The 57,671-nt window shown below is 70.3% G+C and carries 47 protein-coding genes and 5 pseudogenes (1 of these 52 running past the window's edge); 25 read left to right on the forward strand and 27 right to left on the reverse strand.

The window, feature by feature from the left end:
• Positions 1-373, forward strand: a pseudogene (locus ACGFIR_RS31170) (transposase); the annotation flags it as partial.
• Positions 374-392: 19 nt separating this feature from the next.
• Positions 393-1,025, forward strand: a complete 633-nt coding sequence (locus ACGFIR_RS31175; protein WP_393008558.1) for a hypothetical protein — start codon at positions 393-395, stop codon at positions 1,023-1,025.
• A gap of 1,169 nt (positions 1,026-2,194) precedes the next feature.
• Here the strand turns inward: ACGFIR_RS31175 and ACGFIR_RS31180 are convergent.
• Positions 2,195-3,019 (reverse strand): site-specific integrase, encoded by an 825-nt coding sequence (locus ACGFIR_RS31180; RefSeq protein ID WP_393148932.1) that lies wholly within the window; start codon positions 3,017-3,019, stop codon positions 2,195-2,197.
• Between the two features lie 65 nt (positions 3,020-3,084).
• Here ACGFIR_RS31180 and ACGFIR_RS31185 point away from each other — a divergent pair.
• Positions 3,085-3,563, forward strand: a pseudogene (locus tag ACGFIR_RS31185) (transposase); the annotation flags it as partial.
• A 338-nt stretch (positions 3,564-3,901) separates the two neighbouring features.
• The gene (locus ACGFIR_RS31190; RefSeq protein WP_393148934.1) at positions 3,902-4,459 is read left to right on the forward strand and encodes an LmbU family transcriptional regulator; all 558 of its coding nucleotides are present in this window, start codon (positions 3,902-3,904) and stop codon (positions 4,457-4,459) included.
• Positions 4,460-4,649: 190 nt separating this feature from the next.
• On the opposite strand, the gene ACGFIR_RS31195 is transcribed toward ACGFIR_RS31190, so the two are convergent.
• Positions 4,650-5,678, reverse strand: coding sequence for a radical SAM protein (locus ACGFIR_RS31195; protein ID WP_326564258.1), 1,029 nt, complete (start codon positions 5,676-5,678; stop codon positions 4,650-4,652).
• A 113-nt stretch (positions 5,679-5,791) separates the two neighbouring features.
• A complete protein-coding gene (locus ACGFIR_RS31200) occupies positions 5,792-6,670 on the reverse strand; it encodes an alpha/beta fold hydrolase (protein ID WP_393008551.1) in 879 nt (292 codons plus the stop codon).
• 104 nt (positions 6,671-6,774) lie between these two features.
• Here ACGFIR_RS31200 and ACGFIR_RS31205 point away from each other — a divergent pair, with 104 nt between their 5' ends.
• Entirely contained in the window at positions 6,775-7,992 is a 1,218-nt protein-coding gene (locus ACGFIR_RS31205; protein WP_393148936.1) for a macrolide family glycosyltransferase, read from the forward strand.
• A 12-nt stretch (positions 7,993-8,004) separates the two neighbouring features.
• Here ACGFIR_RS31205 and ACGFIR_RS31210 read toward each other — a convergent pair whose 3' ends face one another.
• A complete protein-coding gene (locus ACGFIR_RS31210) occupies positions 8,005-9,753 on the reverse strand; it encodes an ABC transporter ATP-binding protein (protein WP_326564255.1) in 1,749 nt (582 codons plus the stop codon).
• Complete coding sequence (locus tag ACGFIR_RS31215) at positions 9,750-11,495, reverse strand: ABC transporter ATP-binding protein (protein ID WP_393148939.1); 1,746 nt, start codon at positions 11,493-11,495, stop codon at positions 9,750-9,752. Before ACGFIR_RS31215 ends, ACGFIR_RS31210 begins: the two co-directional genes overlap by 4 nt.
• A 173-nt stretch (positions 11,496-11,668) precedes the next feature.
• Here ACGFIR_RS31215 and ACGFIR_RS31220 point away from each other — a divergent pair, with 173 nt between their 5' ends.
• The 11 genes from ACGFIR_RS31220 (at position 11,669) to ACGFIR_RS31270 (ending at position 21,024) form a co-directional block, all read left to right on the forward strand.
• Entirely contained in the window at positions 11,669-12,445 is a 777-nt protein-coding gene (locus tag ACGFIR_RS31220; protein ID WP_393148941.1) for a hypothetical protein, read from the forward strand.
• Between the two features lie 5 nt (positions 12,446-12,450).
• Positions 12,451-13,500, forward strand: a complete 1,050-nt coding sequence (locus ACGFIR_RS31225; RefSeq protein ID WP_245715991.1) for a pyruvate kinase — start codon at positions 12,451-12,453, stop codon at positions 13,498-13,500.
• A complete protein-coding gene (locus ACGFIR_RS31230) occupies positions 13,490-13,765 on the forward strand; it encodes a phosphopantetheine-binding protein (RefSeq protein ID WP_091632298.1) in 276 nt (91 codons plus the stop codon). The genes ACGFIR_RS31225 and ACGFIR_RS31230 overlap by 11 nt, the downstream gene beginning before the upstream one ends.
• The gene (locus tag ACGFIR_RS31235) at positions 13,762-14,919 is read left to right on the forward strand and encodes a nucleotidyltransferase family protein (protein ID WP_091632293.1); all 1,158 of its coding nucleotides are present in this window, start codon (positions 13,762-13,764) and stop codon (positions 14,917-14,919) included. Before ACGFIR_RS31230 ends, ACGFIR_RS31235 begins: the two co-directional genes overlap by 4 nt.
• A gap of 11 nt (positions 14,920-14,930) precedes the next feature.
• A complete protein-coding gene (locus tag ACGFIR_RS31240; protein WP_393148943.1) occupies positions 14,931-15,920 on the forward strand; it encodes a nucleoside-diphosphate kinase in 990 nt (329 codons plus the stop codon).
• Between the two features lie 169 nt (positions 15,921-16,089).
• Positions 16,090-16,554, forward strand: coding sequence for a flavin reductase family protein (locus ACGFIR_RS31245; RefSeq protein WP_393148945.1), 465 nt, complete (start codon positions 16,090-16,092; stop codon positions 16,552-16,554).
• A 345-nt stretch (positions 16,555-16,899) separates the two neighbouring features.
• A complete protein-coding gene (locus ACGFIR_RS31250; RefSeq protein WP_393148947.1) occupies positions 16,900-17,670 on the forward strand; it encodes a hypothetical protein in 771 nt (256 codons plus the stop codon).
• Positions 17,667-17,945, forward strand: coding sequence for an acyl carrier protein (locus ACGFIR_RS31255; RefSeq protein ID WP_393148949.1), 279 nt, complete (start codon positions 17,667-17,669; stop codon positions 17,943-17,945). The genes ACGFIR_RS31250 and ACGFIR_RS31255 overlap by 4 nt, the downstream gene beginning before the upstream one ends.
• Positions 17,942-19,087, forward strand: coding sequence for an acyl-CoA dehydrogenase family protein (locus tag ACGFIR_RS31260; protein WP_393148951.1), 1,146 nt, complete (start codon positions 17,942-17,944; stop codon positions 19,085-19,087). The genes ACGFIR_RS31255 and ACGFIR_RS31260 overlap by 4 nt, the downstream gene beginning before the upstream one ends.
• Before the next feature lie 2 nt (positions 19,088-19,089).
• Entirely contained in the window at positions 19,090-20,004 is a 915-nt protein-coding gene (locus ACGFIR_RS31265; protein WP_393148953.1) for an aminoacyl--tRNA ligase-related protein, read from the forward strand.
• Positions 20,005-20,091: 87 nt separating this feature from the next.
• On the forward strand, positions 20,092-21,024 hold the full coding sequence (locus ACGFIR_RS31270; protein ID WP_393148955.1) for a hypothetical protein: 933 nt from the start codon (positions 20,092-20,094) through the stop codon (positions 21,022-21,024).
• On the opposite strand, the pseudogene ACGFIR_RS31275 reads toward ACGFIR_RS31270, so the two are convergent.
• Positions 20,987-21,484 (reverse strand): annotated as a pseudogene (locus ACGFIR_RS31275) (IS5 family transposase); the annotation flags it as partial. The gene ACGFIR_RS31270 and the pseudogene ACGFIR_RS31275 sit on opposite strands and share 38 nt — an antisense overlap.
• Here ACGFIR_RS31275 and ACGFIR_RS31280 point away from each other — a divergent pair.
• Positions 21,405-21,806 (forward strand): annotated as a pseudogene (locus ACGFIR_RS31280) (MFS transporter); the annotation flags it as partial. The pseudogenes ACGFIR_RS31275 and ACGFIR_RS31280 overlap by 80 nt on opposite strands.
• 435 nt (positions 21,807-22,241) lie before the next feature.
• On the opposite strand, the gene ACGFIR_RS31285 reads toward ACGFIR_RS31280, so the two are convergent.
• The 5 genes from ACGFIR_RS31285 to ACGFIR_RS31305 form a co-directional block, all read right to left on the reverse strand.
• Positions 22,242-23,729, reverse strand: coding sequence for a hypothetical protein (locus ACGFIR_RS31285; protein ID WP_393148957.1), 1,488 nt, complete (start codon positions 23,727-23,729; stop codon positions 22,242-22,244).
• Entirely contained in the window at positions 23,726-25,075 is a 1,350-nt protein-coding gene (locus ACGFIR_RS31290; protein ID WP_393148959.1) for a DUF4407 domain-containing protein, read from the reverse strand. The genes ACGFIR_RS31285 and ACGFIR_RS31290 overlap by 4 nt, the downstream gene beginning before the upstream one ends.
• Entirely contained in the window at positions 25,068-25,541 is a 474-nt protein-coding gene (locus ACGFIR_RS31295) for a hypothetical protein (RefSeq protein ID WP_393148961.1), read from the reverse strand. Before ACGFIR_RS31295 ends, ACGFIR_RS31290 begins: the two co-directional genes overlap by 8 nt.
• Before the next feature lie 731 nt (positions 25,542-26,272).
• Positions 26,273-27,904 (reverse strand): sigma-70 family RNA polymerase sigma factor, encoded by a 1,632-nt coding sequence (locus ACGFIR_RS31300; protein ID WP_393148963.1) that lies wholly within the window; start codon positions 27,902-27,904, stop codon positions 26,273-26,275.
• Between the two features lie 265 nt (positions 27,905-28,169).
• Positions 28,170-28,640: a TspO/MBR family protein gene (locus tag ACGFIR_RS31305; RefSeq protein ID WP_393148965.1), complete on the reverse strand. Its 471-nt coding sequence runs from the start codon at positions 28,638-28,640 to the stop codon at positions 28,170-28,172.
• 579 nt (positions 28,641-29,219) lie between these two features.
• Between ACGFIR_RS31305 and ACGFIR_RS31310 the strand changes: the two genes are divergently transcribed.
• On the forward strand, positions 29,220-29,795 hold the full coding sequence (locus ACGFIR_RS31310) for an NADPH-dependent F420 reductase (RefSeq protein WP_393008525.1): 576 nt from the start codon (positions 29,220-29,222) through the stop codon (positions 29,793-29,795).
• 52 nt (positions 29,796-29,847) lie between these two features.
• On the opposite strand, the gene ACGFIR_RS31315 is transcribed toward ACGFIR_RS31310, so the two are convergent.
• Positions 29,848-30,033, reverse strand: a complete 186-nt coding sequence (locus tag ACGFIR_RS31315; RefSeq protein ID WP_393148967.1) for a hypothetical protein — start codon at positions 30,031-30,033, stop codon at positions 29,848-29,850.
• Between the two features lie 65 nt (positions 30,034-30,098).
• Between ACGFIR_RS31315 and ACGFIR_RS31320 the strand changes: the two are divergent.
• The 3 genes and pseudogenes from ACGFIR_RS31320 to ACGFIR_RS31330 form a co-directional block, all read left to right on the forward strand.
• Positions 30,099-30,167 (forward strand): annotated as a pseudogene (locus ACGFIR_RS31320) (hypothetical protein); the annotation flags it as partial.
• Between the two features lie 154 nt (positions 30,168-30,321).
• Positions 30,322-30,789, forward strand: coding sequence for an SAM-dependent methyltransferase (locus ACGFIR_RS31325; RefSeq protein WP_393148969.1), 468 nt, complete (start codon positions 30,322-30,324; stop codon positions 30,787-30,789).
• A gap of 353 nt (positions 30,790-31,142) precedes the next feature.
• On the forward strand, positions 31,143-32,843 hold the full coding sequence (locus tag ACGFIR_RS31330) for a cellulose-binding protein (protein ID WP_393148971.1): 1,701 nt from the start codon (positions 31,143-31,145) through the stop codon (positions 32,841-32,843).
• Positions 32,844-32,955: 112 nt separating this feature from the next.
• Here the strand turns inward: ACGFIR_RS31330 and ACGFIR_RS31335 are convergent, their stop codons facing one another.
• Positions 32,956-34,008, reverse strand: a complete 1,053-nt coding sequence (locus tag ACGFIR_RS31335) for a S1 family peptidase (RefSeq protein WP_393148973.1) — start codon at positions 34,006-34,008, stop codon at positions 32,956-32,958.
• Positions 34,009-34,431: 423 nt separating this feature from the next.
• Complete coding sequence (locus ACGFIR_RS31340) at positions 34,432-34,995, reverse strand: hypothetical protein (RefSeq protein ID WP_393148975.1); 564 nt, start codon at positions 34,993-34,995, stop codon at positions 34,432-34,434.
• Between the two features lie 120 nt (positions 34,996-35,115).
• Here ACGFIR_RS31340 and ACGFIR_RS31345 point away from each other — a divergent pair, with 120 nt between their 5' ends.
• Positions 35,116-35,364: a hypothetical protein gene (locus tag ACGFIR_RS31345; protein WP_393148977.1), complete on the forward strand. Its 249-nt coding sequence runs from the start codon at positions 35,116-35,118 to the stop codon at positions 35,362-35,364.
• Positions 35,365-35,400: 36 nt separating this feature from the next.
• On the opposite strand, the gene ACGFIR_RS31350 is transcribed toward ACGFIR_RS31345, so the two are convergent.
• From ACGFIR_RS31350 to ACGFIR_RS31360, 3 genes are all read right to left on the reverse strand, one after another.
• Positions 35,401-36,336 (reverse strand): hypothetical protein, encoded by a 936-nt coding sequence (locus ACGFIR_RS31350; protein WP_393148979.1) that lies wholly within the window; start codon positions 36,334-36,336, stop codon positions 35,401-35,403.
• Between the two features lie 149 nt (positions 36,337-36,485).
• Positions 36,486-39,608 carry an isoleucine--tRNA ligase gene (ileS, locus tag ACGFIR_RS31355; protein WP_393148981.1) on the reverse strand — a complete coding sequence of 1,041 codons (3,123 nt, stop codon included), beginning with the start codon at positions 39,606-39,608 and terminating at the stop codon, positions 36,486-36,488.
• A 326-nt stretch (positions 39,609-39,934) separates the two neighbouring features.
• Positions 39,935-41,803 (reverse strand): ABC transporter ATP-binding protein, encoded by a 1,869-nt coding sequence (locus tag ACGFIR_RS31360; protein ID WP_393148983.1) that lies wholly within the window; start codon positions 41,801-41,803, stop codon positions 39,935-39,937.
• Positions 41,804-41,993: 190 nt separating this feature from the next.
• Here ACGFIR_RS31360 and ACGFIR_RS31365 point away from each other — a divergent pair, with 190 nt between their 5' ends.
• From ACGFIR_RS31365 to ACGFIR_RS31375, 3 genes are all read left to right on the forward strand, one after another.
• Positions 41,994-42,488 (forward strand): pyridoxamine 5'-phosphate oxidase family protein, encoded by a 495-nt coding sequence (locus ACGFIR_RS31365; protein ID WP_393008506.1) that lies wholly within the window; start codon positions 41,994-41,996, stop codon positions 42,486-42,488.
• 273 nt (positions 42,489-42,761) lie between these two features.
• Entirely contained in the window at positions 42,762-43,529 is a 768-nt protein-coding gene (locus tag ACGFIR_RS31370) for an RluA family pseudouridine synthase (RefSeq protein WP_393008504.1), read from the forward strand.
• Positions 43,530-43,759: 230 nt separating this feature from the next.
• Positions 43,760-44,710 (forward strand): alpha/beta fold hydrolase, encoded by a 951-nt coding sequence (locus tag ACGFIR_RS31375; protein ID WP_393148985.1) that lies wholly within the window; start codon positions 43,760-43,762, stop codon positions 44,708-44,710.
• Here ACGFIR_RS31375 and fxsT read toward each other — a convergent pair.
• From fxsT to trpS, 10 genes are all read right to left on the reverse strand, one after another.
• A complete protein-coding gene (fxsT, locus tag ACGFIR_RS31380; RefSeq protein WP_393148987.1) occupies positions 44,704-48,615 on the reverse strand; it encodes an FxSxx-COOH system tetratricopeptide repeat protein in 3,912 nt (1,303 codons plus the stop codon). The genes ACGFIR_RS31375 and fxsT overlap by 7 nt on opposite strands.
• The gene (locus ACGFIR_RS31385; protein WP_393148989.1) at positions 48,612-49,811 is read right to left on the reverse strand and encodes a TIR-like protein FxsC; all 1,200 of its coding nucleotides are present in this window, start codon (positions 49,809-49,811) and stop codon (positions 48,612-48,614) included. Before ACGFIR_RS31385 ends, fxsT begins: the two co-directional genes overlap by 4 nt.
• A complete protein-coding gene (locus tag ACGFIR_RS31390; protein ID WP_393148991.1) occupies positions 49,798-50,475 on the reverse strand; it encodes a TIR-like protein FxsC in 678 nt (225 codons plus the stop codon). Before ACGFIR_RS31390 ends, ACGFIR_RS31385 begins: the two co-directional genes overlap by 14 nt.
• Before the next feature lie 77 nt (positions 50,476-50,552).
• Complete coding sequence (locus ACGFIR_RS31395) at positions 50,553-51,350, reverse strand: aminoglycoside N(3)-acetyltransferase (RefSeq protein WP_393149007.1); 798 nt, start codon at positions 51,348-51,350, stop codon at positions 50,553-50,555.
• Positions 51,347-53,692: an FxsB family cyclophane-forming radical SAM/SPASM peptide maturase gene (locus ACGFIR_RS31400; RefSeq protein WP_393149009.1), complete on the reverse strand. Its 2,346-nt coding sequence runs from the start codon at positions 53,690-53,692 to the stop codon at positions 51,347-51,349. The genes ACGFIR_RS31395 and ACGFIR_RS31400 overlap by 4 nt, the downstream gene beginning before the upstream one ends.
• A 242-nt stretch (positions 53,693-53,934) precedes the next feature.
• On the reverse strand, positions 53,935-54,837 hold the full coding sequence (locus ACGFIR_RS31405; RefSeq protein ID WP_393148993.1) for a DUF4231 domain-containing protein: 903 nt from the start codon (positions 54,835-54,837) through the stop codon (positions 53,935-53,937).
• A gap of 59 nt (positions 54,838-54,896) precedes the next feature.
• Positions 54,897-55,343, reverse strand: coding sequence for a SitI3 family protein (locus ACGFIR_RS31410; RefSeq protein ID WP_393148995.1), 447 nt, complete (start codon positions 55,341-55,343; stop codon positions 54,897-54,899).
• Positions 55,344-55,355: 12 nt separating this feature from the next.
• A complete protein-coding gene (locus tag ACGFIR_RS31415; RefSeq protein WP_393149011.1) occupies positions 55,356-55,778 on the reverse strand; it encodes a hypothetical protein in 423 nt (140 codons plus the stop codon).
• A gap of 200 nt (positions 55,779-55,978) precedes the next feature.
• Complete coding sequence (locus ACGFIR_RS31420; RefSeq protein ID WP_393148997.1) at positions 55,979-56,506, reverse strand: DUF6244 family protein; 528 nt, start codon at positions 56,504-56,506, stop codon at positions 55,979-55,981.
• A gap of 161 nt (positions 56,507-56,667) precedes the next feature.
• Positions 56,668-57,671 carry the 3' portion of a tryptophan--tRNA ligase gene (gene trpS / locus ACGFIR_RS31425; protein WP_393148999.1) on the reverse strand. Its footprint extends 55 nt past the window's final position, so only the last 1,004 of its 1,059 coding nucleotides appear in the window; the start codon falls outside the window, past its right edge; the stop codon is at positions 56,668-56,670.

Consider the following 57,671-nt stretch of genomic DNA (forward strand, 5'->3'; position numbering starts at 1 on the left):
GCCCAGTTCCAGCGGGTCGTCGCCACGATCGAGGCGAAGTTCCCAGCCGCCGCCGAGCATCTCGACGCCGCCCACGACGACCTGCTCGCCTTCACCGGCTTCCCACGCGAGATCTGGCGCCAGATCTGGTCCAACAACCCGCAGGAACGCCTGAACAAGGAAATCCGCCGCCGCACCCGACGTCGTCGGGATCTTCCCTAACCGGCCAGCGATCATCCGCCTCGTCGGCGCGGTCCTCGCCGAGCAAACCGATGAATGGACCGAAGGACGCCGCTACATGGGCCTGGAACTCCTGACCAAAGCCCGCCTGATCACCCTCGACACCAGCCAACACGACACCGACCAGCCCGACGCGGCACCGATCGCCGCATAACATCAGACCGGATCACGCGATGGCCGTCTCTTACACCACCAGCGCGGACGTGACCAAGCAGGCCCGGGACAAGAAGGTGCAGCCGCCGGATCTGCCCTACAAGCTTCGCCGCCTGGCCGACCTCAACACCCGCGCGTCCGGTCTCCCGGTGTGCTATTTCTCCCCGCTGGAGCAACTGACCTCACTGGTCGACGGTGAGCCCCCGATGATCGGACCCGGGTGGTCGCTGCCGCCCGGCGACGAGATGATCCCGACCGTGCGGACGATCGGCTACCGCAAGGGCGTGGGCGCCAACGGGTCCATGCCACCGATCCTCCACGCCAAGCTGGCGCTACTCGGCCACCTTTGGGAACACGACGAAGACGACTTCGGGCCGGCCGACGTCACCGCCTTCACCCCGAAGCGACTCTGGATCGGGTCAGCGAACTTCACGGCGTCGTCACGACGCAGCCTCGAGTTCGGCTTCTGGACGGAGGACCCCGTACTGCTGCGCGGTGCCGAGGAATTCCTACTGGACCTGATCGGCAGCTCAGAGGGCATCGACCCGGACGCCGACCTGCACCTGCCGGAACGGGCGCTACCGGACTTCGACGACTCCGCCATGGCGGAGTCGGCGGCCGAACTACGGTTCGCCGACCCCGAAGACGACTAACATCGCCGCACTCGGCCGCCCGCTCCCGCTGTCATCGAAGCGCGGATCACCGCGCCAAGGTCTGTGGGTGGCGCCAGCGGTCCCGCCTCGGTCCGAGTGAAGCGGGAGATGAAGGCGGTCATTGGGAAGCGTGCGTGCTACCCAATTGTCGACATCGCCAGAACCCTCGGCGCTCAGATCCGAGGGATATCGCGGCCTGCATGGTGCTCCGATGGTGCTCGGATGTTCGGCACCGGTCGAGCACGGGCGGGTCGAAATCAGCACGGTGAGCCCGGCAGCGGCGAGCCCATCACCCTGCCCGTCGCCTGCAGCGCGTGGACCAGCCGAAACAAAAAGCCCTCCGCGTGGACGAAGGGCTTGCAATACAGTACGAGCTATGAGACTTTGTATTCGGTGGGGAAGGTGGGTTACCCTTCCTCCTACGGATCAGAAGGTTAGGGGTTCGAGTCCCTTCGGGCGCACCACTTGAGCAGGGAATATAGCCGATCGGCTATATTCCCTGCCTTCGTATGGGTCATGTGTGGGTCGCGGTTGTGACCCACGTTTGAGCAGCTCAGAGGCGCTTTGGTTCGCGGTCGCGCCGCTCGGGCGGCTTCTGGGCAGCCGAGCACCATCGGAGCACCGCGGTCTCGGTATGTGGGATATCTGAATGTGAAAATGGGAAGCCCAGGAGGCGGGGGCGCATGTTTTCGCAGGTAGCGGCCTTAGTCCGGCATGCGCTGGCGGCACCCCTGCGGCCCGACCCATCTGATTACCGCTCAGATGCTTCCAGTCACGAGAGACGACATCGACCGAGACCGCAGGCTGGGCGAAGAGCCGCTCGTCGAGCATCTTGTCCACCTCGTCGGCGACCCTGCTCGCGTTGGCGTGTTACGTCTGCTCAGCGAGTCGGCGAGGCGGGGCAGGAACCGTGTCGGTGGCCTGGTCGCGTCGTGGGGATGGTCTGTTGGCCGCATGGTCGTGGGGCCGGATCGCGTTTCGCCGACGCCGTGTCAGCAGTGCAGTAGTCCCAGCCGCAGGTGAACCTGTGGCTGGGACTCTGTGTGAACACTGGACCTAGTGACTTGTGGGAGCGGGTTGTCCGGCGAGCTCCTGGTGGTTGGTGAGCTGTCGGCTGGTGAGCACTCGTCGCGCTTTCGCGCGCTGTTGGGTGCGGCGCCGCGGCACCCTCAGTTGGGGTGTGTGCTTCGGTGGCTTTCGGGCTCCTGCCCCGGTGATGTCCGGTTCCGGGTGTGGCTTGGTCGGCGCTGGGCGGTGCCGTCGTCGGTGTCTCGGGTGCGGTCGATCTGTCGTTTGATCTCCGCGCCGGGTTTGCCGGCCTCGATGAGGTAGGAGGCCGTGATCTCGGCGGCCTTGTGCGCGGCTGGCGGTAGGACGGTGGTGTAGATGTCGGCGGTGACGCGGATGTTGGCGTGTCCGAGTTGGTCCTGGACGGTTTTGATGTCCGCGCCAGCGGAGTGGGCGAGTGAGGCCGCGCCGTGTCGGAGGTCGTGCAGCCGGATCGGTGGGAGTCCGGCGCGGTCGACGAGCAGCCGCAGGCGTTGGGGGAGGTAGCCGGGGTGCAGGGGTAGTCCGTCGGGGCTGGTGAACACGTAACCGCTGTCGTGGCACACCTTGTTGGCGTCGACGCGTCTGGCGCGGCGATCCTGCTGCCGTTGTCGCTGCTGGCGCAGCACCTGCACGGTGTGCTTGTCGAGCGCGACCAGGCGGCGGCTGGCCGCGGATTTCGGTGGTCCCTCGTGCACGTCGTACCCGGCCGTGGTCCGCTGCCGGACCACCGACAGCTGCCCCTCGTGCAGGTCGACGTCGGCCCATCGGAGCCCGGCGGCCTCGCCGCGTCGCAGTCCGCGCAGCGCGATCAGCCACCACAGGGCGTAGAGGGTGTCGTCGCGGACGAAGTCGAGGAAGGCGGCGAGCTGCGCGGCTGTCCACACCGCGATCACCGGGCGCTCGCCGGTGGCCTTCCACTCGGCGACGCGGGCGTCGGTCCACACCTCGGGCTGGAGGCGTTCCCGAGGGGGTAGTTCCAGACCTCGGGCCGGGTTGTCGGTGATCAGGCGCGAATTACCACAAGCTGCACGGGTCCGGCAGTTCCACGGCTGCTACTCCGTCGGCGACGACCAACTCTGGGGCGTCGTGCGGCGGCGTAAGAGCGCCGCGAACACCCTCGCGGCGCTCAAGTCGATCCGCGCAGCCCGCCCGGACGGGGCACCGATCTACGTCATCCTGGACAACCTGTCCGCGCACAAAGGCCTCAAGATCCGCAGGTGGGCGGCCCGGAACAAGGTCGAGCTCTGCTTCACCCCGACCTACGCCTCCTGGGCCAACCCGATCGAGGCCCAGTTCGGGCCGCTACGCACCTTCGTCATCGCCGGCTCGAACCACCCGGCGCTGACCCGGAAACTGCAGGCTTACCTGCGCTGGCGCAACGCCAATGCCCGCCACCCCGACGTCCTGGCCGCCCAACGCCGCGAACGCGCCCGCATCCGCAGCGAACGACAACGACGCTGGGGCCAGCCAGCTACCCGCGCAGCCTGACCAACACCGTCAACGTTCGTGGTCACGGCACTAGTCGATCTTTCGGCGCGCACAGACAGTCGCCCGCTGCTCCGACCGCGGCAACTCGCGAACGCTTCGCTGCGGAGTCCGCCAACCGCCGGGACGAGTTCCCGCCGCATAAGAACCAGAGCGCCACAAGACAGTACCAAGTGGACAAGCAGGATGCCGACAACTGTCACTGATGGAAGCACTTCGAGCGGTGCGTCCCTTCGGATAGGCTTCCTTGCAGTTTGTAACAGATCCAAAACGGGGAGTGAATCTGCGTGGTTAGCGCCAGGAAAACGGCCGTGGAACGGGGCAGCGGAGGCACCGGAATCTTGACGACGCGGACAGGCCTGGTCATACCCTCCGACCTCGCCTTCGACGACTGGGCCGACGCCGGCTTCCGGATCAGTCGGCTGGTCGACTCCTTCGCGTGGTGCCTCGGCGACTGGTTGATCTACGGGCAGGAACGCTACGAGCGCAGATACGCCGAGACCGTGGAGCGGGTTGGCCTGGAATACCAGACATTACGTAACTATGCCTGGATCGCCCGCAAGTTCCCCATCGGTCGCCGCCGTGAGGAGCTGAGCTTCCAGCACCACACGGAGGTGGCCGCGTTGCCGGAGCCCGAACAGGACCACTGGCTCGACCTGGCAGCCGAAAAGGGATGGTCGCGTAACCGACTGCGGATCCAGTTGCGCAATCACCGACGAGCCGCCCAGCGCGCTGACCGGAAGGCCGCCGAGTTGCCCCGGGTCCGGGTGTCGACGGACCGGATCGACACCTGGCAGAAGGCCGCCGCCGAGTTGAACACCTCGTTGGACGCCTGGATCGTGCAAGCCCTCGATCGGGCCGCGGCGCAGGCCCTTGGCGCGACCGGCGGCCAGCGGTAGCACCCATGAAGGGCGTCGACGGCGTGGCGGGGGTGAGACCTCCGGCGAGGCGTGGGGCGCCGACGTCCACACCGAAACCGGAGGTCTCAATACCCGCCGACGTTCACGGCCGGCGCCCGCAGCACGCCCGGTCGACGCGCTGCGCCGGCATTCAGCGGCTTTCCTGCGCCGCCGCATCCTGCTCGCGACGTCAGGACGCGACCGCTGCCGCGGGCCGCAAATCGTGGGTCCGGCACATCACGTCGAACGAGTCCGGTGTCGACCTCGCGTTGTCGACGTCGGCCAGAATCGCGGTCACCCGCTCGGTCAACTGCTCATCGCTGAGGTCAGGATGCAGCAGGTTGCCAAGGTCCTCCCGGTCACTCGGGCAGGTGGTCAGCCACCCCTCCACCGAGTGTTTGATGCCGTAGATGCCCTCCTGGCAGTAACTGGCACAGCCCTCACACTTGGGCGCGCGCATCGTGGCGCTGTAGGAGTCCTTGAGGCGCACGCTGAAGCCGTTAGCGTCGTACCAGTAGAAGCGGCATCCGAACCGCTCCTGGATCTCCGGCTCGCCGTAGCGGTCGGTCAGCAGTTCGAGGACCTTGTCGGTAGGCAGGTAGTCCTCCTGCCACTCGGCCCGCCGGCTGGGTGAGTAGTAGAAGTCGAGCAGGCTCAGGTGCACTGGTGAGCGCGCGTCGGACACCAGGTCGGCGACAAAATCGATGGTCTGGTCCAGGACGTCACGGGTGCGACGCATCAGGACCGCGTTAAGAGCAAGGGGCACACGTTCGCTGATCGCCCACTGGATCGATTCGGTCGCGTGGGCGTACGCGAAGCGGCGGCCGGTGATCTGCAGGACGTCGGATTGCCGCACGCTGTCCAGCGAGATCTTCAGCAGATCGATGTGCCGGCTCACCGCGTCGGTGATCTTCGGCAGGCGGGCGCCGTTGGTGGTCAACTCCACCCGTTCGTACATGGGGCGGACCGCCTCGATGATGTCACCCAGGTCTGGGCGCAACGTCGGCTCGCCACCGGTGAACGAGATGCCGCCAATGCCGGCCGAAGCGATCGCCGCGGCGTTGCGCAAGTATTGCTCAGTGGTCAGTTGCTGTCCGGCGTACCTTGCCGGTACACGATTTTCCATTCCCTCTTCGACCGGGCAGTAACGGCAGACCAGATCGCATTTCGGCCAGACCGAAGCGCGCACGTAGACCGGGTCTTTCTGAGGTTTCTGCATTCGTCTCTCCCAGCACTTGTGAAGAGGGTGATGAGCATGCGCCGAACGCCCTTCCAAGGGGGTGGGCAATTGCCGGGCGCCGATTCCTATCCTGGGGCCTCGACGTGGTCGACTCAAGTCGGGGGAGGTCCGAACCGATGTCCCGCCGGCGAGACGAATCCGGCGACCTGAGCCGCGATCTGCGGAGCCACGAGCGGATGTATCAAGTGAGCCATGTCGGCGAGGGTGACGCGGCGGGAGGTAGGAATGGACGCGGTCAGAATGGCCGCACAGGGCGGCGGATTAACCGGGTCGCAGGACCCCTCCAGCACCAGTGTGGGCACCCGCACGCGGGCGAGTTCCGGGCGGCGGGCCAGTCTGCCGGGATCGGCACGGACGTGCGGGCCCAGTAGCGGTCCGGCCGGCCCTCGTGCGGCGGCGGCACGACGCTCCAGCCGGCGGTAGGCGTTCTCGGCGAAGGGCAATCGCGGCCCGTTGAGCAGCCGCCACTGCTCAACTTTCCACTCCACCACCTCCGCAGGGTCGCGGGCTTCCGCCAGGCCGCGCCACACCCGGGCCAGCGCGGGCGACGGGCCCGGGTGGTCGGACTGCCGAGCGTCGGGCATCGGCAGCGCCGCCGCGCAGAGCAGGACGGCCGAGGCCACGCGATCGGCGGCGTCCAGCAGGAGAAGCTGGGTCAGCTGCGCGCCGAGCGACGTGCCGACCACGATCGCGCGGGAGATGCCGAACGCGTCGAGCACGGCGACCGCGTCGGTGGCGAGGACGGTCACCGGGTACGGGTCCCGGTCGAACACCCGGGTCGAACGGCCGGTGTCGCGATGGTCGTAACGCAGGACCCGGTGATGGCGGGTGAGCTGCGACACCAGGCCGTCCGGCCAGCTCGACCCGGCGGCATTCGCCCCCGCGACCAGCAGCACGACGGGCCGGCCGGCCGGCCCGTCCAGCCGTGCGTACAACTGAATTCCGGGGGCGACGTCGACATATTTTTCCATTTTTCTCCTCGGTCGGGAATGGTTGTTCGTAGGGCATGCGGCGATACTGGACCGAGGATATTGAATTCCTCCGCCACGGCGGGCCGAACATTCGGGAGATTTCCATGAGAAAGATCGCCGACGAGCGGGTCGGCCGGCACCTGCTTTTTGTGTGCCTTCCCGCAGACGGCCACGTGAATCCGACACTGCCGTTCGCCGCCGAGCTGGTCCGTCGCGGCCATCGGGTCACCTACGCGACCAGTGATCGATTCGCCGCCGCAGTGACGGCAACCGGGGCAGAATTCCTGCCGATCGGGTTCGCGCTGCCGCCGGGCACTCCGACGGCGGACAGCGGACCGACTCGATACGTCGAAAGAATGCGCCTCTACGCCGACCTCGTCGAGAACGGATACCAGGCGCTGTATCAGTGGTCCGTCGCGCACGGACCGGACAGCGTCTGTTACGACATGTCGACGCCGCCGGGCCGGATGATTGCGGAGCGCCTCGGCCTGCCCGGGATCCGAATGTTGCCGACGATCGCCGGCAACGAGCACACCCGGGCACAGTTCCAGGCCGCCGGCATGAGCGGCCCGGAGCGCGCCGCACTGCGACCGGTCTGGCGGGACATGCGCCGCCTGGCGGTGCAGCACGGCGTCAACACCGCCGCGGTGATGATGGCGGAGCCCACCCCCGGGTTGAACATCGTGTTCCTGCCTCGGGCCTTCCAGCCGGCCGGTGAGACCTTCGCCGACGATTTCGTGTTCGCCGGACCGAGCGCGATGCCCGCCGGCACGGACGACGGCTGGCAACCACCGCCGGGCGAGGCGCCCCTGGTGCTGGTCGCGCTCGGCACCGCGTCGAACCGTCCGGAGGTGTACCGGGCCGCGCTGGGCGCGTTCGGCACCGCCGACTGGCGGGTGGTGCTGGCCGTCGGTGAGCATCTCGACGTCGCGGCCCTCGGGCCGGTCCCCGAGGGCGTCGTCGTCGCGTCGGTGGTGCCCCAACCGGCCGTCCTGCGCCACGCGGATGTCTTCGTGTCGCACGGCGGGATGAACTCGGTCATGGAGTCCCTGCTGGCCGTGGTGCCCACCGTCGTCGTGCCGGAGCGCCCGGAGCAGAAGGTCAACGCGGCCCGGGTGGCGGAACTCGGCCTCGGTCGCCGGCTCACGGCGGGAGAACTCTCCGCGAGCGCGTTACGGGACGCCGCCACCGCCCTGCTCGGCGACTCCCCGGAGCGCGCCGCCGTACGCGGCTTCCGCGACCGGCACCTCCGCGGCGACGGGGCGATCGTCGCGGCCGACGCGGCCGAGGCCTTCCTCGCCCGACGTGCGGTCGCTGTCTGAGCCACCCCTGCCTCATCCGTCCGTACGCTGCGCGCGGTGCAGCCGCGCATAGGCGCCGTCAAGGGCGAGCAGGCCGGCGTGGTCGCCACTTTCGACGATCCGGCCCTCGTCCAGCACGGCGATCCGGTCCGCGTCACGGATGGTGGCGAGTCGGTGCGCGACGATGACCGCGGTGCGCTGGTGCGTCAGCCGCCTGATGGCCTGCCGGACGAGGCGCTCCGTATGCGAGTCGACCGCACTGGTCGCCTCGTCCAGCACCAGCACCGCGGGATCGCGGAGGAAGGCCCGGGCGATGGTGACCAGCTGCCGCTCACCGGTGCTCAGATAGCCGCCGTCCTCGATGACCGTGTCGTAGCCGTCCGGCAGCGCGCGGATGATGTCGTCGACGTGGGCTGCGCGCGCTGCCGCCTCGATCTGCTGGCGAGTCGCGTCGAGCTGCCCGTACGCGATGTTCTCGGCCACCGTGCCGTGCCGCAGCCAGACGTCCTGCGGCACCAGCGCCACCACCGACCGCACCTGCTCGCGGGGCAGCGCACGCAGGTCCGCCCCGTCCAGGCGGATCGTTCCGTGGTCCGGGTCGTAGAAGCGGAGCAGCAGGTTGACCAGCGTCGACTTTCCGCCGCCGCTGGGGCCGACCATCGCCAGCGTCTCGCCGGGCGCGACCGTCAGGTCCAGCTCGCGGAGCACCGGGGTCGCCGGGTCGTACCCGAAGCGAATCCGGTCGAAGACCAGCTGACCGGCCGGCCGGGTCCGCTGGACCGCGACGCTGGGCCGGCTGTCCAGCTCGGGCGCGTCGAGTAGTTCGAAGATGCGGTCGAGGGACACCAGGCCCGACCGGATCACCGCGTTGAGCGTGGCGAGCTGGGTAAGCGGTCCGTTGAACTGGCGGGAGTATTGCAGGAACGCCTGGACCTCGCCGATCGTCACGGCACCGGCCGCGACGCGTGCGACGCCCACCACTGCGATCAGGACGAAGCCCAGGTTGGACAGCAGGGTCATGGCAGGTGTCACCAGTCCGCTGGTGGTCTGGGCCCGGAGCCCGTCGGCCCGGAGCCGGTCGTTGAGGCGCCGGAAGCCGCGCAGCGCCTCGCCCTGCTGCTGGAACGCCACGACGGTGGCGTGGCCGGTGTACATCTCGGCCACGTGTGCGTGCAGGTCACCTGAGGTGGCCCAGCGTGCGCCGAACCGCTCCTGGGCCCGTCTGCTGAGCGCGATGTTCAGGACGACCAGGACCAGCACCGTGGCCGTGATGACCGATGCGAGCAGCGGCGAGATGATGATCATCATGGTCAACAACCCTGCGCAGAGCAGCAGCGAGTTGGTGATCTGGCTGATCGTCTGCTGCAGGGTCGCCGCGGCGTTGTCGACGTCGTTGGTGGCGCGGCTCAGCATCTCACCGCGTGGTTGCCGGTCGAAGTATCTGATCGGCAGGCGGTTCACCTTCGCGGCCAGATCGGTTCGCAGCCGGAGCACGGTCTGCTGGATGAGCCGACTGGTGACCCGGCCCTGCAACGCCCAGCAGGCCGCCGAGAGCACATAGGTGGCCGCCGCGAGCAGCAACACGCGGGCGAGTGCGGAGAATGGGACGCCCCGGTCGCTCGTCACGCCCGCGACGATCAGGTCGGTGGCGCGGCCGAGCAGGGCAGGGCCGAGCACGTTGAGCGTCACGCTGGTCAGCCCGAGCAGGAACAGGCCGACGAACAACCGGCGGTGGGCACCCAGGCGAGCGGTCAGTCGCCGTGCCGAGTCCGAGCGCTTCACGCGGGTATGTCCATGACGTCGTCGTGGCTGGGCTCGGCCGCCACGATGTCCCGGTAGATGGCGTTGCCGGCCAGCAGCTCGGCGGGTGTCCCGAGGCCGACGACCCGCCCGGCGTCCAGCACGACGACGCGGTCGGCATGCCGGATCACCTCGGCACGTTGGGTCACCACGATCCTGGTGGCGTTCGCGTGCGCCAGTGCCAGCGCCCGTTCCACCGCGGTCGCGGTGGTCTGGTCCAGCGCCGAGGTGACATCGTCGAGCAGATAGATGTCGGGGCGGCGGACCAGCGCGCGGGCGATGGCCAGTCGTTGCCGCTGGCCGCCGGAGAGGTTGGCGCCGCCGGGCCCCACCTCGGCCCGCAACCCACCGGGCAGCCGTTCGACGAACTCCCGCGCCTGCGCCACGTCGAGCGCCTCCCAGAGGTCCGCGTCGGTGGCCCCGGTGCGGCCCTGGCGCAGGTTCGTCGCGACGGTCCCGGAGAACAGCATCGGCCGCTGCGGTACGAGTGCCACCGCGCGCGACAGGACCGTGGGGTCGAGCTGCCGGACGTCGGAGCCGCCGACCAGCACCGCCCCGCTGGTGCTGTCCGCCAGCCGTGCCACCAGGTGCAGCAACGTCGACTTGCCGCTTCCGGTCGCGCCGATCACCGCGACCTGCTCGCCGGGCCGGATGGTCAGGGTGACGTCCACGAGCACCGGCCGGGCCGCGCCCGGGTAGCCGAAACGGAGGGCACGCGTCTCGACCGAGCCAGGGGTGGGTTGCGCGGTCCGTGGCCGGGCCGGCGCGACGACGTCGGGCCGCTCGGCAAGCACCTCGCCGATCCGGACGGCGCACACCTCGGCGCGCGGAAGCGTGGTGAACAGGAAGCTGAGCGTCGTGATCGAGCTCAGCACCAGGGCCAGATAGCTGATGAAGGCGATCAGCTCACCGATCCCCAGGGAGCCCTGGGCGATCCGGCCCGCGCCGAGCCAGACGGTGACGGCGCTCAGCAGGTTCACCAGGAGAGAACCCGCCGGGAGCACCAGTGTGGACAGCCGGCCCGCGCGCAGGGCGACCCCGGCGAGCTCGGCCCCGGACCGCTGCAGGCGTTGCTCCTCGTGCGACTCGGCGCCGAACGCCCGGACGACGCGTACGCCGGTGATCTGCTCGTCGAACAGCCGGTCGATGTCATCGATGCGACCCTGCACCATCGAGGTGAGGGGCCGCATGGCGCGGAGCACGCCGGTGGTCAGCAGCATCAGCGCCGGGATCGCGGCCAGCAGGATCACGGTGAACTGCACGTCGCGGAAGGCGGCGAGCACGATGCCGCCGACGCAGATCATCGGCACCGGCACCGCGACCGCGAGCAGCATCTGCAGCAGTTGCTGCACCTGCTGGACGTCGTTGATGGTGCGTACCGTCAACGAGGACGTCCCGAAGCGGGCCACCTGCGCGATGCTCAGCCGCTGGGCGGCGACGAAGACCTCCTCCCGCAGGTCCCGCCCGATCGCCTCGGCGATCGTGGTGGCCGTCCGTACGGCGACAGCGGCCGCGAGCGCCTGGACGACGGCCACGCCCAGCATCACCGCCCCGGTCACCGCGATCCGTCCGCGGTCCCCGAACGCCAGGCCGTCGTCGACCAGGCGGGCGGTCAGCAGAGGCAGCCACAGGGCGGCGGCCGCCTGCACGAGATGGGACGCCATCACCACACTGGTGCCGCCCCAATGGTCACCGAGGCGGCGCAATATTGTGCCGATGCGCATAGCGGCGACACTACCCGCAGTCTGTTCGACCATGCCGTTCGCCGATGAGCCACGGATGCGGAAACTTTGACGATCGTCTCGTCTCGCCGGCGAGACAGGACGTGTGCAGAATGGCGAAAGGTGCGCCACAGCGGTGCGAGATCTCCCGATGACCGGAGAGAGCGAGCCTTGGAATGATTACCGAACCCCCACCTGCCCCCGAATCGATGCGTATAAGGCGGTCGGCGCTGGACCGGATGGCGGTCTCCGGCGCGGCAGTGAAATTGCCAGCATTTACCGACATCACGGTGCGGATCTCTGATCACGGCGGTGATGTCACCGCTCCCGCCCTGGTCAGCGCCGTGGTGGATCGGCTGCTGCGTCCGGCGGAGCGGCCAGCCGCCGGTGCCGCCGTGGTCGACGGTCTGCCCATGGCGGACGTCGCCGACGGCCGCCGACTGCACCGCGTTCTGTTTTCCGCAGTGTGGGAACAATTCGTCACCCGATGCGACGAGCTAAGTTCTTCCGCTACGCCGATTGTCAAGGAATCAGTGACCCGCGATGGTGTCATTCCGCCGGAGCAGTACGGCAGCAGCTGGAGCTTCAAGGCACTGCATACGGACCGCGATGCGATGCTCTTCTCGCACTTGTACGGTCCGGTCCGCGGGTTTGTCGGCGGCGAGTTTCTGCTGGTCGACGCGCGGGCCCTCATGCAGGCGCGAGAGCTGTCCTTCGACGATGCGTTCGAGTGGTCCGTCGAGCCCACACCCGGCAGCAAGCCGGTGCTGCGCGCGGAGTACGGCGACGCGGCGACACGTGAGTTCGGCATCAACCTGGGAGCTCCCGCACCGGGCCAGGTGTTCTTCGTCAACAACACCTACGGCGCCGGCATCCTGCACGGTGTCACCCCGGTGATCGCCGACGACCCGGGCCGCATGGTGCGCGAGTACCACCGATGCAGCGCGCGGTGATGGCCGTGAGCACAGCGACGGCCGCCGTACGGCGTACCCGGATAGTCGCAACCATCGGCGCGGCCAGCGCCGACCCCGCGTGCCTCGCCGCGCTGATCAGGGCGGGCGTGGACGTGGTGCGGCTCAGCATGGTCAACGGCAGCCGCGAACGGCACCTCGCCACGGTCCGTACCGTGCGGGCGGAAGCCGACCGGCAGGGCCGGACGGTCAGCGTCCTCGCGGACCTGCAGGGCCGCAAGAACCGGATCGGCCGCCTGCGTGACGGGGCGGCGCGGTGGGAGCCGGGCGAGAAGGTGGTCCTGGCCGCAGCACCGGGCGATCTCGATTCGCACCGCACCTGGCTCATCCACGGCTGGCGAGCGGTGCCGCAGGCGGGCTCGCACGTGCTGATCGACGACGGTGCCGTGGTGCTGCGGGTGGAGGAGGCCGACGACAGCACCATGACCTGCACGGTCACGCAGGGTGGCCCGGTGACCGACGGGCGCGGGGTGACCCTGCCGGGCCGGCAGCCGATTCCGGTGGGGCTGACCCCGCGGGACCGCGACGATGCCGCCTTCGCCCGTCACCTGGGGGCGGACATGATCGCGCTGTCCTTCACCGCCCATCCGTCCGACCGGGAGGCGCTGCACCGGATCGCGCCGGAAGCGGCGTTGATCGCCAAGATCGAACATCCGGATGCGGTACGCGCGCTCCCGCCGCTCATCGATGCCTTCGACGGGCTGATGGTGGCCCGGGGGGACCTGGCCCTGGAGATCCCGTTCGAGGACGTGCCGGTGGTGCAGAAGCAGGTCACCGCGAGCTGCGCGGCCCGCGGACGTAGCTCGATGGTGGCCACTCAACTGCTGCACTCCATGCGGACCGCGGCCAGTCCCACCCGCGCCGAGGTCGCCGACATCTTCAACGCCGTACTCGACGGTGCCGACTACCTGGTGCTGGCGGGCGAGACCGGATTCGGCCGCCGCCCGGTCGACGTGGTGGACGTCTGCCGACGGGTGATCGAACGCGCCGAACGCCACCGGACCGAACAGATGGAGAGGGAGACCCATGCCCGATAGCTGGCCGTCCGCCTTCGAGAAGATCATGCGTGCCCACCTGCCTCGGCTGGACCCGGCCGCCCCGCTGACCGCGACCCTGCGACCAGCCGATCAGGGCGTCGACTCGCTCGCCCTGGTGAGTCTGCTGCTCGAACTCGAGGAGGAGTTCGACGTCCCGGTGCCCGACGACGCACTGCTCGATCTCCACTCCGTCGATGTCGGTCAGCTCGCCGCCCTGATGGGCTGTGCCGGCAACGCACCCGGCGAAGCGGAGGTCGGCCGATGACCGGTCCTGAGCTCGAGTTGCCGGCGGAGGCGCGCCTCCTGGTCGCGCTGGCGCGGCTACGGCCCGACACCGACGTGCGTGGTCGGGTCCATGACCTGTTGACCCGACACGAGGAGTTCGACTGGGGACGGTTCGTCGATCTGGCGAGCCGGCACATGGTGCTGCCGCTGATCTCCCGGAACGTCCTGCGCAACCGGCTCTCGCACGACGACGACGGACGCCAGCAGATGCCCTACGCGTGGCTCTACGCCGACGTCTACCAGGGCACCCGGCGTCGGAACCTGGCCCTGAGCGACGAGTTCGGCCGGGTGCTCGGGCAGCTCAACGCCGCCGGGCTGCGGTATGTCATCCGCAAGGGCCCGGCCCTCACGGACGGCCTCTATCGGGATCCCGGCACCCGGCGGATGTCCGACCTCGACGTCCTCATCCGGCGTACGGATCTGCCCGTCCTTGCCGAGGTGGCCACCACGGCCGGCTACGACGTCGGGAAAGTGACGCCCACGGGCACCCGGATCGCGCCCTTCGACCGGCGCACCACGCTCTATTGGCAGGTCAACCTGGGCAACGTGGCACTGCCCTATCTCAAGCTGGGACACCGGCCCGAGGTGGAGACCTTCATCCTCTCCCCGTGCTTCAGCCTCTTCCAGCCCAACGCCGGCCTGCCGCTGAGCCCCGACCCGTTCCTGGAGCGTGCGACGCCCACCGTGATCTATGGCCAGCCCGCCCGGGTGCTGGACCCCGCCGACCAACTCATCGACGCCTGCGTGCAGTTGCACGCCGAAGCGACCCTGCTCTACTACATCGAGAGCGACAAGGACCTCACCTTGCGCAAGTTCGTCGACCTCGTCGAACTGCTGCACGTCAGCACGGCGCAGGACCTGTCCCGGTTCCGTACTCGAGCACACGAGCTGGGCTGCGGGCCGAGCGTGCACTACGCCCTGCACTACACGCGGCAACTCTATCCGGAGGCCGTGCCGCCGGGGCTCGCCGAGGAGTTCCAGCCGGCCGACACGGCCTATCTCGACGAGTACGGCGGCTTCGACGGCACGCCGAAGCGGTGGGACGTCGGCTTCACCGAGCGCATGTTCGACCGCGGCCGGCGCCACGCCGTCGAGGTGCGCAGCAACGTTCCCGGCACGAGATCGAGCGTGTAGCAGTGTCATCGATGGTGGATGTGATCGATGCCCTGCCGCTCGACGACGGGGCCGTGACCCGGTTACGGGCGCGGCACGGCGAGCACTGCACGCCCCTCGCGTTTCTGCTGGTCCGGCCCGACGCGGTGCGACAGGGGTTGAGCTGGGCGATCCTGGACGAGCTTCGCCGGGAGGGCCTGACGCCGCTGGAGATCGGTGTGGTCCGGCCACACCCTCGGCAGCTCGAGGAGCTGTACCTGTCGACCCAGATCCGGATGGCCGAGGCGGGACAGCGGCCCATGTGGTGGTACATGCCCCGCTACTACGAACTGGCGCCTGCGGTCGCGGTGCTGCTGACCGGTGGGCCGAACGAGACGGGAGCGGCCGAGCGGCTGACCGTGCTGAAGGGTCCGGCCAACCCGGCGCAGACGCGTCCGGGGCAACTCCGCTACCGCTACCGGTCACAGAACATGCTGATGTCGATCGTCCACTCGTCGGAAGACGCCGACAGCGCGATCCGGGAGGCGTGCCTGTTCTTCGGCGAGCAACGGGTCGACGAGGCGATCAGCCGACGTTGCCCGGCCGTGCTCGACGCCGCCGAAATCCCGGCCGTGCCGGCGATGCTGCCGACCTTTCACCAGATCGTGGCCGCCACCCAGATCGCCCTGCTTGACCGGCTCCAGCCGCGCATCGAGTGCCGCCGGGAGGCAGTCATGGTGCGCACCGCCCTCCAGCAGGCGCACGGCGGTGACCTGACGGACCCGGTCTACCGACGCCGGTCCCGGGCGTTGCGGGCACCGTGGCGGTACGCCAGCCCGCTGCGCGAGGAGCTGAGCAGCCGCCGCGACCCCGAGTCCGTCTATCTCACCTGGTCGATGCAGATGTCGCAGACGGCGGCCACCTTCGGCGACGGTGTCGTCGGCCACCTGCGGAACCTGCGCGTGGACCTCGACGACTGGGCGGAGACGGTTCTGGTCAGCGGCTGGGGCTTCCACTCCCTCATAGAAAGGACAGGGCCATGACCGAGCCGAGCGCCTCCCGCGTCACCGGCAGCAGACGCGACATCGGCACCGCGCCGGGTGGGCTGCCGAAGCTCACCCCGGCCAGTTGATCGGCTGAGCCGTGACAACCGACTGCTCGCCACACCACATGTCATCCGGACGGCCGGACGCTGCCGCCTTCCGGGAGGTGATGGCGCTGTTCCCGACCGGCGTCGTCGCCGTCACCGCCCAAGGCGACGACGGCCCGACCGGCTTGACGATTGGGTCGTTCTTCTCGGTGTCGATCCACCCGTGCCTCATCGGGTTCTGCGTCAACCGTTCGTCGCGCACCTGGCAACGGATGAGGAAATCCGTCCGACTGTGTGTGAACGTCCTCGCCGAGGACCAGCACCGGGTCAGCAGGATTCTGGCCCACCAGGTGGATCCCGAAGGCTTCGCCCTGGTCAGTTGGCCGGCGAACGGTGCGGGCATACCGGCCGTTGCCGGCGCGCTGGCCTGGATCGCGTGCGACGTCGTCGACCTGCACGATGCCGGCACGCACTCGGTGGTCATCGCAGCGGTCGGTGACCTGGCCATCGTCCGATCCGGCGGCCCGCTCGTCTACTGCCAACGCCGCTACCACTCGATCACCCGCATTGTCGCGCCCACGTCGTAGTTCGTGCCTAGGCCATCCCGCCAGCGAAGGAGAAGACATGCTGAACCTCCGTGCCGATGCCGCGCGTTCGGCGGCCGACGAGCCCCCGGACACGGTCCCATCGATGGCGACCGTCCGTCACCGACGTCCGCGACTGGTCGGCCCGGCAACCCCCACCACGACTGGCCTGGCCGCCACAGCCCGGCCGACGACGACGGCATGACAACGCCCACCGGACCGAGCATCGTCATTCGAGGCCAGGCACCCTTCGGTACCTGCTTCATGCAGGCGGTCGCGGCGGTGGCCACCGAGCACGGAGTGCCCGACGCAGCGGCTCGACTCGGGCCCAGCTGGGGTTTTCGGCGGGTGGCGGGACATCGGCTGGGCGGCGGGGAACGGTGGCTCGCGGGCACGGCCCGGCTCACCGGTCTGCGGCTGCAACGATTCGCGCAGACCGACTGGGCCGAGCTGGCCCAGGCCGAGCGGGCGGCCCTGGCCGACTCGGCGCAGCTGATCGTGGCGGTCGACTCGTTCGACATCGAGTCCCCGTACCGGGATCACGAGCACCTGACGCACGCGTTGGTGCTGCACCGGTACGCCGGGGACGAGGTCGTCGTGGCCGACATGACGAACCGCCCTGAGCCGCACTCGCTCCCGCTGCACGTGTACCAGAAGACCCGGCTCAGCCCGGTCGCCGGCGGATTCGGCATCGTCTGTCGCGGCGTCGTCGGCGTACCCCCGCCGTCCGACATCGTGGCGGACAGGTTACGAGCAGAGCTGCCCGCACACCGGGGTGAGCTCGCTGTCCTGGAACAGTTCATCACCGACGTCCGCGAGGGACGCACCGGCCCCGACGTCGACATCGCGGACGTGGCCGCCGAACGGCTGGCACTCAGCCAGGTCGTCGCCCCGCCGAACGGACCAGACGATCGGTGGACGCCGGTAGCCGACGCGTTCGCCGATCTGTCCCACCGTTGGTACATCGTGCACGCGATGGCCTGGGCGGCCACCCGCGGCACCGGCACCCTTCGGCCGGCCCGACTCGTCCGCATGCTCACCGACCTGGCGACCCGCGAAGCCGACCTGAACACCCGGCTGAGCGCGATCATGCAGGTCGGCTCACCCTGTCCACGTTGACCGATGAGGAGACGCCAGTGGAAGACCGTATATCCGCACTCGTGTTGCGGTTCGCCCAGCTCGATGCCGCGGCAGATGCCCTCGACCCGAACACCGACCTGTGGGACGCAGGCATGTCGTCGATGCACAGCGTCAGCGTGATGATGGCCGTCGAGGAGGAGTTCGGCGTCGAGTTCACCGAAGGGCTACTGACCCGCGCGACGTTCACCTCGGTCGCGTCCATCGCACACGCGGTGCGGAAGCTGCGCGACTCGGATCCGGCGGTGGCCCGATGACGGCCACGGTGACGGAAACGCCGAGCGACGTGGTGGCCGCCGCCCGACACGTCGCTGCCACCCTGGCAGAGCATGCCGACTCAGTCGACAGCGAAGCGGCCTTCCCTGCGGCGTCGGTCGCGGCACTGCACCGGGCCGGTCTGCTCGCGCCAGTCCTCGATCGCTCCCTGTCGGACCTCGTCGCGATCGCCGCCGAGCTGGGCAAGGCGTGTGGCTCCACCTCGATGATCTGGGCGATGCATCAGGTCCAGCTGGCCTGCGTCGCCCGCCACCATGGTGGATCCGCGCCGTTACGCACCGCGCTCAAGGACATCGTCGTCGACGGGACACTGATCGCATCCGTCACCTCAGAGGCCGGTATCGGCGGCAGCCTGCGTGCCAGCGGCGCGGCTCTGGAACGCCACGGAGATCGGGTCCGCCTGACAAAGCGGGCACCTACCGTCTCGTACGGCGCTTACGCCTGCGCCTATCTGGTCACCGCCCGGCGGGACGCGCAGGCCGCGGCCGGCGACCAGATCGCTGTGCTCGCCCCGGCGGACGCCTGTGCGCTCACGCCGGCCGGACCCCCGTGGAATCCCATGGGCATGCGGGGCACCTGTAGTCCGGGGTTCGAGTTCCACACCGAGGTGCCGGCCGGATACGTCCTGACCGACCCCTTCGAGCGGATCGCCAGCGCGACCATGGTGCCGCTGTCACACCTGCTGTGGGCAGCATGCTGGTTCGGCATCGCCGCTGCCGCGTTCCGCCGTGCGCAACAGGCCGTCCGGGGACGCATGCGCGGCAACCCCGACCTGGTCGATCCGCGGCTGGCGGAGGCCGCCGGGCGGATGGACCAGATGGAGGCCGCGCTAGCAGCCACCGCCCGCCGCTTCGAGCCGATCTGGGCGGACCCGGGTGCCGTCGACGAGCACGGTGGCCCCACCCTCACCTTGGCCGTGAACAACCTCAAGGTCACCGTCTCCACCCTCGCCGTCGACGTCGCGGTTGCGGCCCTCGAAATCTGCGGGATGCCCGGCTATGCCGAGGCCGGCCCCCTATCGGTCGCTCGGCCGCTGCGCGACCTGTACTCCGCTCGCCTCATGATCGGCAACGAGCGCCTGATGAACGCCAACGCCCGACTCAGCCTATGGAAACGAGCCTAGCCGTGACCGACACCTCCACCGCGGCCCAGCCGCACCTGTCCACCGCCGATGCCGCCCTCATCCCGACCGAGACACCGGGCATCGCCGTCGCCAACCGATCCTTCGACGCGATCGTGGCTGCCCTGCGATCGGCGCTGCTGACGCTAAGCGCACCCCAGCAGCCGGTGTCAGTGGCCGTACCACCGGTCATCGCCCGGGCCCTGCTGGAGCGGGTCGGCTACGTCGACGGGTTCCCGAACCTCCTGGGAACGGTACACAGCTTCGCGGGAAGTCCCGCGCGCTGGCACGAGTTGCAGCTCGCCCGGGACGAACAGAATGCGCCGTGGCACACCGCTCAGCAGATCACCGACGTAGCGGTGCTGCCGGCGACGTGCTATCACCTCTATCCGCTCTTCGAGGGGAAGGACCTGACCGAGCCGGTCGTCGTCACCGCGGAGGCGTACTGCTACCGCAACGAGGGCACCCATGAGCACGGCCGGCTCCGGAGCTTCCGGATGCGGGAGTTCGTCCGGATCGGCGTGGCCGACGAGGTCACGGAATGGCGGGACGCCTGGGTGGCCCGCGCCGAGCGGTGGCTCGGCGACCTCGGCCTGGACGTGTCAGTCGTGCCGGCCTCGGATCCGTTCTTTGGTGGCGCCGGCCGGCTGATGGGTGCCACCCAGCGCGAACAACAGCTCAAGTGGGAACTGACGGCACCGGTCGGTGACGGTGCGGTCCAAGCCGTGGCCAGCGCCAACTACCACAAGGACCACTTCGGGACGCCGTTCTCGATTCGAATCGGCGGCGAGACCGCACACACCGCCTGCGCCGCGTTCGGCCTGGAACGCATCACCCTCGCCCTGCTCGCCGCGCATGGCCCCGATCCTGCAAGCTGGCCGGCCCGCGTCCGCGCCACCCTGGCGGTAGGTCCGCGGTGACCGGCCCGCCTCGCCGCGCTGGTGGCTCCTTCGACGGCTCGCCAGATCGTCGGCAATTCGACGGTTACCGCAGGAAGGTGAGGCGCGATGACGTACCCGGCTCCGATCCCACACGCCCAGGGCGTCCAACACCTGTGCTGGGCGCCGCTGACGGGTTGGCGGTGGATCCGGGCCAACCCCGGCCACGAGGAGCTGCCCGGCGGTCGGGTGGTCCGAGTGGTCACCGGCCTTCGGGCGTACCGCTGGGACCGTGGCCGCGTCTCACTCTTCCGCCCCCGTGACTACGCGGGGCTCATCCGGCGGGCCTGTCGTGAACGCTGCATGCCGGTGGTGCCGGCCTCGCTGTTGCTCGCAGCCGCCGAGGAAGCGGTACGCCGCGCCGACCGTATCCCCGGTGGGGCATTGGACTCGCTGCATCTGACCGTGGAGCTGCGCGAGGAGGCACCCGGCCCGGGACAGCGGCGGTACTGCTGCCGACTGAGGCCGGTGATCGAGCCGTACGCCGACCAGTTGTTGCCGATCACACTCCAGATCGACCACGCTGTGGCGGGCTTGGAAACCACCCACCATCCGTTCTTCGTTTTCGGTGACTCACGCAACGCGCGGGTATTCAGCCCGGTGCTGAGCGACGGTCCCACCATTGCCCGGGACACCGTCGAGCAGCTCAGTCGGATGCTCGGCTTTCCCCTGCGTGAGGCGAATCTCGGCCTCCATGCCTGGCGTGAGCTGATCGAGAAGGGTGTGGTGCGCGAGGCCTTCGCCTGCAGCGCTGCCCCCTTGGTCGCACCCGTGGCGGTGGTGGAGTCCCCAGTCGGCAAGATGCGAGTGGGCGATGGCCAGCCCGGCTACGTGACCATCAACATCCGGCGGGCGATGGCCCGGCTGGTACACGGGGCAATGCGCGACGCGCTGGGATGGAGTCATCTCGTGCAGCCGCCGCTCTCCACTCGGCGAGGACGTCAGACAGGACGACTTACAACTCCTAACTCTTTGAGCGTTGGAGTCGGCGCCAGCAGATGATGGCGCAGGCGAGGGTGAGGAAAGCCTCGTGGATGTCGTCGCGGATCTCCCAGCGGATGCGAAGGCGGCGGAACCGGTGCAGCAAGGCGATGGTCTGCTCGACGACCCAGCGTCGGGTACCGAGGCCGGAGCCGTGGCCGACGCCGCGTCGGGCGATGACGGGTGTGATGCCGCGCGTGCGTAGCTCCCGGCGGTACTTGTCGAAGTCGTAGCCTCGGTCGGCGTAGATCCGCTCGGGCCGTTGCCGAGGCCTGCCGCGGACGCCCTTGATCCGGGGGACCTTGTCGACCAGGGGCAGCAGTTGGGTGACGTCGTGGCGGTTGCCGCCGGTCAGTGCCGTGGCGAGGGGGATGCCGCCCGCGTCGGTGATGACCCTGCTGCTCGGTCTGGTCACTATTCCGGTCGGTTTGGGCAGTGGCGAGTGGTGGCTGCTGGCCCTGGTGCTGCTGCCGTCCGGGGCGCTCACCGCGCCGACCGTAGCCGCCACCGCCGACGCGGTGAGCCGGCTGGTGCCGGCAAGCGTACGGGGTGAGGCGATGGGGTTACACGGCTCGGCGATGGTGGTGGGGCTGGCCCTCGGCACCCCGCTGGCGGGGCGGTGAATCGATGCCTCCGCACCGGCCTGGGGCTTCGCCGCGACGGGCTTGCTCGGCGCGGTAATCGCACTTGCGGTGGCACCGGCCGAGTTGCGTCACCGGCGGTCCGACGCTGCCGCCGAAGCCACCCTCACCCACACCGCCGGCTCCACGCCCGACTCCGCCTCCATTCGAGCATCGATTTAGCTGATATACCACGGATCAGAAGGTGAGGGGTTCGAGTCCCTTCGGGCGCACTTCACGATCAAGGCCGTGACCAGCGGAAATGCGGGTCACGGCCTTGATCGCTTCTGTGCTTCGGGACGATCTTCCCAGAATGCGGAATCTGGTGCCGGTCGTGCTCATTGTCGCCGTGCTGTTTCGGCGGGGTCCGTTCTGGCCCGTGCCAACCGTCGTTTCGCGTCTGCGGCTGCCGGGATCATGGTCGGGATGCCGGGTGTGCCAGGGTGTGTCCGCTGGACACTGTGGTCGGTTCTGTGCGTGGTTGCCGAGGTGGGTGTGCCGGTGGTTCGGCGTTGACCTGGGCTGGCACGGGGTGGCGAACAACGACTGGAACGTCAAGTCACGGTTGGCTCAGCGGGTAGCTTCGGTGATGCCGGTGCGGCCGGCCAGCTATCAGGCTCAGGGGCGGGTTGCGGAGACCGGCTGAGTGCCGGAACCGTGCCCGGTGCTGAGCCGCGAGACCACCTCGATGACCGAGGTGCCGCTTAGTTCGACGACGAAGCCCCACAGGCCGAGGGTGAGCCAGGCGGTGAGGTCGCCTTGGAAGGACTGGTTGCCGAGGTACTGCAGTTTGAGCCCAACCAACGCCACGACCAACACCGAGGCCATGCCGGCGATCGGGCGAGCGGCCCGGAACCAGGGTGCCAGCCCAGGCTCCTCCGCCCGGGGAGCACGCGTCGGACGTGGGCGGCGGCTCTTTCCCGCCTCGGCCACGGTGCCCGTCTCGACGGTGCCGGCCTGCAGAAACCGGTCGTACTCCTGCGCCGCGCCGTCGTACTCGCCGCGCTGCAGCAGATCGACCGCAGTGCGCAAGGTGGCCTCGTTCGGGAGTTCGAGATAGGAGGTGATTACCTGCGATGCGGTGATGAAGTTGAGTCGGAGGGTGTCGAGATCTCGGGCGATCTCATCCGCCCGGTCTGGCCAAGGGGCGTCCTTCGCGAGCTGCAGGCGGCGGTGGCATTCGTCGAGGACGGCGTCGACCCGCGCGAGTACGTTGCGGGTGATCGACTTAGGGTGCGCGTTGACCGCCTCGGCCTGCGCGGACAGTGTGTTGTCGAGCACGACGAAGCGGCTCGCCATCGACGCGAGGCGCTCACGTTCCTTCTCCAGGTCTGTGAACAGCTGCTCGGCACGTCCGTAGTCGTGCCGAGCAATGACGTCCTGCAACTCCTCCATCTGCAGTCGGGCCGCGACCGGCAGGTTGCGGCCGTCCGAGCCCCAACCCACGGCCCGCCGCAGCGACGCCAACCGACGGTAGATCATCGCCTGCGGCGTCAACCGCTCGGTGATCCACTTGATCAGCAGTCCGGCGGCCGCGCCAGCCACCAGGATGAAGAACGCGGATAGGGCTGACCAGCCACTCCGCTCGTCAACGCGCAACACCACCGGCACGTCGACTTGGGCGTCATCCTTTGATACCCGGATCGAGCCGCGGAAGTCGCCGGCCGGGACCCGCTCCGGTGACCAGGGGTCGGCCGAGACCGTGAGGGCCAGGACCCCGGGAGAAATCTCGCTGACGGCGACGGTCACCTGCTGTGCAGGGAACTGCCGGCTGGTGCCGGGATCGGTGAGGTCGGCTTCCAGGCGTGCGACGAAGGCACCCCGCGGATTCGCGGCGATCTCCCGGATCGGTGGTCGCACCGTCATGGTGCGGGTCAGCGGCGTCCGCCCGGCACCGAAAGAGATCATCAGGGTGCCCTTGGGAACCTCCGCTCGGGCCCGGTCCGGTCCGGCGTCTGCGGTTGAGGGTGCCTCCAGCAGCGCTGACACTCCGATTGCCGCACCAATCAGCAAGAGGACGGGCAGGACTCGCCAGCTGATGCGCCGCCTGTTACGTGCGGCAGCCATAGCTCGTACGCGCCGGCGCTCGTGGTCACGATAGGTCACGGCTCGATGCTCGGACGGTCGCGCTTCTCCGGCAGATCAGCGGCCGAGATGCTCTTGCTCGCTCCACGGATTTCCGTGGCGCGTCGCGAGATCAAGCTGGCGCGGTGCGAGTCGACCAGCAGGCGATCGATGCTTGCATTGAGCTCGATCTGTTCGCGCAGCACGGCGAGTTCCAGTTCCTTACGTTCCCGGGCCAGCTCCTCGTCCGCGAGAACCAGGCGGCGCTGGTTCTCGGCGACGGCGAACTGGGTCTGGACGGCGAGTTCCGAGTGGTAGGCGACGATTCGGTCGTAAGCCGTGGTCCCCATCACCAGTCTGGCGAGGGCGGGCAGGACGTCGATCAGCATGATCAGCAGTCGCAGCAACCAAGTCGCTGCGGTGACGTTGTTGCTGTCGGAACCGAGGCGCTGTAGAGCTGACAGCCGATCGATCAGCCCGATCGGACCCAGTGCCGCCTCTTGCGATTGGACCAGGCGCTTGATAGCTACATTGCGTGCCTCCGCTGCGGATTCCTGAACCTGGCTGAGTGCCTTCTGCCTGTCCTGAATCAGCCGTCGCAGGTTCGAGAGTCGCGCTGTCTCGCTGGTCTGCTCGGCGCGAAGGCGGTCGGCGTCGGCGCGAAGGCGGCGGCAGTTCGGCCCCTCCCCTGCTTTACCGGTCAGCGCGGTGCCCCCCTCCCCGGTGCATTCCTGCCGTGCCTGTGCTTCGAGTTGATCCAACGCTTTCGCGCCCGCGTCGACCGACTCCTGCAGTTGGTCTGCCTGGGCCTGATAGCCGGTCAGCGCCACCAGAGCAGCGCCGGGGTCTGGGACGACGAGCAGGTAGCCCTGACAGGTGGTCGAGTCAGGTTGTTTCGCCGCCTCAGCTGTCCCGGCCACCGGATTGCAGAGTCGAAGCCTGCTCTCGTACTCCTGGAGCGTCCGCATCCGGTCGCGTGACACCTCGTGCTCGACTTCGCGCTGGAAGATGGTAAGAACAAGCGGTTCGGCGATCACCACGCCCATCAGCGCGGCCATCAGAATGCGGGGCAAGTAACTGCTCAGCCGTCCGAATCGGTTGGTGGCCCCGGAGACGGAGGTGACCAGCCAGCGATCGAATGTCAGGATCATCGCGCCCCAGATCAGTGCCACGACGAGGGACACGGTCCACGAATCGGTGACCCAGCGCATCGCCGCGAACATGGAGACGACCGCGAGCAGCGACGCGCCGAGGACCAGGCCGCCGAGGGCGGTGTATCGGGGGCGTTCGTTCGGCACCTTGTCCAGTACCGCTTCCTGGACGCCGACAACAGTTCGCAGATAGCTACCGATCGGCCGGCGGAAAGCGCTACTACGTCGTTCAGTCATCCGTGCCCTCCGACGGTCGCGGTCCGACGCTCTTCGTCACCAGATCAGAAGCGCCGTTCGGGACAAAACTCAGATAAGGCCGCTGCACAGTCATGCCGGGTATCGACGGTGGGGACAGCTCCACTTCCGCCTGCGCCTCTGAGATCAGGACGGCGTGGACCGATTCCAGGTCTGTGACGTGGTGTTTGGCCAGCTCCGCCCGGAGATTGACCAGACCGTACAGATAAGACGTCAGCTGATCTGCGGCATGGGTGCACCCGTTCCGTAGCAGCGCCACCGCATCGTTCACGAAACATGCGAAGCGCGCGGCGACGGTGAACGTCTGGTGAGGTTCAGCAGAGTTCAGCTCGACGGTGCAGTGCACGGTGTGATTAACAGTGGAGACCAGAAAGGCGTCAGCCGGGGCATCGGCACGCGCGCGGATGCCGCGACGCTCAAGGCTGGCCAGCTCGAACACGCCGTTCATGCCTAGGACCAGGACGGTGCCTTCTATGGGCTCCGGAAGGTCCTCGGTGAGGTAGTAGTGGCGAAAGAGAGGCGCAAGGCGGTGTGGCCGGCGTATGCGTAGGTAGGCCAGTACAGGGTAGGGGTTAGATGGCCGCTGCCTAGGAGCGGTCGTGGCGGTACTCGTCACCGTGACCTTGGGCTCCAAACTCGATCGACACGGGGCGGCCAAAGATATCGGCGCGGAGGCTGTGATCACAACTGCCAGTTCTTCAAGCTGACAAAGAAGACCTTGAAGGTTGGATATCTGAAGTATTCTCAGATTCGTGATCGTCACGCAATTCTCACCCCCTTGCCTTATTGACTGCTCCAGTCGGGGCGCTCGGTCGTGATATGTCGCGGCCTTTCCGCAACCTCGCCGTTGTTTCTTTAGTCCGATTACGTCAGGAAATCGACGATTTAGGGGCCGGGTCGCAAGCCGGCGCGTCTACTGCTGATTCTGGCTTTATCTGCCAAAAGGTCATTTTAAGGAGTCGTGCCCCGTCACTCAGGCCACTCTGGAGCGGCTTCTTCGTGATCGGCTTGAGCTGGCCGCCGTGGGCCAGGTGGCCCAGTGGGCCGGGCTGCCTCGCTCTCGCCAACCGGATCCTCGCCACGTGCACTTGTGGCGCTGGGCGTCCGGCCTGGCGCCGATTGGCGTCGGGCCGGACGCGCCGTCGGTGCTGCGCCACTCTCGCGTACGTGCGGGAGGCGTCAGTAGTCGATGTTGATGGCAGCGACTTGGCGGGTGCCGTTGAAGACGATGGCGGGGCCGGCAAAGCGGGAGCTGGAGTAGGTCAGTGCCGTCTTGTGCCCCGGACTGTTGAACCAGGCCTCGATCATCTGCTCCGGTGAGGAGTTGCCCGAGGATGCGAACAGGACCTCATGGCCGCAGTGCTTCATGGTGCCCGCATCCAGGTTCTGCTTCACGCAGACTTCCGCGGCGCGATGCTGCGTCGTGCCGAGCTTGACCTCGGGCAGCCCGAGCGCGCGGCGCCGCTCATTGAGCAGCACCAACAGACGTCGTTCCGCGGCAGACACGCCGCTCGACGAGGCGGTGGACGTGCTGGCCGGCTTGGTCGGTGTCCTGGTCGGCGTCGGCGCCTTGGTCGGCGTCGTTGACCTGATGGGGGTGGGGGTCGCCCGCGAGCTGGCCTGCGACGCCCCGAGCGCCGTCGGGGAAGGCGACGCGAGGGCGGATTCGGTGGTCTCGGAGGCGGGCGCGGTGATCGGGGTCGAGGGCTGCACGGCCGTCGCGCTCGCCGGCTGTTGCCTCGGCCCGTCCTGGTGGCCGGCGAGGATGATCCCGCCCCCTCCGAGCATGGCGAGGGCCGCGAATGCTCCGACCAGGGACTTGGGCAGGGCCAGGGCCGTGACGCGGGCCTGCTGCCACATCCCGGCGGTCTTCGCGTACGCGCCTGCCGCCGCATCGCCCTGCGATGCGCTGGAGACGGTGTGCGCCTTGTCGGCGATGTTCGCGGCGAGGCCGGCTGGCAGCGGCGTGAGCGCCAGACCGGCCAGCAGCCGCTCGGCCGGAACCAGATCCGACGTGGCGTTCGGGCAGTACGCGCAGGTGCGGACGTGCCGCGCCAACCGCTTGCGCCACACCGGTGCCGGTCGACCGTCCCAGTGGGAGGCCGTGTCGATCAGGCCGGCGCAGCCGGGCCGGGCGACGAGGGCTCGCACCACCAGCCGGGCGGTGTCCAGCTGCGCCTTCATCCGGGCCACGCGCACGGTCACGTGGTGCGGGTCCAGTTGCAGGGCATCGACGAGGTCGGCACGGGAAAGGTGACCGGCCTCGACCAGCCACCACAGGGACAGCAGGTGGCGATGGTCCTCGTCCAGCCAGCGCGTGGCCAGGACGACCTCCCGGCGCTGATCGGACAGGCGAAGCTGGGTCAGGGTCAGATCCTCGAAGTCGGACCCCGGGGCGATCATGTTGTCGATGTCCTCCGGCGGCGCCGGCGTGGTGTTCTGGTGCTGCTTGTAGGCGCGGACCTCGTTCATGGTGACGGCCACCAGCCACGACCGGAACAGCTGCGGATCGCGTACGCCCGCCAACCCTCGCACGACCCGCAACATCGTGTTCTGCACCACGTCGTCGACGTCCGCCGATCGATGTAGCGCCCGGCCCACGATGTTGTACACCAGTGGCAGATAGTGCGAGACCAACTCGTCCATCGCCGCCTGGTCGCCGCGGCGTGCCGCGTCCACCACCGTCGACATGTCGTTCTTGTTCGGGTCCGCGTGATGGGTCACGCTCACAACCTCGCCTTCACGAGACGTCCTCGTACAACGTGGAGACTGGCTGGCACCCGTCGAAGTCACACAAACTGGCGTCGTCACCGGCGAAGCGCACCGACAGTACCGGCAACCAGCTCGGCGAACTCGTCCGCAGAAAGAAGGCGGTCGCGGTTGAGAGGTCTCGCAGCGGGGAACATGGGCAGCTCGCATTCGACGCCGCCGCGTCCACGGGCGCCCGAACCGACCGCAGGCTGAGAGAGCCCGGGAGCGGCGCAATGGGGCCGCGCTCAGGGCAGGCCCGACCCGACCGACGTCAGCGGAGGGCGGGCATGCCGACGGCGACCTTGCGCTCAGGATGACCAGTGGCTCACCTGTCGCTGTTGAGACGGACGATGGCGCCGTTCAGCGCGGTGGCGAAGAGCGTCCACGCGGTGTACGGGGCCAGCGCGGCACCCGCGACGCGATCGGCCCGCGAGGCGCGGCGGAGCAGCACGAAGTTGGAGGCGTTGAGCGCGGCGATCTCGGCCAGCGCGGCGGTGGGCCTGCGGGCCTTGAAGAACAGCGCGCTCCACCCGAAGTTGAGGGCCAGGTTGAGCGCGTAGGCGCGGGTGAACGCGGTGCGGTCGGCTTCACTGGTGCGGTCCAGCACGCGGGCGCCGGCCACCGCGATCAGCGCGTACAGCGGCGTCCACACCAGCGGGAACGCCACGGGCGGCGGCTGCCAGGTCGGCTTGCGCAGCCTCTTGTACCAGCGATTGGAGGTGTCGTTCACCGCCGTGCCGGCCGCAGCCGTAACGGTGACCGCCGCTGCGGTCTTGACCAGGGTAGGTAGGGGCATGGCGTTCAGCTACCCGGCCTGCGCGGGATCAACCGCGCCCGGTCACCGGGTCGCGAGTGGTGCAGGGGGCGACGACCGCCACGTGACGGCCCAGGACGAGAGGGTCCCGCCAGCACCTCGCGCTCCGCGCGATGATCGGGCTGACTACATCCAGATGTACTCCTCAGCAATGGCCCCATCCTGCCACTTTGCCACCGTCACCATCCGGCTGCCGTCTTCGAACTCGCTCACCACGCAGGTCCACTCTCCCGATCCGAAACCGATGGGGTGCGACTTGATCTGCGCTGGCTCTCAGGGCGAGGCTACCGGGACCTGCGAAAACCGTCAGGCCAAAGCACGCAGCAGGTTGGATGACCAAGTCGCCGCGCCGCGTACGGGGGGCGTGGGAAGATAGCGACGCGGTGTTCGGGCGCGGCTGTCGTTTCCAGCGCCCGAGCGGGTGTTTCGCATGCACGCGGAGCAGGTGGCATTGCCTTCGGAACTGCGCGGGCCCGTGTCACGGCGACATTCGGCCCGACCGTCATGTCGCTGCGGGCTCAGCTTCTTATTGAATCCCCAACCATTTGTCGAGGAAGCTTCATGGCGCACATCTCGATCATCGGTGCCGGCAAGATGGGACAGGCCATCAACGCCGCTCTCGGCAGGGGTGGCAACACGATCGATCTGCTCGGCAAGAAGGACGCCGACAAGCCGGTCAACGGCGACATCGTCGTGCTCGCCGTGCCCTACCCGGCCGTGGAGCAGGTGCTGGCCCAGCGTCCCGGTCAGCTCGACAACAAGATCGTCGTCGACATCACCAATCCGTTGAACTTCGAAACCTTCGACTCCCTGGTCGTCCCCGCCGATTCCTCGGCGGCCGCGCAGATCGCCGCGAAACTGCCGAACGCCCGACTGCTCAAGGCATTCAACACCACCTTCGCCGGCACCCTCGCCGAGGGAACGGTCGGCCCACTGGCCACCACGGTTCTGATCGCCGGTGACGACGCAGACGCCAAGGCCACCCTCGTGGACGTGGTCACCGCCAGCGGGCTGAGGGCGATCGATGCCGGGTCGCTCAAGCGCGCCCGGGAGATGGAGGCTCTCGGATTCCTGCAGATAAGCCTGGCTTCGAACCAGAAGGTCTCGTGGTCCGGCGGCTTCGGCGTCGTCGACTGAGCGGCAGTTCGCAACTGGCTTCATAGGTCGGGCTTACAGGGCCTCGCGCCTTTCACGGCGTGGTCGGCTTCAGCGGCGTGTCGGCGATCCTGGTGACGAGGAAGTCGAGTCGTTCCTCCTGTCCGTCTGCGGGGATGCGTCCGCTCTCCGACAGGATGGCGATGCCGTGCAGCGCGCCCCAGAGGACTTCGGCCCACAGTTCGCGCCGTTTGTTGTCCGGGCGGAAGCAGTTGGCCAACTCGTCGTGGGGCTCTTCATCTTCATCCTGCTGGCGGGAGCGACACCCACCTATTGGGTTGGTTCATGCTGGTCGCCGTCGGCGTACCCACCGGTGACGCACTCGTCGTGTGGCGCAGCAACGGGCCCAAGGCCGCCGTCTACGGGATTCACGGAGCCGCCGCCGTGGTGATGCTGGCGATCGGCGTGCTTCTGCTCGTCGCCAAGCCGCGTGTCACTCCGCTTCCGCCGGGTCCGACGAAGGCCCACAGTAGACCTGGAACAGATCCCGCCCGAAAGGTGTCCAGCCGTGCTCAGCTTCGAGATCACCCCGATAGGTACGGTTCGAAACGACCGGACGGATGTCCAGCACACGGACAACTGGGGTGCCGTCCGCAGCACCATCGTCGTCGACGAGCGCTTCGGCGAGGCGTGCCTCCAAGGGCTGGAGAGCTTCTCCCACGTCGAGGTCCTCTTCGTCTTCGACCAGTTCCCGGAACACGGCGAGTACCGCGAGCCCCGCCCGTACCGCGGCCGTTCCGATCTCCCGCCCGTCGGCGTGTTCGCCGGCCGTGGCCCCCGCAGACCGAACCGCATCGGGGTGACGTGCTGCGCCATCGAATCCGTGCACGGCCGCGAGTTGGCGGTGGTGGGCCTCGACGCGGTCTCGGGCACCCCGGTCGTCGACCTGAAGCCGACAATGACGGAGTTCCTGCCGGTGGACGTCAAGCAGCCGGAATGGGTCAGCCGCCTGATGTCGGAGTACTTCAGGCCGTAATCGGGGCAGGGCCCGTAAGTCATCGTGTGCTACGCCCCCGGCTCGGCGGAACGGCGTGCTGGCCGACCCCCAGCCCGATGCGGGGCTGGTCACGACCACCAGAACCCGCGTCGCCGCCGGAGCGGTCCTGGCACCGGAGGTGCGGACGGCAGCGTTTCGTACGCGGGCTGGTCGCCGTATGCAACAAACCTGCATACCTCCCCTCTTGCTACGTAGGCAAGCGCTTTCCTAGCCTGGTGTTTCATCGATGTTTCGATCCTTGACCGGGCTGAGGGTGCGGACACGAAGCCACCTGCGGTGTCGGGCTGTGAGGGCAGTGCCCTTCGCCGTGCTTACTCCTGAGGAGTCCAACAGTGAGAACCGCAGTGCGACACAAGCTTCTTGCCGGCGGCGCAGCCGTGGTCGCCGCAGCCGCGGTCGCCGCGGCGCTGCCGATGACCCAGGCGTCGGGGGCGTTCGGCGGCCCCGATCCCGCGTCGGTCGGCGCCAACGCGACCAATCTCAGCCTCGGGGCCGGCTCCGACGGTTCCAGCAAGGCCAGCGGCACCAGCTACGGCAACGTGCTCGACGGCAACATGAGCACCTACTGGTCACCGGTCGGCTCGACCGGTCGTATCTCGATCAAGTGGGGCTCGGCGACCACGGTGGCCTCGATCAACATCCGGGAGGCGGCCGGTGCCGTCGGGGCCATCGGCTCCTGGCGGGTCGTCGACAACGACACCGGCAGCGTCCTGGCCAGCGGCACCGGGGCAGGGGCCATCACCTTCACCGCCACCTCGCTTCGCAAGATCAATTTCGAGATCACCAGCTCGACCGGTACGCCGAGGGTCGCGGAGTTCGAAACGTACGCCTCGGGTGCGACCACCCCGCCGCCGACAACCGGACCCACCACCCCGCCGCCGACAACCGGACCCACCACCCCGCCGCCGACAACCGGACCCACCACCCCGCCGCCGACCACGCCCCCGCCGTCGAGCAGCACGCTGTACGTGGCACCAACCGGCACCGACGGCGCGGCCGGCACGGAGGCCAACCCGACGACGCTCACCTCCGCGATCACCCGGATCGTCGCCGGCGGCACGATCTACCTGCGCGGCGGCACCTACCGCTACTCGCAGACCGTCACCATCGGCCAGGGCAACAACGGCACGTCGAGCGCGCGCAAGAACATCTTCGCCTACCCGGGCGAGACCCCGATCCTGAACTTCTCGGCCCAGGCTGAGGACCCGGCGAACCGTGGCCTCGCGGTGGGCGGATCGTACTGGCACATCCGCGGCATCATCGTCGAGCGGGCCGGGGACAACGGCATCCTGCTCGCCGGCAACAACAACATCATCGAGCGTACGGTGACCCGCCACAACCGGGACTCGGGGCTCCAGCTCTCGCGACTGGTGGCCGACGCGCCCCGCGACCAGTGGCCCTCCAACAATCTCGTGGTCAGCACGGTGTCGCACGACAACGTCGACTCCGACGGTGAGGACGCCGACGGTTTCGCCCCGAAGCTCACCGTCGGCCCCGGCAACGTCTTCCGCTACACCGTGGCCCACAACAACATCGACGACGGCTACGACCTCTACACGAAGAGCGACACCGGGGCCATCGGCGCGGTGACCATCGAGTCCTCTCTCGCCTACGACAACGGCACCCTGAGCAACGGCGGCCAGGCCGGGGCCGGCGACCGCAACGGCTACAAGCTCGGTGGCGAGGACATCGGGGTCGACCACATCGTCCGGGGCAACATCGCCTACGACAACGGCAAGCACGGATTCACCTACAACCGCAATCTGGGCACCATGCAGGTGTCGAACAACGCCAGCATCGGCAACACCGAACGCAACTTCACCTTCGACGGCGGGTCCTCGGTGTTCCGGAACAACACCTCGTGCGACGGCGGCTCGAACGACAAGATCATCGGCAACTCCGACAGCTCGAACCAGTTCTGGTCCGGCACCAACGGAACGCGGTGCTCCCAGTACTCCGGCGCCCTGGGCTGGTCCTTCGCGTCCGACGGCCGCCTCGTCGTGACCTTCGGCGGCAGGGTCGTCACGCCGTAACGAGCGGTACGACGCCGGCGTCACCGCTGCGGTGACGCCGGCGTCCCGTTTGCCATGCAACGGGGGGGGCGGGGCCGCCGGTGTCCCGGCGGCCCCGCTCGTGTGACGACTCTCAGACGATCTCCACGCCGTAGACGCTCAGCGCCTCCGTGACCGGCTGGAAGTAGGTGGTTCCGCCGGAGGAGCAGTTGCCGCTGCCACCCGAGGTCAGGCCCAGGGCGGTGCTCCCGCTGAAGAGCGCGCCGCCGCTGTCGCCCGGCTCGGCGCAGACCGTGGTGCGGATCAGCCCGCTGACGCTGCCCTCGGCGTAGTTCACCGTGGCGTCGACCGCCTCGACCGAGCCGCCGTGCAGACCGGTGGTGCTGCCGGAGCGCTGCACCGACTGCCCGACGAAGGCGTCGGCCGCGCCGGTGATGTCCCGCGTGGTGCCGTCGTACAGGTCGACGCTGCCGTCGGCGGCGGACGCGTTGGTGTGCTGCACGATGCCGTAGTCGTTGCCGGGGAAGCTGCCGGTGCCGCCGGTGCCGAGCAGGTTGCTCTGCCCGGAGTCGGCGTACCAGTTGGCGGTGATGTCGGTGCAGTGCCCGGCGGTGAGGAAGTAGTGGGTGTCGCCGCTGCGGACGTTGAAACCGAGCGAGCAACGGCCACCGCCCTCGGCGTAGATGGCCTCGCCGCCGGCGGCCCGGGTGCTGAGCGTGCCGGCCTCCCGCTGGATGCGGACGGTGCCGCCGAGGCCCTCCGCGACGGCCTCGACGCGCTTCAGCTTCGCGCCGGTCACGGTGCTGTCGACGGAGACCACGACCTGGTTGGTCGCCGGATCGGTCCACCAGGCGGTGCCCGGGACCTTCGCGCCGCCGTCCAGCGCGGCGGTGGCCCGGGCGAGGTCGGCCGCGCCGCGGGCGACGAGCTTCGGGGTCGCGCCGGCCGCGCGGACCTTGCGGGCGGCGGTGTCGTCGGTCACGGTGACGACCATGGTGCCGTCGGCCCCTGCGTACGCCCCGCCGGAGCGGTCGCCGAGTGCGGCGGCGAGCGCGGTGGCTTGATCGGGGGATGCGGGCGTAGCGGGTGCTGCCTGAGCGGGACTGCTGGTCAGCGTGCCGACGACCAGCGCGCCAGCCACCGACAGTGCGGTGGCGCGGCGCAGCGATGACCCGGAGAGTCGCATGTGGTACCTCCATGGAGCTGAGCACGGGCCTGCCTTGCGGCTGGCCCCGGGCACCCGATCGGTTGGATCAAGCTCGACCGATCGGAGGCGTCGAAGTATTCATAGGTCTCATATTGATTGCAAGAGTGATGGTTGGCCTGACTCGGCCGCTTCTCATACCTTGGGTCCAGACAGCCCGACGAGTGGCGCCTGCGGCGATTAGGGAGTATTCGCCGAGAATTTGCAGGTCAACAGGATCAGCTGCGACCCGCCCGGGCAACGTCGGTCACCCGCCCTGACCGGATGGCGGGACAGGACCGGAATATCTCAAACAGGTAACGCCGAGGGTCGTTCCGGCGGTCCGCTGGCACCCTCGCGACGGCAGGGGCGGGCGCTACGGGTGGAGCGCTGTGCGGCCGAACCGGCGCCGGTACTGCGAGGGCGTCAGCCCCGTCTCCGCCAGTCCTGCTGAGGACCGGAGGTCAACAGCACGGGCGGGCCGGCGTATTCGATGCAGATTGCCTGGTGCGCGTAGTAGGCAATGACGACAGCGGCATCACGGGTCGGGTTGTCGATGCCGACGGTGACGCATTCGCCGGTCCGAGTGCCGATGTTGTGCAGGGTGATGCCGCGGTTGTGCCAGTACGGGCGGTCGGAAATCATTTCCGCGTGCCAGGCGGTGAGTTGTCGTTCGGGGTGGTCGGCATCGGCGAGTCGGACGCGCACGGTCGGCACGAGGGCACGAATTGCCTGGTCGACGGCAGGGTCGGAGGGTATTCGGTGCACTATCAGTTCGTTGCCGTCGAGGTTGAGTTCGACCCCGGCATACGTCTGGGGCCAGCTACGAGGGCCGGCCTCGGAGACTGCCGCAGCGGCATCCCCCAGACTGTCCTGATGCGGCCAGTATGAGCGAGCCGGTGCCGCTCCGGGCTGCGGTGGTGTGCCGCTGGGCTGGGCGTTGATGGCGAGCGCCGGCAGGGCCAGCGTGAGTACGGCGAAGACTGGCACGGCCAGGAGTGTGAGCGGGGTGGGCGCACGCATTCAGACCTCCTCGGCGGAGGAGCCGCCTGGCGGTCTAACGATCGAGAGGGCGCAGTGGTTCTGGCTTTTGTGATGACGGCTGCTCCAGTGGCCGGCTGGTACCTGCCACCACGGATGCTGGACCGGTCGTGGTCGATGCTGTACGCGCGCGGCACGCTCCACATGTCGACGACGATGAACACGGTCAGGGTGATCAGCGGGATGGCGCAGCCGACGTTGGCGATGACGGCAGACGATGTCTGGTCAGCGGTGAGCTTGCCGTCGGCGTCCGTCCAACCGCCGTCGTTTCCGATGTTGTCCGGGTCGGTCAACCACATCTACGACGTGGTGGCGTAGCGGTGTTCGTCCCCTGGAGTTTGAGGTCACGCCCCTTCAGAAACCGGTCGGGGGATAGACGCGTCGCCGGCCGGTGGCCGGCGGTGGGTCCGCCTTGGCCACCGGCGTACGGGTGACGACCGGAGGTGGCGCGACGGTCGTCAGGGGCCCTGGGATGCCCAGCTCCTCCACCACGCGGATGTGCCCCGCCGGTACCGCTGCCCTGGTCTGGAAGTTGTTCGGGTTGCCGCTCTTGTCCTGGCGCCACTGGTCGTTGCCGTCGACGGTCGCCTTCGGCAGGTCGAAGGCGAGGACGAGGCCACCCTCGTCGGCGACGTCGCGCAGGGTGGGCTCGTTGCGTTTCATCCCCATGGCCCACTCGGTGTGCTGCCGGGCGTAGGACAACGCCAGCTCGAAGTCGAGGGTGACGGTGTTCCAGCCCTGGTCCTTGCTCTCGCTGGCGATGTCGTGCTTCTCCCAGCGCTTGCAGCCGATGGCGCTGCCGGCCTTGCTCGGGGTCAGGCCCGTCGCCTGGATGCCGCCGCCGTAGTAGTTGCACCGGTTGGTGCCGTGATAGAAGCGGTACACGTCCGCGGGCGGCGGGTCCTGTGCCGGGTTCGCCAACCGCCACAGCCCTTGCTGCCGCCCGTTGTACGTCTGAAGTGCCTCCGCGTCGCTCGCGTTCACGCCGAGGCGTTCGAACGCCGTGGCCGACCGGTACAGGATCAGCTTGTCGGCGACGCTGGCGAGCCCCGGTGCGGCGTACTTCGTGGACAGGACGATGGTGTTCATGGTGGGCAGGTAGTCGCTGCCGACGGGCGTGTCGAGAAGCGTGACGGTCAGCGGCGTGCCGCGGGCGGTGTCGATGGCTCCCACCACGTCGGCGAGCACCTGATGGGTCGCGCACAGGTGCGCCAGCCGCGCGGTCAGCGCCTGATGCGGGTGCGGAGCCGGTAGCTGGGCCGGTGCGGGGGATGCCTCGTTCGGCTGCATTCCGTGACGCTAGGCGAGGCGATCGCGGAGCGTCATGGTCAAGTCACCAATCGGACGCGAACCGGCGTACGTTTCACGTCTCCACACGAGACCGGGGGCCGGCACCCACCTGAGGCGGGTGCCGGCCCCCGGCCGGGAACTGCCGACCGTCAGACCCGGCGGAGCCAGAAGGTGAGGCCGGCCGACTCGTCGGTGAACGGGCGGGGGTCCGGCCAGGACGGCTCCCCCTCGGCGCAGTCGCTGGCCAGCACCTCGTCGGCCACCAGGTCGCGGTGCTCCGCGAGCGCCAGGGCCGTCTCCTCCCGCGTGGTGGTGTACCGCAGCGCGATCCGGTCGGTCACCTCCAGCCCGGAGGCCTTGCGGGCCTCCTGGATCTGCCGGATCGCGTCCCGGGCCACCCCGGCCCGGCGCAGCTCGGGCGTCAGGTGCAGGTCCAGCGCCACGGTGGCGCCGGCGTCGCTGGCCACGGCCCAGCCCTCCCGGGGCGTCTCGACGACGACGACCTCGTCCGGCGCGAGGGTGACCGGCTCGTCGCCGACCAGCACCGTCGCCGTGCCCGACTCGCGCAGGGAGTCCCGCAGCGCCGCCGCGTCCGCCGCCGCGATCGCCTTGGCCACCTGCTGTACGGCCTTGCCGAACCGCTTGCCGAGGGCCCGGAAGTTGGCCTTGGCCGTGGTGTCCACCAGCGAGCGGCCGGCGTCGCCCACCGCGTCGACCGACCCGATGTTCAGCTCGGCGGCGATCTCGGCCAGCAGGTCGGCGGGCAGTTCCTCGAAGCCCTGCGCCGAGGCCAGCGCCCGGGACAGCGGCTGCCGGACCTTCATTCCCGAGTCGGCCCGTGCCGCCCGGCCCAGCTCGACGAGCCGACGCGCGAGCGCCATCTGCCGCGACAGCGCCGGGTCGATCAGCGACTCGTCCGCGACCGGGTACGACGCCAGGTGCACCGACGGCGGGGCGTCCGGGGTGACCGGCACGATCATGTCCTGCCAGACCCGCTCGGTGATGAACGGCGTGAGCGGGGCCAGCAGCAGGGTGACGGTGCCGAGCACCTCGTGCAGGGTGGCCAGGGCAGCCGGGTCGCCCCGCCAGAACCGCCGCCGGCTGCGCCGCACGTACCAGTTGGAGAGGTCGTCGACGAACGCGGCCAGCAGCCGCCCCGCCTGGTGGGTGTCGAACGCGGCCAGCGCGTCGTCGACCGCCCGGACCAGCAGGTTCACCTCGGAGAGCAGCCAACGGTCCAGCACCGGCCGGTCCGCCGGGGCCGGGTCGGCGTCGGACGGCGACCAGCCGGCGGTACGGCCGTACAGGGCCTGGAACGCCACGGTGTTCCAGTAGGTGAGCAGGACCTTCCGCACCACCTCCTGCAGCGCGGTGTGCCCGACCCGCCGGGCCGACCACGGCGAGCCGACGGCCGCCATGAACCAGCGCACCGCGTCCGCGCCGTGCTGCTCCATCAGCGGGACCGGTTCGAGGATGTTGCCGAGGTGCTTGGACATCTTCCGGCCGTCCTCGGCCAGGATGTGCCCCAGGCAGACGACGTTCTCGTACGACGACCGGTCGAAGACGAGCGTGCCCACGGCCATCAGGGTGTAGAACCAGCCACGCGTCTGGTCGATGGCCTCACAGATGAACTGTGCCGGGTACCGGCTCTCGAAGAGCTCGACGTTCTTGTACGGGTAGCCGTACTGGGCGAACGGCATCGAGCCGGAGTCGTACCAGGCGTCGATGACCTCGGGGACCCGCCGGGCGGTGGTGCCGCAGTGGCAGGCGAAGGTGACCTCGTCGATGAACGGCCGGTGGGGGTCGAGCCCGGTCACGTCCGAGCCGGTCAGCTCGCTCAGCTCGGCCAGCGAGCCGACGCAGGTCAGGTGCCCCTCCTCGCACCGCCAGATCGGCAGCGGGGTGCCCCAGTAGCGCCGGCGGGACAGCGCCCAGTCGACGTTGTTGTTCAGCCAGTCGCCGTACCGGCCGTACTTGACCGTGGCGGGGTGCCAGGTGGTGCGGTCGTTCTCGCGCAGCAACGCGTCCCGCACCTCGGTCGTGCGGACGTACCAGGAGGGCTGGGCGTAGTAGATCAGCGCGGTGTGGCAGCGCCAGCAGTGCGGGTAGCTGTGCTCGTACGGGACGTTGCGGAAGAGCAGCCCACGGGCGGTCAGGTCGTCGACGAGCGGCCCGTCGGCCTCCTTGAAGAAGAGCCCGCCGACCAGGGGCAGGTCCGCCTCGAACCGGCCGTCGGGGCGCACCGGGTTAACCATGGGCAGCCCGTACGCCCGGCAGCTCGCGAGGTCGTCGGCGCCGAAGGCCGGGGCCTGGTGGACCAGACCCGAGCCGCTGTCCGTGGTCACGTAGGAAGCCAGCACCACGATGTGCGCGTCGGGCACGTCGACCAGGTCGAACGGCGGCTGGTACCGCCACCGTTCGAGCTCCGCGCCCTTGAACGACTCGCCGGTGAGGTCCCAGCCGTCACCGAGCACCTGGGCCAGCAGCGGCTCGGCCACCACCAGCTGCTCGTCGCCGTCGGTCGCCACCACGTACGTCACGTCGGGGTGCACGGCCACCGCGACGTTCGACACCAGGGTCCACGGCGTGGTGGTCCAGGCCAGCAGCGACGCGCGACCGGCCAGCGGCCCGGAGACGAGCGGGAAGCGGACGAACACCGACGGGTCGACGACGGTCTCGTAGCCCTGGGCGAGTTCGTGGTCGGAGAGGCCGGTCTCGTCCCGGGGGCACCACGGCGCGACCCGGAAGTCCTCCACCAGCAGGCCCTTGTCGAAGATCTGCTTCAGCGACCACCAGACGGACTCGATGTACTCCGGGTCCATCGTGCGGTACGCGGCGTCCAAGTCGACCCAGTAGCCCATCCGTTCGGTGAGCTGGGCGAAGGCGTCGGTGTGCCGGGTGACCGACTCACGGCAGCGGGCGTTGAACTCGGCGATGCCGTACCGCTCGATGTCCTGCTTGCCGGTGAAGCCGAGCTCCTTCTCGACGGCGAGTTCCACCGGCAGGCCGTGGCAGTCCCAGCCCGCCTTCCGCGCGACGTGGAAGCCCTTCATGGTCTTGTAGCGGGGGAAGAGGTCCTTGAAGACCCGGGCCTCGATGTGGTGGGCGCCGGGCATGCCGTTGGCGGTCGGCGGCCCCTCGTAGAACACCCACTCCGGGCGGCCGCTGGACTGCTCCAGACTGCGCGCGAAGATGCTGTTGGCGTGCCAGAAGTGCAGGATCTCGCGATCGAGTTCGGGCAGATCCACCTGGGTCGGTACGCTGCGGTACATCGCTCCTCCGTCGGGCGTCTGTTGATGCTCCGGCGGAGGGACGAGGCCGTACGGCCCCGCGGTACCACCCTCCTTGGCCGCGTTGCGGCCCGCTCGTTTGGGCTGCGGTCGGTTCTACTCGGCCGGTTGGCCTTTCCTCCGACGGCTCCGGGGTGATCTTCCCGCCGCGCAACGCCCTCGGGCTTCCACCATCCCCGAGTCGCTCGCGGCTGCGTGCGACGGTACTCGTCCCCATCTGCGCCTTGCGCCGCCATGTTAGCCCACCCGCGGGCCGGCCGGACCGACTCGGGTACGGCGGCCCGGAACCGCCCCCGCCACCCGGTTCGTCAGGCCGGCACCGGCTGGTCGAACTGGGTGCGGTACAGCTCGGCGTACCGGCCGCCCCGGGCCAGCAGGTCGGGGTGCCGGCCGCGTTCCACGATCCGGCCCTGCTCCAGCACGAGGATCTGGTCGGCGGAGCGGATCGTGGAGAGCCGGTGCGCGATCACCACGCTGGTCCGCCCGGTCAGCGCCTCGGCAAGCGCCGCCTGCACCGCCGCCTCGGACGTCGAGTCGAGGTGCGCCGTGGCCTCGTCGAGGATCACCACACGCGGGCGCGAGAGCAGCAGCCGGGCGATGGTGAGCCGCTGGCGTTCGCCCCCGGAGAGGCGGTACCCCCGCTCGCCCACGACCGTCTCCAGGCCGTCGGGCAGCGAACGGATCAGGTCGGCCAACCGCGCCCGGCGCAGCACGTCCCACAGCTCGTCCTCGCCCGCGTCCGGCCGGGCGTAGAGCAGGTTGGCGCGGATCGTGTCGTGCAGCAGGTGGCCGTCCTGGGTGACCACCCCGAGGGCGTCCCGGATCGAGTCGCCGGTCAGGTCGCGCACGTCCCGCCCGGAGAGGCGGACGGCGCCCGCCTCGACGTCGTACAGCCGGGGCAGCAACTGCGCGATGGTGGACTTGCCGGCGCCCGACGAGCCGACCAGGGCGACCATCTGCCCGGGCTCGGCGTGGAACGAGATCCCGTGCAGCACCTCCTCGCCGCCACGGGTGTCGAGCTTCGCGACGTCCTCCAGCGAGGCCAGGGAGACCTTCTCCGCCGACGGGTAGCCGAAGCGCACGTCGTCGAACTCGACCGCCACCGGCCCGTCGGGCAGCGGCCGGGCGTCCGGCCTGTCCTCGATCATCGGCTTGAGGTCCAGGATCTCGAAGACCCGCTCGAAGCTGACCAGCGCGCTCATGATCTCCACCCGCGCGCTGGCGAGCGAGGTCAGCGGCGCGTACAGGCGGGACAGCAGCAGGGCGAGCGCGACCACCGCGCCGGCGTCGAGCTGCCCCCGGATGGTGTACACGCCGCCCAGGCCGTACACCAGGGCCAGCGCGAGGGAACCGACCACCGTGAGGGCCGTGATGAAGACGGTCTGCAACATGGCGGTACGGACGCCGATGTCGCGCACGCGCCGGGCGCGGACGGCGAACTCGGCCGACTCCTCCGCCGGCCGCCCGTAGAGCTTGACCAGGGTGGCGCCGGGCGCGGAGAACTTCTCGGTCATCCGGGTGCTCATCGCCGCGTTCAGGTCGGCGGCCTCCCGTTCGAGGCGGGCCAGCCGGCGGCCCATCCGGCGGGCGGGCAGCACGAAGACGGGCAGCAGCAACAGCGCCAGCAGCGTGATCTGCCAGGAGAAGGTCAGCATCACCGCGAGCGTGAGGAGCAGCGTCACCGCGTTGCCGACCACGCCCGAGAGCGTGTCGCTGAACGCCTGCTGCGCCCCGATCACGTCGTTGTTGAGCCGCGAGACCAGGGCGCCGGTGCGGGTACGCGTGAAGAACGCGACGGGCATCCGCTGCACGTGGTCGAAGACGGCGGTCCGCAGGTCGACGATCAGGCCCTCGCCGATCCGCGCCGAGAGGTAACGGGTGAGCAGCCCGAGGCCGGCCTCGGCGAGCGCGATCACGGCGATCGCCACGGCCAGCCGTACCACCGTCGAGGTGTCGGTGCCGGACACGATGGCGTCGACCACCCGCCCGGCCAGCACCGGCGCGGCCACGGTCAGCACCGCCGCCACGACGCTGCCCGCCAGGAACCACCCGAGCAGGCGGCGGTGCGGGCGGGCGAAGCCGCCGATCCGCTTGAGGGTCGCCCTGGAGAAGGGCCGCTGGTCGCGCTGGTGCATCGCGTGGTGCAGGGACATCCAGGCGGTGACTTCCATGCTCATGCGGCGAACCTAGGACCTGGAGCGAGGTTGAGGTCAAGCCGTTTTCCCGTGCGGGCACCGGGACGCGGGCGGCGGTGGGCACCTTCCGACACGCCGTGCGCCACGGGGTTGCCCGCTCGCGGACAGGGCCGCCTGGCGATACCCTGCGTGCTGCACCCGTCACGCCGTCGTCGTTCGAGAGGAACCCGTCGTGAACCGTGAGCCGGTCGCGGAACCGTCCTTCGCCAGCGAAGGAGCCGAGCCGATGCCCTGGTCGCGGGCGCACGAGCGGCTGACGGAGGCGGGAGAGTTCTTCCTGTCCACCGTCCGTCCGGACGGCCGGCCGCACGCCGTGCCGTTGCTGGCCATGTGGCTCGACGACGGCATGTACTTCTGCTCCAGCGGGTCCGCCCACAAGGTCGGCAACCTCGCCGCCAACCCGCACTGCGTCCTGACCGTCGGCAGCCCCGAACTGGACCTGTCGATCGAGGGCACGGCGTCGCGGATCAGCGACCCGGCGACGCTGCGGCGCGTCGCCGAGGCCTACGGGAAGAAGTACGGCTGGGAGGTGACCCCGGTCGACGGCGGGATCGACGGCGACGGGATCGGTCCGTCGCCGTACGTCGTCTTCCGGGTGACCCCGGCCAAGGTGGTCGGCATGGACAAGGGATCCGGCTTCAGCGCCACCCGCTGGCGGTTCGACTGACGAGAGCGGTCCGGCGCGTCGGCCGGGCACCCCGGCTGGGCGCGGTGGCGAGATGCGGCGGCGGCCAGCGTCGGCCGCGGAGGGCGGCCGCGCACGGTGGCGGCGAAGCAGCCCGGGGCGCCGGTCGACCCTGGGAGGCGCGGTCGTCGGGTTGATATCCTCGCCGGACCGGCCCACCTGACCGGTGCGAACCCGCTCCGCTCGTCACCGCTGCCCCGAGCGCGGCCGACGGCGACCCGGAGCAGCTCAGGACAGTCGAGAGCCGAGGCGATGATGACCACCTTCAGTTGGTCGGAGCTTCGGCGCCGGCCCGTCTACGAGGACGACCAACTGCTCGTCCTCGACAAGCCGCCGGGCATCTCCGTGATGGGTGAGCGGCACGCCGACTCCCTGACCGACCTGGCCGCCGCCGCCGGGGAGCCGGTGCACTGGGTGCACCGCATCGACAAGGTCACCTCCGGGCTGCTGCTGCTGGCCAGGACGCCGTCGGCGCACGCGTCGCTGACCCGGCAGTTCGCCGACCGGGGCGCGGACAAGCGCTACCTCGCCTGGGTCGAGGGGGCACGGCTGCCCGACCGGGGCACCATCGACCTGCCGCTGCGGCCGGGTCGCAAGGGCACCATCCGGATCGCGGGAGAACGCGAGGCCATCCGCTACGACGCCGACCGCCGCCGCTTCGAGCTGCCGGAGTCGGCCGTCGACCGGTCCAAGCCGTCCTACGAGTCGCGTACCGAGTTCGCCACGGCGCTGGTCAGCGGCGACCGTACGCTGCTGGCGCTCAAGCCGGTCACCGGGCGGCGTCACCAGATCCGCGTCCACCTGGCGTGGCTGGGCTTCCCGATCGTCGGTGACCCGCTGTTCCACCGGGGGCAGGCGGAGCAGCGGACGTACCTGCACTCCTGGGGCTGCGAGATCACCTGCGACTGGCGGGACGAGCCGCGTACCCGGTTCTGGGCCCCGCCCGGCGAGGAGTTCCTCGACGCCTTCGCCGACGGCCGCAAGCCCCGACTCGACGACGCCCTCGAGGCGCTCGCCGGCTGACCGGCGCGCCCCCCGCCGGGTGCCCGGTCGCGCGCGTTCGCCGGAAGTTCCAGCTCAGGTGCGCGGTAGGTGTCGTTTCAGACAGATCCGGCCCCATGTTCCTTCTCGGCATAGCGGCGCGGCGGGCTTGACCATTAGGCTCGATTGCTGAGTGGAGCTGCCGGATATCGCCTCCACTCGATGCCGGGTTGCGAGTATTGGCTGGTTGCGGCACCGAAGGGCAGGACGGAGTGACCCGAGACGGCGAGCCAGGGGCCAACTTCGCCGAACGCGAGGACAACCGACGCGTGGCGTACGAGGTGACCGGCGCGCCCGACGGCTTCCCCGTCTTCCTGCTCCACGGAACGCCCGGCAGCCGGCGCGGCCCGAAGCCCCGCGGCATCGTCCTCTACCGCATGGGCGTCCGGCTGATCGCCTACGACCGGCCCGGCTACGGCGACTCCGACCGTCGGGAGAACCGCGACGTCGCCGACGCCGCCAGCGACGTCGAGGCGATCGCCGACCACCTGGGCGTGGAGGAGTTCGCGGTCGTCGGGCGCTCCGGCGGCGGCCCGCACGCCCTCGCCTGCGCGGCCGACGCCCGCCTGCGCGGCCGGGTGACCCGGGTGGCGGTGCTGGTCAGTCTCGCCCCGTGGAACGCCATCGAGCTGGACTGGGTCGGCGGCATGAACACCGGCAACGTCCGCGGGTTCGGCGTCGGCAGCCCCGACACGGCCACCGTCGTCGAGGAGATCCGCCAGCGCGCCGAGCGGGCCGCCGCCGACCCGCGGCTGCTGCTGTCCGACCTGCGGACGGAGATGAGCACGGCGGACCGTCGGGCGGTCAACGATCCGGCGCTGCGCCGGCTCATCACCGACACCTACGCGGAGGCACTGCGCTCCGGCCCGTACGGGTGGATCGACGACGTGCTGGCGTTCCGCCGTCCGTGGGCGTTCGACCTCGGGGCGATCGACACCTCGGCGACGCCCGTGCGGCTGTGGCACGGCGCCGACGACAACTTCGCCCCGGTCAGCCACGGCCGTTGGCTGGCCGCGCAGATTCCCGGCGCCGAGATGGAGGTACGGCCCGGGGCGGCGCACTTCGACGCGGTCGAGGAGCTGCCGCGCATCCTGCGCTGGCTCGTCGACCCCGCCGCGGCGCTCGACGCCGACCTGCTGATCGGCGCTCGGCCCGGTCAGTAGGGATGCGGGTCGAGCACCCGGCGCACGTACCGCCCGTCGCGTAGCACCACCACGCTGGGGTGGTGCTGCCCGATCCGGTTCGCGAGCCGGTCGGCGATCCGCATCCGGCCGATGCTCACCCGCCCGCCGGACAACGCCTGCTGGGCCGTCTCCAGGTTGCCCCGACTGCGCAGCGTGTCCGGGTGGTTGGCCCCCAGCACCTCGGTGAGCTGGTCCACCACGGCACGCAGCCGGTCACGCCCCTTCTCCGTCTCCCCGGCGAGGATCGTGAAGACCGCGACGTTGTTGGCGGCGGCCATGGCGAACGGGTGCCGGTCGCCGAGCGTCGTGAGCATCGTCCGCGTCGTCTCGTCGGTGAGGGAGCGGCCGGTGCCGGTGTCGCCGGCGTCCCACAGGGCCACGCCCAGGTTGATCCGGCACACCAGCGAGTACGGGTGCTCGGCGCCGAACACCCGGACGAACTGCTGCTCGACCTCGCCCAGTTCCGTCAGGGCCTGCGCGCTCTGCCCCAGCAGCATCAGGTTGGCCGTCCGGCTGAGATGGCTGAACAGGGTGTCCGGGCTGACCGGCCCGAGGGCGGCCAGCAGCCGCTGGTGGGTCTCGTCGAGCAGTTGGGTCGCCTCGGCGATCTCCCCGGTGCTGCGCAGCGAGACGGCCAGGTTGGCCTGCGCGGTGAGCAGGTCACGGGAGTGCTCGCCGTAGAGGTTCCGGTAGCCCGTCACCACCTCGCGCAGCAGCGCCACGGAGCCCTCGTAGTCGCCGGTCTCCCGCAGGTCACGCGCGAGGTTGTTGGCCGACGCGAGCGTGTTGGGGTGCTCCGGGCCGAGGACGACGCGCAGCCGGCGGTGGGTGGCCTCGTCGCCGTCGAGGGCCTTGTCGAACATCCCCATCAGCCGGTAGGACGCGGCCAGGTTGTTCGCCGCCGTGAGGGTGCGCCGGTGGTCCTCGCCGAAGACCTCGACCGAGGCGCCGTACGTCCGCAGGTCGCGCTCCAACGCCTCCTGGTAGCGACCGAGGGTACGCAGGTCGGCCCCGTAGCCACCGGCGGTCATCAGCGTGTGCGGGTGGCTGTCGCCGATCAGCTCCTCCTGCTCGCGCAGGGTCTCCTCGTCCAGCCGGTGGGCCTCCTCGAAGCGCCCGAGGCTGCGCAGCACGTTCGCCCAGTTGAACCGCAGGTGCAGCAGCTGCACGCGCAGCTTGCGGTGCGCCGGCCCGTCCGGCGGCAGCTCCGCCAGCAGGCCCGACCAGACGGTCTCGGTCTCGCGCGCGTAGCGCTCGCCCTGCTCGTAGCCGCCGCTGACGTAGATGTAGCGAATCCGGTCGATGACCAGCTGCCGGACGTTGTCGTCGCGGCAGGAGATCGCGTCGGAGCCGTCGAGGTGCGGCCAGAGCATCCGGAACCGCTGCCGGTTCGCCGGATCCTCCACCTCGCCCTGCGGACGCGATCCGGCGAGGATCTGGTGCACCTCGTGCTTGGCCTTGGCCAGCTCGTCGTCGGACATGCGGGCGCGCAGGGCGGCCTGCAACAGCCGGTGCACCTGCACCCGGTGGGCGTGCGGGTCCAGCTTGATCAGCGCGAGCTTGTTCATCCGCTGCACCAGCGCCGCCGCGATGTCGCGTTCGGACACCCGGTCGGCGACCCGGTCGGCGACCACCGGGTCGTGTGGGGCGATGACCTGGGCCACCTGGTCGCTGTAGAGCAGGTCGAGGGAGATCTCCGGGGCCAGCACCGAGGCGAGTTGGAGGAGCCGGTAGGCCCCCGGCGAACTCTCTCGCAGCCGTTGCAGCGGGAGATCCCAGACCTCCGTCTCCAGGCCGGTGCGGCGGAGCCGGGCCAGGTATTCGTCGACCGGCGTCCGGGTGTCGGCCAGCCACGCCCCGACCGTCGCGACGAAGATCGGCACGTTCTCCACGGCGTCGGCGACCTGCTCGGCCTCGGCGGCGCTCATCAGGTGCTCGCCCAGTCGGGCGCGCAGGTGTGCCACGCTCTCCGCCCGGTCGAACGCCTCCACGTCCACCGCCCGTGCCAGGTCGCCCCAGTCCGGGTTGCGGGTGGTGACCAGCACGTGCCCGTTGCCCTGCGGCAGGTACGGCCGGACGTCCTCGTACTGGTCGGCGTTGTCGAAGACGAGCAGCCAGTGCGGTGGCGCGCTGCCGTCGGCCCGGCGCTCGGTCTGGCTCAGCCGCTGCCGCAGGGCGCGGTTGGTCTCCGGGATCGTCGTCTGGCTCGGCAGGCCCAGCTCGTCGCTGAGCTCCGTCATGATCACGTCGACGAACTGCGGCGGGTCGGCCGCCACCCACCAGATGATGTCGTACGCGCCCCGGAACCGGTGTGCGTACTCGATGGCGAGCTGCGTCTTGCCCAGACCGGGCCCGCCCCGCAGGGCGACCGGGGTGCCCCCGCCGCCCGACGCCCGCAGCTCCTCCCGGAGCCGGCGCAGCAGATCCTCGCGCCCCGTGAAGCGGGCGTTGCGGGCCGGCGCGTTGAAGACCGTGGCGCGCACCCCGGGGAAGCGGGCGGGACGCAGGCCGGCCGTGCCCACCGTGCGCCCCACCAGCTTCAGCAGGTGGGTCGCCGCGTCCTCGGCGGTGAGGTCGTGCACCGCCGCCCAACTGCCGACCGGGACGTCCGGCACGGGCGGGGTGTCGTCGACGTGCAGGGCCAGCCAGCCCGACGCGGCCCGCCCGCCGCCGCTGCCGGGGCGGGCGCGCTGGGCCGCCAGGTAGGCGCGGGACACCAGCCGGACCTCGCGGAACGCCGTGCCCGCCTGCTCGGGTGCCGGCCCGTCCACCGGGGCGGTGACCACCCGCAGGTCCGCCGAGTTCAACACGGTCTGCGCCCACTCTGCCCAGACCTGGTCCTCGGGCACGTGGCGCAGCACGATCAGCTCGTCCACGACCGTCGGCTTGCGCTCGAAGCGCTGCACGGTACGGCGGCGCAGCTGGTCGTCGATCCGGGGCAGGCCGGTGATCCTGCCGTTGGTGATGTGGCTCGTCAACGTCTCGTACGCGGACAGCAGCGTGGTGCGGCCGCCCGGCTCGTCGCCGAACGTCGCCAGCGTCTCCTCGTAGGCGTAGTACGCGCGGTAGGGCACCTCGACGGTGAGCCAGTAGGCCTGCCGCTCGCTGTCGGTCATGCCGCCCGGCAGGCCGGTGAACTTCTGCATAGCCAGTGACCGCCCGGCGTCCCGCTTGCTCTTCTCCCCGTCGTCGACGCGCATCGGCACGGGCAGCACCCGCCGGGCCCGGCGCCCCTCGTAGTCGCGGACCCGGGCGGCCACCGCCGCGGCGCCGTCGATGCCCTGGTCGCTGAGGGTGAAGCAGTCGACCAGGACGTCGGGAAGGTGGATCGTGCAGATCTCGGCGACGTCGCTGATCCCGGTGCGGCTGTCGATGAGCGCGTAGTCGTAGTGCCGCTTCATGTCCTCGCGCAGCGCGTCGAAGAACTGCGCGCCGCCGAGGCGGTTGTAGAAGTTGTCCCAGTTCAGGCCGGTCACGCTGGTCGCGTAGTCGGGGTTGTGCCGGCCGGCGAGGAGCAGGTCGAGGCTGCCGCCGCCCGGGAACTCCCAGCCCACCGAGAACGCGTAGCGGTGGACGCGGGCGAACTCCCGGTGCCAGTCGCCGGGCCGGGGGTCGGCGCCGGTCTCCTCGCGCCGGCGGGCGTTCTCCCACTCGTAGTCCAGGATCAGGTCCATGACGCCCCCGGTGGTGGCGACCTGTTCCCGGTCCAGGAACGGGGCGTAGAACCGGTGCAGGCCGGGAGACTCCAGGTCCCAGTCGGCGACGAGCACCCGTTGGCCGTTCGCGGCGAGGATCCACGCGGTGTTGGCCAGCGCCATCGTGCGGCCCGTACCGCCCTTGTAGGAGTAGAAGGTGACGACCTGCCCTTCGCGCGATGGCGTCATCGCTCGTCCTTCCCTCGCGTCGTGTCGAACGGCCGCAGCGGCGGCAGGCCCGGCCCGGACGCCGGCGGGCCGTGGGACGGCCGCAGGCTCGGCTTCGGGGTGGCCGGGCCGTCCGGTGGGTCCACCGGGCCGTGCCGGAGGAACTGCTTGCGGGCCTCGGTCACCAGCAGCGGGGCGCAGCGCTCGAACTCGTCGATCGCGCGTGCCGGCAGTACCCGGGGAAACCCGGCGTCCTGCAACGTACCGGCGATCTCCTCGGGCGCGGACTCGCCACGCGCGTGGTCGGCGGCGATGACCAACGGGACGGCCCAGCGCGGCAGGCCGTCCAACGCGGCGCGGGCGGCGGCGGCACCGGCCGAGGCGTCCACCAGCACGACGGTGGGGCAGCCCGGTGCCAGGGCGCGGGCCGTCGCCAGGCCGACGACGCGGGTGGGCAGCCCGAGCCGTTCGGCGGTCGCCGCCACGTAGTCGGCCACCGCCAGTTCGTGCTGCCCGGCGTACGGGCGCCACTGCGCGTGGTCGGTGAGGGCGGTGACCACCAGCACCGGGCCGTCGCTGTCGGGCACCGGGTGACTGGACAGCGTGGCCGCCCGCGATCGGGCCAGCGGCTGCGTCTCGGCCACCGTGACGATCCGCTGCGCCAGCGTCGTGAGGATCCGCCGGTACTGGTCGTGGTAGGCGCCGAGCTTGCAGAGGGCACGCAGTCCGTTCTCGGCGTAGTCGGCGCGGTCGTCGGGCTGCCGGACCAGGTCGAGGGCCTGCGTCGTCTCCGGCTGGTCGCCCCACGACGGCAGCGGCAGCCACAGCACCGGCAACAGGTGCCGCTCGGCCTGCGCCGGGGCGAGCCGGGTGAGTCGACTGCGGAACGACTCGCGTTCGCCCAGGGCCCACGCGTTGCGGAAGTAGTTCGGCGAGTGCAGCGGTACGAAGACGTGCGTGAGGCTGAGTGCGTCGGTGAGCGTCTGCCGGAGGTCGGCCCCGGGGCTGACCTGGCCGTCGAAGAAGCCGGCGTCGAGGTCGACGCCCCTCGTGGCGGCGTGCCGGACGGCGGTGGCCAGGTCGTTGAAGAACCGGTTGACCCAGTAGTCGGTGTCCGGCCGGACAGCGGCCGACAGCGGCACCGAGTGTGCGTAGCTGAGGAAGAAGTAGGTCTCCCGGCGGGGCGCGCGGGGCGGGGCGGGGTCAGACCACGTCATGGCCGCCCTCCTCGAACGTGGTGCGCAGCTGCCGCACGTCGGTCGGGACCTGGGCCTGCACCCAGTGCGTCTGGTACGCCCGGGCGATGCGCTGCGCCAGCCGCCAGACCACCGCGTCGTAGGCGGCCCTGCCGGTCTCGCCGAGGCTCAGCAGACCGTAGATGCCCTCTTCGTGGTATTGCGGCGCGATCTCCGGAGGCAGCCGGGTGGGGGTGAACATCTGCCGCCGCGACACGGCCTCCGGCAGCCGGCGACGCTCCACTTGCGACCAGTTGACCGGGATGACCGGCGTCTCCCCCGCGGACGGGTCTGCACCCGGCCGGGTCAGGACCGGCCGGCGGGTGAACGCGTCCCACTCCCGGGCGCACCAGGCGCTGTTGAGGTAGTGGGTGGAGATCAACGGAATGAAGACCTGGCAGTGCCCGGCGGCGAAGGCGAGGTCGTCGGTCCACACCTGCCCGCCGTCGAGCAGCCGGTCCATGAAACCGGCCGTCCGTCCCGGGCCGAGGCCGAGCAGCTCGACGACATGGTCGGAGAGGTCGACGAAGAGCTGGAAGACCTTCTGGTTGGTGTCCCGGGGTGCCGCGACCTGGTTCTTCTTGTGGGCATAGCTGAGGAAGAACACGGGGGCGCTCTCGTCCTCCCAGAACTTTTCCTCTGCCACCTAGGGCTCCCGACCGGTGCAGCGACTCCCAGCCGTCCACATTATCGACCGGGGCCAACCCTGCGCTGCCCCCTCCGTCACTGCCGGTGTTCATCCATCCATCCCCGGGCGAAGTCGACGGCCACCCGGAGACCCGTGAGCCGGCAGTCGGCGGCGCCGACGCGCCCGCGTCGTACCGCACCGGTGGCCGCCAGGGCCCGGCCGATCAGGGGGAAGTCGGTGTCGTGCAGATCCGGGGCCCGGAAGTCGCGCCGGACCCGCCGCCCGGCGCCGTCGCGCACGTAGCAGCGGTACGCCCGGTCGGCCGGCGGTCGGCGCAGCCGGTACTCGGCCAGGTGGAACGCCGTGCAGACGGACCAGTCGACGCCGAGCAGGAGCACCACGGCGTCGGCGGCGTAGAGCGCGCCCAGGGGAGACCGTTCACCGAGGTGGCAGTCGAGGTCGTGGACGGCGGTCAGCCGTACCGCGTCGGGGCCGAGGGCCGCGAAGGAGGTCTGCGGGTGCCGGCTCCGGGACGCGCCCGGCTGCCGGCGTACGTGTTCGGCGAAGACCCCCATGCCCTCCGCGGGGCTGCGCCGCGGGTCGAACGGCACGATGGCCGCCTCCGCCGCCGCGACCTCGGCGGCGCCCATGCCGGCGGTCGCCAGCCGGAACGCCCGCGACGTGGTGGAGTTGCCGGCCGTCTGCGCCGGTACGACCACCGTGCCCGCGCCGCCCAGCACGTCCCGCAGGGCGGCCAGCAGCGCGGCCGGGCCGCCCGCCAGCCGACCGACCCGGGACAGGGCGCAGTGCACCAGCACCGTGGCCCCCGGCGGCAGGCCCAGCGCGCGCAGGTCCGCCGTCAGCGTGTCCCGCCGCAGCAGGCCGGTGGTCACTCCCACCCGTCCACCGTGGCGCGCATCCCCCGGACGAACCGCTCGCCGGCAGCGGTCAGGGCGTCGAGGCCGAGCAGGGCGTCGAGGGCCCCCTCCGTCCAGGCCCGGTAGCGCCGGAAGTGCCCCTCGGCGGCCGGTCCGGGGCGGCGGCGCCACACGTCGGCGACGGCCAGGTGGGCGTAGACGCCGTGCAGCACGCCCTCCACCGGGCGGGGGTCGTCCCGCCACGGCACGCGCAGCGTACGGGTGTCGGCGCGGTCGAACAGGTCGCAGACGTCCAGCACCGCGCTGAGCTTGAGGTGCTGCACTTCGTGCACCAGCAGCACGGCGAGGGTCGCGTCGTCGGGCACGGGCGTGACGGCCACCGCGCCGAAGGCGACGCCGGCGGCGGCACTGCGGAACCGGCCGGTCGGCTCCGCGCGCAGTGGCACGACCGCCCGCAGCAGCGTGCGGATTCCCGCCGCGTAGTCGGTGGCCTCGGTGTCGATCCGCCGCACCGCCTGATCCAACTGCCGCGTCCATCCGAGCGCGGCGGCGCCGGACAGGCGCGGTTGCACCGGCAGGTCGAAGCAGTCCCGGTGCGGGTCGGTGTCCTCCAGCAGCAGCCGGTCCCCGCCGGGACGGACGGAACGCACCGGCAGCCAGCCGTCCGACCCGTCCTCGCGGGCCGGGTCGCCGTCGTGGCCGGGGTCGGCCGTGATCCGCCGGTCGGCGAGCCGGATGTCGCCGTCGTCGGTGCCGAGCCGGACGACGCCCCGCTCGAAGCCGACGGCGAGCGCGCCGAGCGTCGGGAGGCTGACCAGCCCGTCGCGCACCGGGACGGGCAGGTCCACCCGCACCCGGGCCCGGACGGCGGCGGCGGCCGCCACGCAGGCCAGGTAGGACAGCTCGGCCGCCCCGTCCCGGCACCGCCGGACCCAGCGGCGCACGAACGGGTGGGTCAGCACGGCACCCACGGCGTCGGGGTGCGCGTCGTCCAGGTGGACCAGCAGCCGCCACCCGTCGGCCGCCACCGGGTCGCCGGCGGCCCGCTCGCTGAGCGTGACCAGCAGGGCGCGTACCAGCGCCAGGTGGACGGCGGCGAGCTGCGCCGCCGAGCCCGCCGTGCCCGGACCGGAGGCGAGGTCGTCGAGGACGCGCGGGCTGAGCGAGTCGGTGGGCTGGGCGGGCCCGTCGGCGACCGGTGCCGCCGTCACCACCCGGACGAGCTTCAGCAGGTCCGGACAGTAGACGGACGGGTTGTCGAAGCCGTTGCGGGCACGGTAACGGTGGGTGTAGAGCCCGCCGCCGCAGTGCCCGACCACCGGGCACGCGCGGCAGGCGTCGCAGAGGCCGGCGAGCCCGGTCTGTCGTACGGCGATCCCCGGGTGGGCCGCGGCGTCGTCCACCCGGTGGCGGAAGACGTCCAGGCCGGTGGCGGCGGCGCCGTCGAAGGCGGACTTGAGCGTGTCGACCTGCTCGAAGCTGCCGTCGGTCTCGACGACGACCAGGTCCGCCGGGCCGAGCCCGACCGCCTCGCTGCGGCTGCCGTGCCCGGACGCGCTGGCGAGCAGGGACTCCAACAGGCGGATCGGCACCGGGCGCCCGTCGGCCAGCCAGCGCTCGTGGACGGCCAGCAGCCAGTCGGCGTACGGCGTGGGGTGGCCGTCGGGCCGGCCGGGCGGGCTGTCCCAGTTGGCGTGGGGCAGCAGGAAGTCGATGTGCGGCGGCTCCTCGGCCAGCAGCGCCTCGTAGACGCGGATCGGGTCGTTGGCGAGGTCGACGGTGCAGAGGATGCCCGCGTAGCTGGTGCGGTAGGCGGGGCTGCGCAGCAGTGACAGTGCCCGCAGTACCTGGTGGTGGCTGCTCGCCCCGTTGGCGTGGCGGCGGTGCCGGTCGTTGGCGGCGCGGTCGCCGTCGAGCGAGATCCCCACCTTGACGTCGTGGGCGACCAGCACGTCGCAGATCGTCGGTGTGAGCAGCACGCCGTTGGACTGCATCCGCAGGTCGAGGCGGGCCACCGGGCCGATGACGCGCCGCAGGGTGGCGGCGGTGGCGTCGAGCCGGGCGGCGCCGGCGAGCAGGGGCTCACCGCCGTGCAGGACCACCCGTACGACGTCGAGTCGGTGCGCCGCCGCGTGCTCCGCGATCCGCTCCGCGGCGGCCCGCACGGTGGCGGGGGACATCATCCGGGGCTGGCGCCGCCAGGACTGGTCGGGATGTTCGTAGACGTAGCAGTGGTCGCAGGCGAGGTCGCAGCGGCTGACCAGCTTGAGCACGTACTGGGTCAGCGGGGCGACCTGAGCTGGCGGCCGGCTGTCCGGCCCGGCTGGCTCAGATCGCAGAGATGAAGGCCGCGACATCGACACGGGCCGGGCGATCCTCCCTGCGGCTGGTCACGCGGGCGACGGAGCGGGCCCGGTCGAGCGGGATCCGGCCGAGCGGGGTGCGCCGGAGGTCGTCCAGTGGCGGCGGAGTCGGATCGGGCTGGCGTACGGTGCGATCCACGTCGGTTCCCCCAGATGGAGTCGGGAGTGGACGGACGGCCGCCCACGCGACGGTCAACGGCGACTATCGACGATGCTATATGGCACAACGTGTGATGTCACGGCTGCGCAGCGCCATCCTGCTCGACGACTCTCGCCATCCAGCCCTCGTTGGACAGCGAGATGATCCGCTCCGCCTCGGCGACGAACGCGTCGTCGTCGGCCCAGCCCAGCCCGGCCTCGCGGGTGGTACGCAGCCGGGTCAGCTGGTCGGCGGTGCGGGCGTACTCGATCTGGTGGTGCTCGTACTGCTGGGCCGAGCCGTAGCCGACCAGTGCCGTGGTCACGGCCGCCGCGACACCGATCCAGGCGGTCAGCCCGAAGTTGTCGCCGAGCACCCCGACCGTCGCGGAGACCAGCGCGGCGACGATCGTGAGCCCCGTCGCCGCGTACCGGACCCGCCTCGCCGCGCGGGCCATCCGGCGGGACGCCGGCAGGTAGTACCCGTCGATCTGCCGTTGCACCCGTTCCGTCAGGTACGTGGGCACGTCGGAGACCGCCGGCAGCTGCCGGGCGACCGGTGGCGCGTCCAGGGTGCGGCCGACCAGGTCACCGGCGTCGTCCATGAGCGCGTCGAACCGGCCGAGCAGCACGGCGTCCCGGTCCGCGCCAGCGAAGGGAGCGACCCCGGCCAGGTAGCGGTAGGTGTCCGCCTTCAGCGCCTCGGAGACCGAGCGGAGCCGGGTCCACGCGTGCACGGCGTCGCGGGAGGACCACCGGGCGGCCAGCGGCACCACGAGCAGCGCCGCCGCCGCGACGATCGCGAGCGCCCGCCCCACGCCGGGGTGGGCGTGCCCGAGCTGGTCGGCGAGGGTGCCGCACACGGCGGCTCCCACGGTGAGCGCGGCGACGGTCAGGCGCGCACGGATGATCGCGCGCTTGGCCTCGCCGGACGCCCAGGACCAGGCGGCCTGCCGCTGCCAGACCGTCGCGACCGCTGACCGGACATCGAAGTTCGCCACGACCGAATGGTAGGACGGCCGCGCCCGTGCCACGGGGATCCGAGGCCGCCGGGCGGTGGTCAGCGTGGCAGGAAGCCGTCGTACGCCTCGTCGTACCAGTCGGCCTCGTTGTGCCGGCGGATCACGCCGTCGACCCGGGTGAGCATCAGCCAGTTGTCGTTGAGCACCAGCGCCGCGTCCTCGGACCGGTCGGCCAGCACCCGACCCACGGCCCGCAGCATGTGCGGCCTGCCCTTCTCGGTCAGCGTGTCCTTGCGCATGTGGAAGCCGATGTCGACGTAGGCCTCCGGCTCCCACGCCCACACAGCCCCGTCCGCCTCCGCCTCGTAGTAGCCGTGTCTGCCCGACGTGATGCTGACGACGAATCCGCTCTCGTCGTTCAGATTGGCGCTGAGCAGGCGGTTGCCGGCCGGCGTCGGTGTCTCGGCGGCACCTGGGGCGACGAGTCCGGCCACCAGTTCCAGTGGGACGTCGCCAGCGAGCGTCAGTCGGTAGGTGATGGACATTGTTCGGTCTCCTCAGTCCCGCCGGACGATCTCAACGAACGTGCCGTTCCGTGTGACTACCACCAGTTCCTTCAACGCCGGCACGGGCCAGTCGTCGAACTGTTTCCGCAGGGCGGCGAGGTCTCCCCTCCAGTCCTGGAGATTCACCACCACGCGCTGCGTCTGGGCGTCCGCGACCTTCCTGGTGACCGCGCTGCCGATGGCGCGGACCGAGGTGGTGGGACCGGGAGCGTAGCAATCGAAGACGAGTCCTTCGATGACGTAATCCGGCGACCTTTCCGGGTCGACGACGTCACCGGCGTTCAGCTTGGCCGTCGCGACTTCCTGCTTCGTGGGGTTCTGGTGCACCCGGTAGCCCTTGTAGGCGAGCGTGTCGGCGGTCTCGTTCTCCAGTTCCAGGCTGCGGCGTTCCGTCGGCCTCTCCTTGCGGGCGATCCGGGTGCGTGGTCCGGTCGGTGTGTCGCCGGGAGGTCCGGTCGCCGGCCTGGTCCAGGGCGCGTGGCCGCCCGTGGGGTCATGTGTGGACTCCGCGTCCCCGGGATCGTGGCCGGTGGTGTCGGCGGTGTCCCCCGAGGAGGTGGTGGGGGCGGGTGCTGCGGTGCCGGGGCTGGTCGGTGTGTCGCCGCCAGCCCCGCTCAGTTTCCCGCCGACCCCAGCTGTCGGGCCTCGGCGATCGCCGTCTCGACCGCCTGCTGGGCGCCGGCGGTGCGTTGGGCGACCGCCGTCAGGACCTGCGTGATGCTCTCCAGGGACTGCACGAGAGGGCCGGGTTGGCCGCCGTGCAGGACGGTGGTGACGAGCTGTCGTGTCTGGCGTACCTGGGTGATGGTGGCGGCGGCGTTGTCGCGGATGCCGTCGCACGCGTTCTGCACGGGTGCCAGGCCGGTGATTGTCTCGTGCGGGCTGGCTTCCTGCGGGACGGCCGCGGTGGTCTTCGTGGCCTCGCCGATGGTGGTCGCGAGGCTGCCCAGGCTGCCGCGGATGGTCGAGATGCCGTCGCGTACGCGCGTCAGCCCCGCCGCCACGGCGGCGAAGCCGGCGCCGGCCGCGCGCAGGGCCACCTCCTGCGCCTGGCTGTCGGCGGCGGACGCCAGGGCCTGCGCCCTGTCGACGCCGGTCGCCAACGCGCGCAGTTCCCCGGTGATCTTCTCGATGTGCGACACGCGGCCGACTCCCCGATCGACGACGATGGGACACCCGAGAAACTAGCGACATGTGCCCGGGGCCCGCCAGGTGATTGGGGTGGGGCAGGGCCGCGTCGGGCGGCCTCCGACGCCATCACGCGGCCCGCCTCCCGCGGCGTCCACTCCGGTCGTACGCCCGCTCAGGCCGGCGTGGCGGTGGCCTTGCGGTGCCGCTCGGCCCGGCGACGCACCTGCGTGTACGCGCTGGTCAGGCCCATCGCCCGGCGGACCTCGACGAGCGTCTGCCGCACCTCGTGGCGGGTCCGTTCCGTGCCCTCGAAGATCAGCTGGTCGACCAGCCCGGGCTCGGCCTCGATCCGGGCCCGGCGTTCCCGGATCGGGTCCAGGAACCGGTTGAGCGCGACGACCAGTTTCTCCTTCACCTCCACGTCGCCGACCCGCCCGGCCCGGAAACGCTCCTTGAGGTCGTCGACCTGCGCCCGGTCGGGGTTGAAGACGTCGTGGTACGCGAAGACCGGGTTCCCCTCGACGGTGCCGGGTACGTCGGCGCGGATCCGGTTGGGGTCGGTGAACATGCCCAGCACCGCGCGACGCACCGTCGCCGGGTCGGCGGAGAGCGCGATCGCGTTGCCCAGGCTCTTGCTCATCTTCGCTTGGCCGTCCGTGCCGACCAGGGTCGGCGTGTCGGACGCGATCATCTCCGGCACGGGGAACACCTCTCCGTAGAGGTGGTTGAAGCGCCGGGCGATCTCCCGGGTCACCTCCACGTGCGCCGCGTTGTCCTTGCCGACCGGGACGACCTGCCCCTTCACGCAGAGGATGTCGGCGGCCTGGAGCACGGGGTACCCGAGCAGGCCGTACGGCATCTCCTCCTTGCCGGCGTCGCGGGCCATGTCCTTGAGCGAGGGCACGCGTTCCAGCCGGGGCACCGTGACCAGGTTCTGGAAGAGGGTGTTCAGGTCGCCGACCTCCGGGATGGCCGACTGGAGGTAGAAGGTGGCACGCGCCGGATCGACGCCGGCGGCCAGGATGTCGGTGATCATCTCCCGGGCGTTGCCCGCGACCCGCTCGATGTCCTCGCGGGTGTTCCGCGTGGTGAGCATGTGCAGGTCGGCGATGATGAAGAAGCTCTCGTAGCGCTGGTGCAGCCGTACGCGGTTGGCGATGCTGCCGACGTAGTGGC

The sequence above is a fragment of the Micromonospora sp. NPDC049051 genome, assembly GCF_043197575.1.
Taxonomy (GTDB): domain Bacteria; phylum Actinomycetota; class Actinomycetes; order Mycobacteriales; family Micromonosporaceae; genus Micromonospora.

Bases quoted from the DNA above. Each gene is read 5' to 3' on its own strand.
- ACGFIR_RS31350 (WP_393148979.1), bottom strand. From the start codon at position 36,336: ATGCAGCCGAACGAGGCATCCCCCGCACCGGCCCAGCTACCGGCTCCG.
- ACGFIR_RS31230 (WP_091632298.1), top strand. From the start codon at position 13,490: ATGCCCGATAGCTGGCCGTCCGCCTTCGAGAAGATCATGCGTGCCCAC.
- ACGFIR_RS31400 (WP_393149009.1), bottom strand. From the start codon at position 53,692: ATGTCGCGGCCTTCATCTCTGCGATCTGAGCCAGCCGGGCCGGACAGC.
- ACGFIR_RS31290 (WP_393148959.1), bottom strand. From the start codon at position 25,075: ATGACTGAACGACGTAGTAGCGCTTTCCGCCGGCCGATCGGTAGCTAT.
- ACGFIR_RS31270 (WP_393148955.1), top strand. From the start codon at position 20,092: ATGACGTACCCGGCTCCGATCCCACACGCCCAGGGCGTCCAACACCTG.
- ACGFIR_RS31220 (WP_393148941.1), top strand. From the start codon at position 11,669: ATGATTACCGAACCCCCACCTGCCCCCGAATCGATGCGTATAAGGCGG.
- ACGFIR_RS31360 (WP_393148983.1), bottom strand. From the start codon at position 41,803: ATGAGCATGGAAGTCACCGCCTGGATGTCCCTGCACCACGCGATGCAC.
- ACGFIR_RS31235 (WP_091632293.1), top strand. From the start codon at position 13,762: ATGACCGGTCCTGAGCTCGAGTTGCCGGCGGAGGCGCGCCTCCTGGTC.
- ACGFIR_RS31370 (WP_393008504.1), top strand. From the start codon at position 42,762: ATGACCACCTTCAGTTGGTCGGAGCTTCGGCGCCGGCCCGTCTACGAG.
- ileS (WP_393148981.1), bottom strand. From the start codon at position 39,608: ATGTACCGCAGCGTACCGACCCAGGTGGATCTGCCCGAACTCGATCGC.
- ACGFIR_RS31410 (WP_393148995.1), bottom strand. From the start codon at position 55,343: ATGTCCATCACCTACCGACTGACGCTCGCTGGCGACGTCCCACTGGAA.
- ACGFIR_RS31310 (WP_393008525.1), top strand. From the start codon at position 29,220: ATGGCGCACATCTCGATCATCGGTGCCGGCAAGATGGGACAGGCCATC.
- ACGFIR_RS31175 (WP_393008558.1), top strand. From the start codon at position 393: ATGGCCGTCTCTTACACCACCAGCGCGGACGTGACCAAGCAGGCCCGG.
- fxsT (WP_393148987.1), bottom strand. From the start codon at position 48,615: ATGACGCCATCGCGCGAAGGGCAGGTCGTCACCTTCTACTCCTACAAG.
- ACGFIR_RS31245 (WP_393148945.1), top strand. From the start codon at position 16,090: ATGGCGCTGTTCCCGACCGGCGTCGTCGCCGTCACCGCCCAAGGCGAC.
- ACGFIR_RS31200 (WP_393008551.1), bottom strand. From the start codon at position 6,670: ATGGAAAAATATGTCGACGTCGCCCCCGGAATTCAGTTGTACGCACGG.
- ACGFIR_RS31240 (WP_393148943.1), top strand. From the start codon at position 14,931: ATGGTGGATGTGATCGATGCCCTGCCGCTCGACGACGGGGCCGTGACC.
- ACGFIR_RS31335 (WP_393148973.1), bottom strand. From the start codon at position 34,008: ATGCGACTCTCCGGGTCATCGCTGCGCCGCGCCACCGCACTGTCGGTG.
- ACGFIR_RS31295 (WP_393148961.1), bottom strand. From the start codon at position 25,541: ATGAACGGCGTGTTCGAGCTGGCCAGCCTTGAGCGTCGCGGCATCCGC.
- ACGFIR_RS31195 (WP_326564258.1), bottom strand. From the start codon at position 5,678: ATGCAGAAACCTCAGAAAGACCCGGTCTACGTGCGCGCTTCGGTCTGG.
- ACGFIR_RS31215 (WP_393148939.1), bottom strand. From the start codon at position 11,495: ATGCGCATCGGCACAATATTGCGCCGCCTCGGTGACCATTGGGGCGGC.
- ACGFIR_RS31385 (WP_393148989.1), bottom strand. From the start codon at position 49,811: ATGACGTGGTCTGACCCCGCCCCGCCCCGCGCGCCCCGCCGGGAGACC.
- ACGFIR_RS31260 (WP_393148951.1), top strand. From the start codon at position 17,942: ATGACGGCCACGGTGACGGAAACGCCGAGCGACGTGGTGGCCGCCGCC.
- ACGFIR_RS31205 (WP_393148936.1), top strand. From the start codon at position 6,775: ATGAGAAAGATCGCCGACGAGCGGGTCGGCCGGCACCTGCTTTTTGTG.
- ACGFIR_RS31305 (WP_393148965.1), bottom strand. From the start codon at position 28,640: ATGCCCCTACCTACCCTGGTCAAGACCGCAGCGGCGGTCACCGTTACG.